At 34.3% G+C, this 51,183-nt stretch carries 40 protein-coding genes and 2 pseudogenes (1 of these 42 cut by a window edge); 30 read left to right on the plus strand and 12 right to left on the minus strand.

From position 1 onward, the window contains the following. Nucleotides 1–1,210 carry the 3' portion of an SPFH domain-containing protein gene (locus F6K15_RS15780; protein WP_293062259.1) on the plus strand. The gene continues 74 nt to the left of window position 1, outside the view, so the window shows 1,210 of its 1,284 coding nt (coding positions 75–1,284); its start codon lies beyond the left edge, outside the window; its stop codon occupies nucleotides 1,208–1,210. 878 nt (nucleotides 1,211–2,088) lie between these two features. After that, entirely contained in the window at nucleotides 2,089–3,192 is a 1,104-nt protein-coding gene (locus tag F6K15_RS15785; protein ID WP_293062261.1) for a hypothetical protein, read from the plus strand. Between the two features lie 496 nt (nucleotides 3,193–3,688). Here F6K15_RS15785 and F6K15_RS15790 read toward each other — a convergent pair whose 3' ends face one another. From F6K15_RS15790 to ltrA, 7 genes and pseudogenes are all read right to left on the minus strand, one after another. Beyond that, the gene (locus F6K15_RS15790) at nucleotides 3,689–4,237 is read right to left on the minus strand and encodes a dCMP deaminase family protein (protein WP_293062263.1); all 549 of its coding nucleotides are present in this window, start codon (nucleotides 4,235–4,237) and stop codon (nucleotides 3,689–3,691) included. After that, complete coding sequence (gene dut, locus F6K15_RS15795) at nucleotides 4,234–4,662, minus strand: dUTP diphosphatase (RefSeq protein ID WP_293062265.1); 429 nt, start codon at nucleotides 4,660–4,662, stop codon at nucleotides 4,234–4,236. Before dut ends, F6K15_RS15790 begins: the two co-directional genes overlap by 4 nt. A gap of 130 nt (nucleotides 4,663–4,792) precedes the next feature. Further along, a pseudogene (locus F6K15_RS15800) lies at nucleotides 4,793–5,035 on the minus strand (dUTP diphosphatase); the annotation flags it as partial. Nucleotides 5,036–5,509: 474 nt separating this feature from the next. Continuing rightward, nucleotides 5,510–5,641 (minus strand): hypothetical protein, encoded by a 132-nt coding sequence (locus tag F6K15_RS15805; RefSeq protein ID WP_293062267.1) that lies wholly within the window; start codon nucleotides 5,639–5,641, stop codon nucleotides 5,510–5,512. A gap of 61 nt (nucleotides 5,642–5,702) precedes the next feature. Next, a complete protein-coding gene (thyX, locus tag F6K15_RS15810; protein WP_293062268.1) occupies nucleotides 5,703–7,190 on the minus strand; it encodes an FAD-dependent thymidylate synthase in 1,488 nt (495 codons plus the stop codon). Nucleotides 7,191–7,347: 157 nt separating this feature from the next. Beyond that, a complete protein-coding gene (locus F6K15_RS38385; RefSeq protein WP_293125731.1) occupies nucleotides 7,348–7,488 on the minus strand; it encodes an HNH endonuclease in 141 nt (46 codons plus the stop codon). Nucleotides 7,489–7,537: 49 nt separating this feature from the next. Further along, nucleotides 7,538–9,118 carry a group II intron reverse transcriptase/maturase gene (ltrA, locus tag F6K15_RS15815; protein ID WP_293062270.1) on the minus strand — a complete coding sequence of 527 codons (1,581 nt, stop codon included), beginning with the start codon at nucleotides 9,116–9,118 and terminating at the stop codon, nucleotides 7,538–7,540. Between the two features lie 1,583 nt (nucleotides 9,119–10,701). Between ltrA and F6K15_RS15820 the strand changes: the two are divergent. From F6K15_RS15820 to F6K15_RS15880, 13 genes and pseudogenes are all read left to right on the plus strand, one after another. Then, a pseudogene (locus F6K15_RS15820) lies at nucleotides 10,702–10,897 on the plus strand (HD domain-containing protein); the annotation flags it as partial. A gap of 351 nt (nucleotides 10,898–11,248) precedes the next feature. After that, complete coding sequence (locus F6K15_RS15825) at nucleotides 11,249–12,592, plus strand: glycosyltransferase family 4 protein (protein ID WP_293062272.1); 1,344 nt, start codon at nucleotides 11,249–11,251, stop codon at nucleotides 12,590–12,592. Nucleotides 12,593–12,637: 45 nt separating this feature from the next. Then, nucleotides 12,638–14,314, plus strand: coding sequence for a glycerol-3-phosphate dehydrogenase/oxidase (locus F6K15_RS15830; protein WP_293062274.1), 1,677 nt, complete (start codon nucleotides 12,638–12,640; stop codon nucleotides 14,312–14,314). A gap of 26 nt (nucleotides 14,315–14,340) precedes the next feature. Next, the gene (locus F6K15_RS15835) at nucleotides 14,341–14,880 is read left to right on the plus strand and encodes a metal-dependent hydrolase (protein ID WP_293062276.1); all 540 of its coding nucleotides are present in this window, start codon (nucleotides 14,341–14,343) and stop codon (nucleotides 14,878–14,880) included. A 4-nt stretch (nucleotides 14,881–14,884) separates the two neighbouring features. Beyond that, on the plus strand, nucleotides 14,885–15,712 hold the full coding sequence (locus tag F6K15_RS15840) for a hypothetical protein (protein ID WP_293062278.1): 828 nt from the start codon (nucleotides 14,885–14,887) through the stop codon (nucleotides 15,710–15,712). Between the two features lie 45 nt (nucleotides 15,713–15,757). After that, a complete protein-coding gene (locus tag F6K15_RS15845; RefSeq protein WP_293062280.1) occupies nucleotides 15,758–16,480 on the plus strand; it encodes a class I SAM-dependent methyltransferase in 723 nt (240 codons plus the stop codon). 55 nt (nucleotides 16,481–16,535) lie between these two features. Beyond that, nucleotides 16,536–17,258 (plus strand): TylF/MycF/NovP-related O-methyltransferase, encoded by a 723-nt coding sequence (locus F6K15_RS15850; protein WP_293062282.1) that lies wholly within the window; start codon nucleotides 16,536–16,538, stop codon nucleotides 17,256–17,258. A 584-nt stretch (nucleotides 17,259–17,842) separates the two neighbouring features. Further along, nucleotides 17,843–18,886: an NAD(P)-dependent oxidoreductase gene (locus F6K15_RS15855; RefSeq protein ID WP_293062283.1), complete on the plus strand. Its 1,044-nt coding sequence runs from the start codon at nucleotides 17,843–17,845 to the stop codon at nucleotides 18,884–18,886. Nucleotides 18,887–19,100: 214 nt separating this feature from the next. After that, the gene (locus F6K15_RS15860; protein WP_293062285.1) at nucleotides 19,101–20,954 is read left to right on the plus strand and encodes an HAD family hydrolase; all 1,854 of its coding nucleotides are present in this window, start codon (nucleotides 19,101–19,103) and stop codon (nucleotides 20,952–20,954) included. 50 nt (nucleotides 20,955–21,004) lie between these two features. Then, nucleotides 21,005–21,241 (plus strand): acyl carrier protein, encoded by a 237-nt coding sequence (locus F6K15_RS15865; RefSeq protein WP_293062287.1) that lies wholly within the window; start codon nucleotides 21,005–21,007, stop codon nucleotides 21,239–21,241. 307 nt (nucleotides 21,242–21,548) lie between these two features. Beyond that, the gene (locus F6K15_RS15870; RefSeq protein ID WP_293062288.1) at nucleotides 21,549–23,171 is read left to right on the plus strand and encodes an SDR family oxidoreductase; all 1,623 of its coding nucleotides are present in this window, start codon (nucleotides 21,549–21,551) and stop codon (nucleotides 23,169–23,171) included. An 80-nt stretch (nucleotides 23,172–23,251) separates the two neighbouring features. Further along, complete coding sequence (locus tag F6K15_RS15875) at nucleotides 23,252–23,779, plus strand: acyltransferase (protein ID WP_293062290.1); 528 nt, start codon at nucleotides 23,252–23,254, stop codon at nucleotides 23,777–23,779. A gap of 75 nt (nucleotides 23,780–23,854) precedes the next feature. After that, entirely contained in the window at nucleotides 23,855–24,937 is a 1,083-nt protein-coding gene (locus F6K15_RS15880; protein WP_293062291.1) for a glycosyltransferase family 2 protein, read from the plus strand. 376 nt (nucleotides 24,938–25,313) lie between these two features. Here F6K15_RS15880 and F6K15_RS15885 read toward each other — a convergent pair whose 3' ends face one another. Together F6K15_RS15885 and F6K15_RS15890 are read right to left on the minus strand one after the other, a co-directional pair. Further along, complete coding sequence (locus F6K15_RS15885) at nucleotides 25,314–27,281, minus strand: hypothetical protein (RefSeq protein WP_293062293.1); 1,968 nt, start codon at nucleotides 27,279–27,281, stop codon at nucleotides 25,314–25,316. Between the two features lie 60 nt (nucleotides 27,282–27,341). Then, entirely contained in the window at nucleotides 27,342–28,739 is a 1,398-nt protein-coding gene (locus F6K15_RS15890) for a flippase (protein ID WP_293062295.1), read from the minus strand. A gap of 160 nt (nucleotides 28,740–28,899) precedes the next feature. Between F6K15_RS15890 and F6K15_RS15895 the strand changes: the two genes are divergently transcribed. From F6K15_RS15895 to F6K15_RS15915, 5 genes are all read left to right on the plus strand, one after another. Beyond that, complete coding sequence (locus F6K15_RS15895) at nucleotides 28,900–30,312, plus strand: FG-GAP-like repeat-containing protein (RefSeq protein ID WP_293062297.1); 1,413 nt, start codon at nucleotides 28,900–28,902, stop codon at nucleotides 30,310–30,312. Nucleotides 30,313–30,458: 146 nt separating this feature from the next. Continuing rightward, nucleotides 30,459–31,985: a glycosyltransferase family 39 protein gene (locus tag F6K15_RS15900; RefSeq protein ID WP_293062299.1), complete on the plus strand. Its 1,527-nt coding sequence runs from the start codon at nucleotides 30,459–30,461 to the stop codon at nucleotides 31,983–31,985. Next, nucleotides 31,942–33,471, plus strand: a complete 1,530-nt coding sequence (locus tag F6K15_RS15905; protein ID WP_293062301.1) for a glycosyltransferase family 39 protein — start codon at nucleotides 31,942–31,944, stop codon at nucleotides 33,469–33,471. The genes F6K15_RS15900 and F6K15_RS15905 overlap by 44 nt, the downstream gene beginning before the upstream one ends. A 575-nt stretch (nucleotides 33,472–34,046) precedes the next feature. Beyond that, complete coding sequence (locus F6K15_RS15910; RefSeq protein WP_293062302.1) at nucleotides 34,047–34,802, plus strand: hypothetical protein; 756 nt, start codon at nucleotides 34,047–34,049, stop codon at nucleotides 34,800–34,802. A gap of 789 nt (nucleotides 34,803–35,591) precedes the next feature. Beyond that, complete coding sequence (locus F6K15_RS15915) at nucleotides 35,592–37,466, plus strand: hypothetical protein (protein ID WP_293062304.1); 1,875 nt, start codon at nucleotides 35,592–35,594, stop codon at nucleotides 37,464–37,466. Nucleotides 37,467–37,638: 172 nt separating this feature from the next. Here F6K15_RS15915 and F6K15_RS15920 read toward each other — a convergent pair whose 3' ends face one another. Beyond that, nucleotides 37,639–37,761, minus strand: a complete 123-nt coding sequence (locus F6K15_RS15920) for a hypothetical protein (protein ID WP_293062306.1) — start codon at nucleotides 37,759–37,761, stop codon at nucleotides 37,639–37,641. Between the two features lie 3 nt (nucleotides 37,762–37,764). Here F6K15_RS15920 and F6K15_RS15925 point away from each other — a divergent pair, with 3 nt between their 5' ends. The 4 genes from F6K15_RS15925 to moaA all read left to right on the plus strand — a co-directional run bounded on the left by F6K15_RS15925 (nucleotide 37,765) and on the right by moaA (nucleotide 41,511). After that, entirely contained in the window at nucleotides 37,765–38,499 is a 735-nt protein-coding gene (locus F6K15_RS15925; RefSeq protein WP_293062308.1) for a hypothetical protein, read from the plus strand. A gap of 309 nt (nucleotides 38,500–38,808) precedes the next feature. Then, a complete protein-coding gene (locus F6K15_RS15930; protein ID WP_293062310.1) occupies nucleotides 38,809–39,156 on the plus strand; it encodes a nucleotidyltransferase domain-containing protein in 348 nt (115 codons plus the stop codon). Nucleotides 39,157–39,306: 150 nt separating this feature from the next. Continuing rightward, entirely contained in the window at nucleotides 39,307–39,984 is a 678-nt protein-coding gene (locus F6K15_RS15935; RefSeq protein ID WP_293062312.1) for a hypothetical protein, read from the plus strand. Between the two features lie 540 nt (nucleotides 39,985–40,524). Then, on the plus strand, nucleotides 40,525–41,511 hold the full coding sequence (moaA, locus tag F6K15_RS15940) for a GTP 3',8-cyclase MoaA (RefSeq protein ID WP_293062314.1): 987 nt from the start codon (nucleotides 40,525–40,527) through the stop codon (nucleotides 41,509–41,511). A 230-nt stretch (nucleotides 41,512–41,741) separates the two neighbouring features. On the opposite strand, the gene rpsD is transcribed toward moaA, so the two are convergent. Next, a complete protein-coding gene (gene rpsD, locus F6K15_RS15945) occupies nucleotides 41,742–42,350 on the minus strand; it encodes a 30S ribosomal protein S4 (RefSeq protein WP_293062316.1) in 609 nt (202 codons plus the stop codon). Nucleotides 42,351–42,461: 111 nt separating this feature from the next. Between rpsD and F6K15_RS15950 the strand changes: the two genes are divergently transcribed. Together F6K15_RS15950 and F6K15_RS15955 are read left to right on the plus strand one after the other, a co-directional pair. Beyond that, nucleotides 42,462–43,025 (plus strand): hypothetical protein, encoded by a 564-nt coding sequence (locus F6K15_RS15950; RefSeq protein ID WP_293062318.1) that lies wholly within the window; start codon nucleotides 42,462–42,464, stop codon nucleotides 43,023–43,025. A gap of 384 nt (nucleotides 43,026–43,409) precedes the next feature. Next, nucleotides 43,410–43,835, plus strand: coding sequence for a hypothetical protein (locus tag F6K15_RS15955; protein WP_293062320.1), 426 nt, complete (start codon nucleotides 43,410–43,412; stop codon nucleotides 43,833–43,835). 705 nt (nucleotides 43,836–44,540) lie between these two features. Here the strand turns inward: F6K15_RS15955 and F6K15_RS15960 are convergent. Continuing rightward, nucleotides 44,541–45,674 carry a cob(I)yrinic acid a,c-diamide adenosyltransferase gene (locus F6K15_RS15960; protein WP_293062322.1) on the minus strand — a complete coding sequence of 378 codons (1,134 nt, stop codon included), beginning with the start codon at nucleotides 45,672–45,674 and terminating at the stop codon, nucleotides 44,541–44,543. 983 nt (nucleotides 45,675–46,657) lie between these two features. Between F6K15_RS15960 and fraC the strand changes: the two genes are divergently transcribed. The 4 genes from fraC (at nucleotide 46,658) to larE (ending at nucleotide 50,525) form a co-directional block, all read left to right on the plus strand. Then, nucleotides 46,658–47,161, plus strand: coding sequence for a filament integrity protein FraC (fraC, locus tag F6K15_RS15965; protein ID WP_293062324.1), 504 nt, complete (start codon nucleotides 46,658–46,660; stop codon nucleotides 47,159–47,161). After that, nucleotides 47,158–48,198 carry a DUF5357 family protein gene (locus F6K15_RS15970; protein ID WP_293062326.1) on the plus strand — a complete coding sequence of 347 codons (1,041 nt, stop codon included), beginning with the start codon at nucleotides 47,158–47,160 and terminating at the stop codon, nucleotides 48,196–48,198. The genes fraC and F6K15_RS15970 overlap by 4 nt, the downstream gene beginning before the upstream one ends. A 41-nt stretch (nucleotides 48,199–48,239) precedes the next feature. Then, nucleotides 48,240–49,013, plus strand: coding sequence for an ABC transporter permease (locus tag F6K15_RS15975; protein ID WP_293062328.1), 774 nt, complete (start codon nucleotides 48,240–48,242; stop codon nucleotides 49,011–49,013). Nucleotides 49,014–49,697: 684 nt separating this feature from the next. Further along, on the plus strand, nucleotides 49,698–50,525 hold the full coding sequence (gene larE, locus F6K15_RS15980) for an ATP-dependent sacrificial sulfur transferase LarE (protein ID WP_293062332.1): 828 nt from the start codon (nucleotides 49,698–49,700) through the stop codon (nucleotides 50,523–50,525). The last annotated feature ends 658 nt before the right edge of the window (nucleotides 50,526–51,183 follow it).

A 51,183-nucleotide genomic window follows, 5' to 3' on the forward strand; every position in this document is an offset into this window, starting at 1 on the left:
TTATTATCGTTTTGAAAGACATAAAAATGAAATAAAAATGGGTGCAAAATTAACAGTGCGTCCGGGACAAGTAGCAGTATTTGTTAATGAAGGTAAAATAGCTGATGTTTTTTCGCCAGGAATGTATGAACTCTCTACTCAAAACTTACCAATTATTAGTACATTAAAAGGGTGGAAATATGGTTTTAACTCTCCTTTTAAAGCAGAAGTATATTTTTTTAGTACGAAAATTTTTACTAATTTTAAATGGGGAACAGCTAATCCCATTACAATTAGAGATTCTGAATTAGGACCAGTCCGCCTTAGAGCTTTTGGAAATTATAGTTTTAGGGTAAACGATCCTTCTAAATTACTACAAGAATTAGTAAGTACTGATGGACTGTTTCAAACTGATGAAATTAGCGATCATCTTCGTAATATAATTATGACTTCCTTTGCAAGTTGGGTAGGAGAAAATCGAACTCCTTTGTTTGATTTAGCTTCTCATTATCGTTCTTTAGGAGAGCAAGTGCGTCAAGCTATTCAAACAGATTTTGCTCAAGTGGGAATTGAGTTAACTCAACTTCTGATTGAAAATATTTCTTTACCTCCTGAAGTTGAAAAAGCTCTTGATAAGAGAGCTTCTATAGGTTTACTAGGAAATATGCAAGAATATACTCAATATCAAACTGCTCAAGCAATTGAACAATCTGCCCAAAAACCAGGTACTAGCAATGCTGGAATGGAATTAGGTATGGGTATGGCGATGGCTAATCAAATGATGAATGGAATGCAATTTCAATCATCACCTCAACAACAGTTACCTGTGACACCACCACCACCATCTCAAGGTCAATGGTATCTTTATCAGAATAATCAACAATTAGGTCCTTTTTCTATTAATCAATTATCACAGCAAGGTTTAACCCCTCAAACTCAAGTTTGGAAAGCAGGAATGGATGCTTGGAAAGCTGCTTCAGAAATACCTGAATTAACTTTTCTATTTCCTGCTGCACCACCACCACCGCCTAGTATGGAAAAACAATGGTATATGTATCTTAATGGAGAGAAAATTGGTCCTTTGAGTCAAGAGCAGTTATCAGAACAGGGTGTAACAGCAGAGACCCATGTTTGGACTAATGGTATGGAAGGTTGGAAAAAAGCTTCAGAAGTGACAGAATTCGCGACTTTATTAAATTCTACACCACCACCTCCTCCTCCATTAGTGTAAGTTTTTTTAATTATCTGTTGACATAGAAAAAGTAGGTTAAACAATTAATAATTAATAATTCATAATTAACAATTACCTCTCCTTGAAAAGAAGAGGATTGAGGCTTAAGGAAAATTTTTTCTTGTTTTTCCTTTAAAGGAGAGGCTTTCAACCTTAATTATTAGGTAAAAAAGCTAAGAAAAAACTTAAAAATTGGCGTTGCTCAATGATTTTATGATTTTTTAGTAGTCAATAGCTAGTAGTTAAAAGAGTTTTTTCTTTCCCAATAGTGACAATATTTAGGATTTGCTGAAAAAGTCTTTTTTAAGGAGTAGGGGAGTAGGGGAGTAGGGGAGTAATTTTTGGGCTACTCTCCTGCCCAAAATGCTGACTTTTTGAGCATAAAGCAGCTCAAAACTAGGTACTTTTTCCAGAGTAAAAAAGGCTAAAACCTTTATATATAAATGCTTTGATCTTTAATCATCAAGCCCTATTTAGACCTTAGTATTATCAACCTTGAATCTTCACTTTCAAAAGTTTCATACCTCCATTCAGCAACGCCTAAAAATCTGTTCATTTCAATACATTAAACTTTGTGTTTGTGTAAGCATTCAGCTATTAGCGGTCAGCTATTCCTACGGAATGCTGCGCAAACAGCAATAAAAATGAATGAAGCAAGCACTTGCTTAACTTCTACTACATTTTTAAACAAAGAATTGAAGCACAAGAATAAAGAGCTTAAATTGTCCACTAAAGATAATAAAGCTGATAGCTGATAGCTGACCGCTGAATGCTTACGTGTTTGTTAAAGTTTATAATGCCGGAAGAACAAAGTTTTTACGAATAAATATTCCCGATAAAATTAATCAAGAACTAAATACTAACTAAAAAAATTACAGATGAATCAAAGTAATAATTCCTCATTAATTAAACGCTTTCCTTGTCCTAGTTGTGGAGCAAAAGTTAGTTTTAATCCCGAAGCTGCTCAATTAAAATGTGAATATTGTGGATGGGAAGATGTTATCCCTGAAAGTGACGAACAAATTGAAGAACAGTCTTATAAACAATATCTTAATCAAAGTAATGCTAAATTAGCTACTCTATCAGAAATAGCCTTAGAAGTTAGTTGTAATAATTGTGGTGCAACTATTGAATTTGAACCACCACAAATAGCTGGAGAATGTGCTTTTTGTGGCTCAAATATAGTTGCATCTCCTACCAGTTCAGACCCCACTATTTTACCAGAAGGATTAATTCCTTTTACCATTGGACGTAAAAAAGCTAGAGAAGAAGTGCAATCATGGATTAATAAACTATGGTTTGCTCCTAATGCTTTAAAAAAATTAGCTCAAATGGAGAAAATAAAAGGAATTTATCTGCCTTTTTGGACTTATGATGCTTATACTGCTACTAACTATAGTGGAGCAAGAGGGGTTTATTATTACACTACTGAAACCTATACAGAAAATCAAGAAACAAAAACTCGTAGAGTTCGTCATACAATGTGGTATAGTACATCAGGACAAGTAAGCCGTTTTTTTGATGATGTTTTAATTAGTGCTACTTCTTCAGTCGATAAACAACGTTTGGATGCCCTTCAACCTTGGCATTTACACGAATCTCTTCGTCCCTACGAATCATCATTTTTGGCAGGTTTTGAAGCTCAAAAACCTCAAATTTCTCTTCAAGATGGTTTTGAAGAAGCTAAAAGAGTTATGGATGTAAAAATTAGGTCTGATATTCACCGGGATATTGGAGGAGATGAACAAAATATTAATCATTCATCTACTTCCTATAGTGCAATTACTTTTAAACACATATTGCTTCCTGTTTGGTTAACAGCATATCAATATCAAAATAAAACTTATCAAGTTATGGTTAATGCTCGTACTGGAGAAGTTCAAGGCGATCGCCCTTACAGTATCTTGAAAATAACTTTGATTATTTTATTTGCTTTAGCTATAGTAGCCATAGTTATTACTCTAGTAATAAGATTTAATTAGTACTTTTAGTACTTTTTGAACGGGAGTAAAGTATAGTGTTAGACCATCACTAGATTTAAAGATGAAATCTTCATAATTATCGCAACTTTTAAGGACAGTAGTATTGAGAGAAACTAAGTATTAACAAGTTCAATCTATCCATAGTGGCGATCGCTTGATTCTTCAACAAAGATTCTCATATCAAGTAACATTAATTAATCACCATATAATAATGTAGTGACATTCCATGGGACATCACTACAGAGTTATACTCAATCAAGAAATATTTGCTACAAATATAATGGTAATTTTTAGTAGTAAATAGTAGATAGTTAGTAGTCAGTAGTTAGTAAAATATATTTTGTCTGATTTTCTATTATGAAAAACTCTATTAGAGTCCATAGAACTTGTGAGATTAACAATTTGATTTTTCCCAATAATTTGGAACATTTTTTCCTCTTTATATTTTCCTGTTAAGTACCAATAATTAACCTGATTTTATTTTTAAACTTAATTTTTACATTTTTCTATTTTCTTCTTTTATTGAGGTGGGATGAAGTAGAGATGTTGCTGCTTTTTGAGCAATTGCTTCTGAGACTTTAATTTGCTTAATAGTAACTAAACCCTCTTTGATAAACATATCTCTTAAAGCTGCCTTTTCCCCACTATTAAAAGGAGTCTCATAAAAAACTTCTTTAATACCAGCAGAAATAATTAATTTCAAACAATAAAGACAAGGTTCTAAGGTCACATAAATAACAGCTCCATTCGTAGATATTCCATGTTTTGCAGCTTGAGCAATAGCATTAGCTTCTGCATGAACAGAACGAGATGGTAAAACTTTACTAGCATCACAACTACTTAATTCAGGATAACAAAAACCCTGACTCGTACAATGTACAGAACCCGAAGGAGAACCATTATAACCAGTTGCTAAAACTTGTTTATTTTTAACTATTACTGCACCCACAGGAAAAGCAAGACAAGTTGAACGAGTAGCAGCTAGTTTAGCTATCATTAAAAAGTATTCATCCCAAGTTGGTCTTTGATATAATTCTTCTGTCATACTCCTGTAGAACCAAATCCTTTAATATCTCTTTCTGTTGTACTTAATTTATCAACTTCTTCTACCTTAACAGATAAAACTGATGCTATTACCATTTGAGCTATTTTCATTCCTTTAGTTACTTGAAAGGAATTTTTACCATGATTTATCAGAATTATTCCTATTTCTCCTCGATAAGTTTCATCTATAGTTCCAGGAGTATTTAAAACTGTAATTTGATGTTTTAAAGCCAACCCACTTCTAGGACGAATTTGTGCTTCTGTTCCTAATGGTAATTCTATGGCAATACCTGTATGAATTAATTGACTTTCCCCAGGATTAATAGTTAATTCATCAATCGAAAATAAATCCAATCCTGCATCTTTGTTATGAGCATAAGAGGGCATAATTGCCAATTCATCTAACTTTTTAACTTTCAGTTTCATAATTTTAATTACAGGAATAGAGTGCTATGGGCAAGTCAAATTTAATTATTACTTTTGAATTTTGACTTTTAACTTGATTTAATTATTACTTTTGAATTTTGAATTTTGAATTTTGAATTTATTATGTTTCATCTATAGTTCCAGGAGTATTTAAAACTGTAATCTGATGTTTTAAAGCTAACCCACTTCTAGGACGAATTTGTGCTTCTGTTCCTAATGGTAATTCTATGGCAATACCTGTATGAATTAATTGACTTTCTCCAGGATTAATAGTTAATTCATCAATAGAAAATAAATCCAATCCTGCATCTTGTGGATGTGCATAATAGGGAACAATTGCTGATTCATCTAATTTTTTAACTTTAAGTTTCATCATTTTCAATTACAACAGTTATCGAGTTAATGAGATACAAAATTTTATTGTTCTAGGGAACAGGCAAAAAGGAAAATAAATTAATCTAATGTATCTCACCATCCTCAAAAGTGTAATACATCTTTTGCTAGTAAGACAGATGAGATTTAGGGAGCAAAAACACAAGTGAGAGCAGAATCTTGAGTTCATTTATCATCTAATAATTCCATTTTCCGAAAGAATTAGATTGATAGAAACTTCCCAATTTTGGCACTCCTGCAACCGTAATGGTATTGATTGAACTTGAGACAAATTACCTCAGCTCCAATTACGAAGAATAGAAGATGTATTTCGGTGTCTTTCCTACTCACAGTTTTTTCCATTCCAGGTCTCCCCTACTCCCCTACTCCCCCACTCCCCATATTCCCCTCCTGGGAGGGGCCCGCGGGTGGGTCCCCCTACTCCCCATATTCCCCTTCTGGGAGCAAGGCTAATTCATTGCCTGGGGAGAATATTAATATGAAGTACATTTAATTGTGCAAATATACAAATATCTCCATCTCCCATCTCCCCATCCCCCCATCTCCCATCTCCACATCTCCCCATCAATTTTTCTAAGCGTGACAATAAATAGAACCTGCCCTCCACCGGAGGGGTTAGGGGTGGGTCCCCACTCCCCATCACTAAACTAAGGTGATAATTTACCTTTTCCTAGCCTATTTTTTTCATACCATTCTGCTATATTGGGCACCCAATCTTGAACATGAGGCCACATTAACTCACAAAGTTTTTGAATTTCTAATTGAGCATTCTTTTTAAAACGTAAATCCAAAAAATGTAGCAGACTCCGACAATTAAAACTCACAACAAAATGCTGACGATAATCAAAAGGAATTTTCCCTCTAGCGTGTTCTTCAGACATTCCCAATTCCATATCAATTTTGTATTTTTTAGCTGCCTCCAAACACCACTGTAAATCTTGCTCTCTTTGTTCAGCAGAATAATAATATTTCTTCCCCTGACGGTCAGAATATTCTCCCACCGGACGTAAGTAAAAAGCAGTCTCTATATCCGTTTTTCCCTCTGCAACTGCAATAACTTTTCCCGAACAAAATCGATAACTTTGTACATCGAAAGAATTGTGAACAACTAAACCATTAGCTATAAAATTATGCTCGGGATGTTCTACTTCAATATCATAAGTAATTTCTTTGCCAAACTTTTCAATAGATTCTATTCCTACAAAAACACCACAATTACAAGACAAACTATTGTTTCTTATATTGTCAATTTTGTTGTCTTTACTAGAACCCCAGGCAAGGTTTTCTAACCTATTATCAAAACTATTTCCGTTTAAATGTCTGACTTCAAGTTGCTCATTTTCTCCCAATGGTTCAAAGTTTTCTATGACTAACCTATGTATATTTACTCGTGATACTGTACCAGACCCTATTCCATGACTTAAACTAGCAAATAAATAATCTTTAGATTTGCTCAGTTTTTTAATCTTAGAATTTGACAATAACTGAGAACGATCTCCCCTTCCTCCTCTAGGAAGATAAGAACGCAAACGACCCAAACTAGAAATTTCATATCCTTCATAATTTCTTACTGGCATCCACTTTTCATCTAACATTTCTTGTTCCATAAAACTAATTTCCTGTGGAGCAACTTTATTACCAGTTAATTGCACTTCACATAATTGAGTGCTACTGTTAAATTCCTTTAACCTTTTCCACCCTTGATTAGTCCAAAACTGGTGTTCCAATGTAGCTCTTATTTCTTTACCAGAAACAGTTTTTATTGTGTAAGTTTCTTTTTCACCATTAATATAAATATTCGTTATTTTACTAGAAACAAGTTGGTTAGTTTTAGTATCTAAAGTCAAAATAGTACGCCTAGATATACTTTCTTGCATATATTTTGCATCATTAGAAGTTTGTTGATGTTTTCTCCCGTAATGCCATAAATTAGCTAATTTTTCAATTGTTTCTTCATAATATTTCTCTCCTTTAGACAAAGACGAATGCCCAAATCTAACCCTTGTGTTACCCGACAAACAACAACCTATTCTATGAGTTCTTGCTTGCTGCATAACACTATGGGGAAAAAAGCCACAATTAAAAGTAATTTGAGGATGCTCAATACACCCATAATGACCACGATCTCCTGCCAAAAGTCGCTTGACAATAATTTCCCCACATTTTGTTTCCGTAGGCCAATTATCTTGTTCGTCAAATACAAATCCTTCACTGTAGTTACCCTAAGCATATAAATTACCTTATATACTCGGCTTCAGAACCGAACGTGAGACTTTCACCTCATTCGGCTCCTCAATTTAGGACTGCTGCCTTTGCTTGCAACGACTTCCGAGCGTCATGACAAAAGACATGACAGTGTAAATGTAGTACTTCTAGATTTTTATCGGTATTGTTTCCACCTCTAGCTTTGTGCTCAATGTGGTGTTTTTCCAATATATCTCCTAGTTTTGAAAGTTAGTCCGCATTCCGTACATTTTCCTTCTTATCTTTTAATGATTCTGGCTTTTTGAGAGTCTGAGGTTTTATATTTATCCCCTAATCTCTTTGACCAATAATTATCATCTCCGTTGTAAGGGGAAGCATCTCCCTTGACTTTCACATACGTTTTACTCGCTTGTGTCTCGCGGTAATGAGGAAGTTTGATTATTCCCTCTTTTGACTTATAGGCAAAATTCCATTTGGTTTTACCTATAGTGAGCCAATATCTGTCCGCTATCCATCCCGCTGTTTTCTTCATTCTGCTTCTTCTACACGCCCATCTCCATAACCTTTTATAGATTAAGTAATCTAACTTGTTGAAGGCTTCCTTTGAATTGTGGTACGTATAGTAGTTACACCATCCTCTGATAATTGGTGTTAATTCTTTGATTAACACTTCCTGAGAATTTGCTCGATGTTTATGAATTACAGCAGCGATTTTGTCGTAGTGATTCTTGATGCTCTCTTTAGAAGGTTTGACTATTGTGGAGTATGGTTTTAGTTTTTCTGTGAACCTTGATTTAATTTTCTTGGATGTATGTTTTCCTTCTTTATATTGTCGGATATTACACCCTAAAAAGTTGAATCCTGGTTCTTGACCCTTATACCGTTCCAGTGTGTGAACTGTTCTGATATTAATGGGTTTGAGTTCTAGTCCCAATTCTCCTAACCACCTTTTGATTATTTCGGTACATTCTTCGACTACGGCTAATTTCTCATTAATGACTACGAAATCATCTGCGTACCTAATTAGTTTAGGTACTGATACTCTTTCTCCGTAAATTCTTTCGCAATTACGGATACTACCGTCTTTTCTCCCAGGGAAATGTTCCTCTAGTATTTTTTCCATTCCATGTAGTGCAATATTAACCAATAGTGGTGATATTACACCCCCTTGAGGAGTTCCAACTTCAGTTTCTTCTAGGAAGCCATCGTTAATGACTCCGGATTTTAACCAAGCTTTTATTTGTCTCCTAAAATTGGGGAATGTGTCGATTTTCTCTAATAATTTATTGTGGTCTATCTTGTCAAAACATTGAGATATATCAGCGTCCAATACAAATTTTGGTTTGAACTGTATACATTTCCCGATCGCTGATATCGCATCATGTGTGCTTCTTCCGGGCCTAAATCCATAAGAGTTTGGTTCAAACTTTGCTTCCCATTCAGGTTCTAAAGCCTGTTTGAGCAAGACTTGTTTGGCTCGTTCCTCTATGGTTGGGATTCCTAAAGGTCTCTGTTCCTTCCTTCCAGGTTTGGGTATCCAAACTCTTTTGGTTGGCGTGCTTTTATGACTCAACTTTAGCTTTTGAGCTAACTTTAGTCTTTCTGAGGGACGAAGGAATTTCTTCCCATCTACCCCTGCTGTGTTTTTCCCTTTATTATCCTGTGTGACTCTTCTGACTGCGATGAGTCTTGCTGACCAAGATTTGACAAGAAGTTTTTGTAGTTTGCGGGCTAACCTCACATTTCCACTTTTAGAAGCATTATAGATTCGCTTTTGGAGCTTGAAGACGTTTTGTTCGGCTGTTTTCCAGTCGATGTCTTTCCATTCCAACGTTGATTTTATCTCGGTTCTGGACATATTTTACTCCTACTTAAGAACGTATAATTCCTAAATTGTGAATCTGTGGGCATATCCAACTCATTACAAATTGGCATTAGCTTCGGATTCAATCCCATCTAAGGTGGCTTACGCTAGCTACTACTCAAAGATTCGACCACTTTAAGAGCCTATCCTTAGATTTAATTCGTTCCCATTTCCCGTTGGTATCAGTTTTAGGGCCTTCCTTTTTGCCGAGGTTATTTTGGAGTACCGATAAATACCAAGACTCATATTTATCCCTTAACCTTTGGTCGTTATTGACCGCTGCGTGTCAACCTAATTTCGCAACTTAATGCTCACGACAAATATAGAAGTTCACTTTCGTTACCCATGACTAAATGCTTGCGAAAAATTCCATTTAGGTTATGTTATTTTATCGCTTTTATACCCGCTTCAATGTCAGTAGTCGCTACCTGCTTAACATTGGGGTATATGCTGTCATCGAGGTACTTTCGAGAAGGGACTTGTCAAATCTTTATACCTATTTAACGTAGTTATATTAATTTTTTGTTAAATCTTGCCATAACCTGATGTTTATTGACTATGTGACTCTGGTCATGATTTGACTCACCCTTACGGGAAATGAGTTGTCTCGGTATCGGGTTTTATCCCTTCCCTATTGACCCGCCTTTCTGTTGAAAAGAAGGTGCTGAGGTTATTACACCTCAAACGAACCGCACATCTTGATGCAAAGCTGCATAAATTACCTGTTGAGGATTTAGAGTTTTAGCAATTACTTCTACCCGAAATTTATCCATAAAATTTTTCCTGATAGTCTTATTAGTTGATTGATATCCAAGAACAATTAGTTATTAAAGCATCCTAAGATTGACTATCTAAAAAGTGATAGATTTTTCTTATTTTTGACTTTTAACTCAAACAAATGATACTTTCCCACCGTTTTACATAAGCTTTACGCCACTGAGTTACACGCTACCCAAATTCGCAAAGGAAGTAAAGTTACTTACATTTCTCACCTTTTATATAGAATACGGTTATATAGTATATGTTTATAAATATACTTCAAGCCTTCAATCTCCCCTACTCCCCACATTCCCCAGGGTCTATTTATTGTCACCAGAGAAAAAAGGGAGAGGGGGAAGAGGGGGGAGAGGGGGAAGAGGGGGAACTCAAAAAAATATAGGGTTGTAAATATTCTCGCTACGACAAAGAATTAGCCCAGGGGAGATGGGGAGATTTGTATATTTGCACAATTAAATGTATTTTTTATGAATATTCTCGCTACGACAATGGGCGTTGCTGATTTTGGGTATGATGCAAGCCCCCCTAGCCGCCCAAAATTGGGGGGAATAAAACTCTAAAAGTCCCCCACGCATTGGGGGATGCGCGGGGGCTTGACCAGAATCAAACAATCGCACATTCATACTTCAATTCAGCAATGCCCGACAATGAATTAGCCATGCCCACATTCCTCTCCTGGGAGGGGTCCGCGGGTGGGTTTACTCCTACCCCATACCAAAAGACTTTCCATAAGCAAACCCTAATTATTTCAGATATGGGCGTTGAAACTATTTGTGACATCTTTAAAGTGAATTGGTATTAGTATTGCCCTTGAATATGAAGCAGATGAGGATGAGGCCATAACAGCAGTACTTCATAATGCGATAGAAGATCTAGGTGGAGCACCTATTCGGACAGAAATTAGACTACGGTTTGGAGAGAGTAACAAAAATAGTAGATGGTTGTACCGATACGGATACAACTAAACCTCCTAGAGGAGAACGTAATGTTCTGTATAAATAAGTTTTCAATATACATATTTAATATAAGTAGTGAATTTAATTATGTAACCTTGAGTTTACAGGAGAATTATGAAGTACTGATGAAGATAATCTGGCTTTTAGGCAAAAAGTTTTAAAGTTTTCGTAAAGTTTCTGGAAATTACTTGAAATTGCCGATGTCGATTGTTAGGATAACAAGTAATAAAAACACGTTAAATCAATGCTTACTACAAGCAATTAACGGTTGGATTCACAACCTATACTTTTGTGAATTCAAGTATATTTCGTAATTTTATTTATCTGCAAGTAAAATTGCGTGACCAAATGTAATAGCAGAAATTTATGAGGTTCTAAAGAGGTTTGAATTATGGTTGAATCATTTACTTTAACTAACAATTACGAAAGACAGCTGTTTGATGTAAAGAGCAATAAGAAGCTAGAAATCATCAATTATAAATCTAAAAGCGCTGCTTCTCCTTTAAATATTTTATTTCTAATTCCTCATCCTTTTTATCAAGACCGAGGTTCACCTATTGCTGATAACTTAGTTTTAAAATTTTTATCAGAAAAGAACGATAAAGTTGATGTAGTAACCTATCCAGAAGGGAAAGATGTTGACTATAAAAATACTAATATATACCGTACAATCAACATCCCATTTGTCAAAAATGTACGTCCTGGATTTTCTTGGAAGAAAATTATTTATGACCTATTAATGTTCCTAGAAGTAGCTAAACTACTTTCCCAGAAACGTTATAGTTTAATTCATGCTGTAGAAGAATCAGTATTTATCGCATTACTACTAAAATTTTTGTTTAAGACTCCCTACATCTATGATATGGATTCTTCTTTATCTCAGCAAATGGTCGAAAAATATCCGTTTCTTTCACCTTTTATTTCTGTTTTAAAATGGCTGGAAAAACACGCAGTAAAAAATGCAGAAGTTGTAGTTCCAGTATGTCAAGCTTTGGCTAATAATATCAATCAATATCAACCCAAAAAGGTTGTACTATTACCAGATGTTTCTTTGTTAAATGAAAAACAAGTTGCAACTAAACAGAATCTCAGAAAAGAGCTAAAAATTAGCAATACAATGCTAATGTATGTGGGCAATTTAGAACAATATCAAGGTATAGATTTACTGCTAGATAGTTTTGCTTTAGCACTAAAACAAACAAAAAAAGTAGATTTAGTGATAGTAGGAGGAGAGCAAGAAGATATTAAAAAATATCAAAATAAAGCCAAAAAGTTAGGAATTAAAGAAAAAGTACATTTTTTAGGAAAAAAACCTGCTAGCGAACTAGGAAATTATCTCGCTCAAGCTGACGTTTTAGTATCTCCTCGGACCAAAGGTAAGAATACACCAATGAAAATATATTCTTATCTTGATAGTGGTAAAGCTGTATTGGCAACTAATTTACCAACTCATACTCAGGTATTAGACAACAAAACAGCAATGTTATCTCACCCTAATCCTCAAGATTTTTCTAAAGGAATAATTTCTCTAACTAAAGACCGTGAATTCAGATTAAAATTAGGGGAAGCAGGTAAAATGATGGTTCAGAAAAAACATAGTTATGCTGCTTTTTGTGAAAAATTAGGTAGTCTCTACAATGAAGTGAAAGAAACAATTAACTCTGATCAACATCAGAAAGGAGACTCAGAAAAAATGCTTATGCTTGTGGAATCAGGAGATTATCAAGTATCTTAAGGTTAGTAAAGTTATCTTCATCTACATCCTTAGATTTCAGATGTTATGGAAAGAAATTTAACAGAACTAACTAATCAAGTTTACGATGTACTGGTAATAGGTGGAGGAATATACGGAGCTACTCTAGCCAGGGAAGCAAGTCTGCGTGGCCTCTCTGTAGCCCTTGTAGAAAAAAATGATTTTGGTGCGGCGACTTCTGCTAATAGCTTAAAAACTATTCACGGAGGACTGCGATATCTACAAAATGCCGATTTTAAGCGGATGCGAGAGTCAATTCACGAACGCACCACTTTAATGAAAATAGCACCCCATCTTATTCATCCACTGCCAGTGTTGATCCCTACTTATGGACATGGGTTGAAGGGAAAAGAAGCTTTGTCTGTAGCATTAGCAGTCAATGACTTGGTAAGTTGCGATCGCAATAGACTCCTAGACCAACAAAAACATATTCCTAACGGTGGTGTCATTTCTTTTGAGAAATGTTTGGAGTTACTTCCTGGTATTTCAACTCAAGGTTTAACTGGTGGGGCAATATTCCACGATGCTCAAGTCTACAACTCAGAAAGATTAACTATTTCATTTCTACATTCTGCTCACCAAGCAGGGGCAAGTTTAGCAAATTATGTCGAAGTTACTGGGTTTATCCAAAATAATAATCGTATCAATGGAGTAACAGTAACAGACAAACTCACTGAAAATCAGTTTGACATCCGCGCCAAAACAGTTATCAATACCTGTGGAGCATGGGTAAATAAAATTCTAGGTATGGTCAACCAACAACAGCGATCGCCTTTTGGTTTGGCTAAAGCGATGAATTTAGTTACCACTCGCCCTCTATTTGAAAAATATGCAGTAGGTATTACCAGTAAAAATAGTTCTGCTGACTCAGATGCTATAGTTAACAAAGGTAGTCGCTTTCTATTTATTTCTCCTTGGCGTGGGCGCTCAATTATTGGTACAGAGTATGCCGTTTATAGTCAAGACCCAGATAATTTCCAAATAACAGAAGCAGATATCAGTCAATTTCTGGCTGCCATCAACCAAGCATACCCACCAGCAAAACTAAAGCGGGAAGAGATTTCATTTGTACATGGGGGAATGTTACCAACAACTAATATTAACTCCAAAACAGGCGAACCCATCTTAGCAAAACATTATCAAATTTTTGACCATTCCCAAACTGGATTATTAGGTTTAATTTCAGTAGTCGGAGTGAAATATACCACTGCCAGAGATGTAGCTGAAAAAGTAGTTAATTATTTGTTCAAATCATTAGGAAAAAAATCTCCCAAGTCAGTTTCATCAGTTACATCTATATATGGTGGAGAAATAGAAAACTTTACTGATTTTTTACAGAATACTATTGTAGAAAAGCGGTCGAAAGGTTTAACAGAATTAAGAATTCGTCGCCTAGTTTATACCTACGGCTCTGCTTATCCAAAAGTTCTTAATTATTTGGAAAATTATGAGAGCGAATGGGCAATTGTTAAAGCCGAAATTCTCCACGCTATTCATCAAGAAATGGCTTATAAATTAAGTGATGTAATATTTCGACGTACAGAATTAGGTAGTGCTGGATATCCAGGAGATGAAACTATTAAATTTTGTGCTGAAGTAATGAGTAAAGAATTAAGCTGGAGTTCGACTAAATTAGAGGAAGAAGTACAGGAAATTAAGAATAAGTTTGGAATTACTTCGGCTATAGTAGCATCAAATTTTTAAGACTAAAATGCAATTTAATTTTAATTATGCCATCTCCTATTGCTCACTCAGTTTCTGGATATGTACTAGCTAAGTTTCTACCCAAAAAACTATCAAAAGATTATGCATCTCATTGGTGGAACTTGGGGAATTTTTATCCTGTCTTTGTGGCCATTTTTCCTGACTTTGATTTTCTTCCCCAGTTAATCACAGGAGAAAGATTTCATCGAGGTATTACCCATACTTTAATTTTTGCCATTGGTTTTAGTTTGATAGTTGGTTGGCTAATTAGTTATTTCCGCAAATCTTCATTTAAAAAAATACTCTTATTTACTTTTATTATCTATAGTTCTCATTTATTATTAGATTTATTGACGGCTGGTGGTTCAGGTGTACAATTGTTGTGGCCTTTGACAGATACATTTTTTAAATCAACAATATCTGTGTTTCCAGCAGTTCATCACTCCAGAGGAGTATTTGATCTTAGTCATTTTATATTTATTGCTTGGGAATTATCTTACTCAGTATTAATTGTCAGTATATTATGGCTATGGAAGAATTGTTGTTCCAGCAAATTTTCTGAATAAATCAATGAATAGTCAAGTCAAAATAAATCAAAAAATTATAGCAGATGCTCACGTTCATATTCATAAATGTTTTGAAATTGACCAACTATTAAACGCATCTCTAATCAATTTTCATAAAATATCTAGAACAAAAACCGATCTTGAAAACTCGGTTTTTTTGATATTTTTAACAGAAATGCTTGGCGATATTGAATTTAGTAGATTATTAGAATATGCTCAAAATCATCACCAAATTAATAACTGGAAATTAGCTCCAACTAAAGAATCAATATCAATTTCTGCTACTAATAACGAAAATCAAAAAATTTTCATCATTGCTGGTCGGCAAATTGTAACCGCAGAAAAATTAGAAGTTTTAGCCCTAATTTCAGATAATGAATTTGCAGATGGTTTACCAGTAGAAACTACCATCCAAAACATAGTATCAAAAAATGGCATACCCGTATTACCTTGGGGAGTAGGAAAATGGCTAGGTAAAAGAGGTAATATTTTACAAAAATTATTAAATTCAGATACCTTTTCTATGGTATATCTCGGTGACAATAGTGGTCGTCCTAGTTTTTGGCCGAGACCATCTTTTTTTAAATTAGCTGAACAGAGGGGATGGAAAGTTTTGCCAGGAACAGACCCTCTACCCTTAAAATCTGAATATACTAGACCAGGAAGCTTTGGGTTTATAGTAGAGGGTGAATTGAATTTGGCCGAACCAGGAAAAAGTATGAAGGAGATTTTATTAAATCCTACTACTTCAGTTCAACCCTATGGTTCCCTGGAAACACCATTTCAATTTATTCGTAACCAATTTGCGATTAGATATGGTGCTCATAATTAGCAAAATAGAAAGTTGTTAATCAGGGTAAAGAATGGAATATAAAATATGGTGACAACTAATTTTCCAGAAACTGCAGATATAGAAACATCTTCCGATGATTATGCTTCCCGTTTTGCGGGAAATATTGGTGCTTGGTTGCTGAAAATACAGGAAGAAGCAACTTTAAAAATGTTAGCTCCCTATTCCAATGCCAAAATACTTGATGTAGGGGGTGGTCATGGTCAATTAACAGAACCTTTAATCAACAATAACTACCAAGTTACAATCTTAGGTAGTGCAGAAATTTGTCAGGCAAGAATTCAAAAATTTGTAGATGCTAATCTTTGCTCATTTCAAGTAGGGAATGTTTTAGAGTTACCCTATCCAAATGATGCTTTTGATGTAGTAATTAGTTATAGATTTCTAGCTCATGTAACTCAATGGCATAATTTTTTAACCGAACTAACTAGGGTTGCTAAAAAAGCAGTAATAATAGATTATCCTACAGTAAGAAGCGTTAATTCTATTGCTCCCTATTTGTTTAAACTGAAGAAAGGTTTAGAAGGTAATACAAGACCATTTATCTGTTATCAAGAATCAGAAATTTTAGATTATTTCAAATCTTTAGGCTTAAAACAAACAGAACGCTATGCACAATTTTTTATGCCAATGGTAGTTCATCGCGCCTTAAAATCTCCGGGTATTTCTTCAGCATTAGAACAGTCAATTAGATTAACAGGATTAACCAGTTTATTTGGTTCTCCTGTAATTGCAAAATTTACACCATAAAATATCTGAATCCATAAAAATATTGCATCTACTATAGGCAGGAGAAAAAGTAAATATGGGAATACTAAATAATCTAAGGATTAGTTTAAGAGGTATTCAGAATTTATTATCCAAAATCAAGAGTTTACTAATTGCTAAAATAACGGGAAAGGGTGCTCAAAATATCTGGGTTAATTTGTATCGAAAGGCAGCATTAGAAACCGCTGATTATGTTGAAAAAAATATGCTGACCGTACCTTACTTTCAAACTCGCAATCAATTGTTAAAATTGAGTTTGTCAAAAGTAAAAGTAAATGGTTTATTTTTAGAATTTGGCTGTGGTTGGCAAGCTAAATCAATCAATTTTATTGCCAATCATATTGACAAAACTGTACATGGATTTGATTCGTTTGAGGGATTACCAGAGCCTTGGTTTGGCAATTTAGGTAAGCAAAGTTTTTCGGCAGGTGGTAAACTTCCTAATGTTAGGAATAATGTTCAGGTTCATGCTGGTTGGTTTGATCAAACCTTACCAGAATTTACCGCAACTCATGGGGATGTAGTAGCATTTTTACACATAGATTGCGATATTTATTCTTCAACCAAAACTATATTTGATTGCCTAAAAGATCGAATAGTTCCTGGAACAGTTATTCAGTTTGATGAATATTTTAATTATCCTGGTTGGAAAAATCACGAATATAAAGCTTTTCAGGAATTGGTAATTGAGAAAGGATTGAAGTATGAGTATTTAGGTTATTGTGAATCTAGCTTTACTGTAGCTGTTATCATAAGATAAATTCAGAAAACCCTTTTCGGTTTATTTGTGATCAAGAATCAGAAATTCTAGATTATTTAAAATCTCTAGGTTTAAAACAAACAGAACGCTATCCACTAATTTTTATGCCAATAGTAGTTCATCGGGGGTTAAAATATCCGGGTATTTATTAAATACTAGAACAGTCAATTAGATTAACAAGATAACCAGTTTATTTGGTTTACCTGTAATTGCTAAATTCTCTAATATTTGATTAAGAAATAAAGCATAATATTGTCATTGGGAGATGGTAATCAAATCAGTTAAAATGGTAAACCAAGATAATTGCTTTTCTGACCCCCTTAAAGACAGTTTGATGTTGTCATTGTGAGGCGACGATCAAACGAGTTAACCTTTTGGAGTAGAAATTGAGTCAGCCAAAGCAATCTTGCGTCTTGACTACTGGGCCAAGGATTGCCACGGAGTGAGGCAGATTTAGTACATCAAAATAATTGCTTTCCCAACCCCCCTCGCAATGACATTGAATAGGCAAGTGAGCTGATTTAATATTTACTTGATAAATAAGCTCTAAAAATCAACTAAAACATTTATAAAAAGAAAAAAATATGGAGGAAAACTTTAAATATAAACTGCCACCAAATTCTCGTGCCTTAATAACTGGGGCAACAGGATTTACAGGTTCAGTGCTGGTAAATAAATTAGTTAAACAAGGCGTAGAAGTAGTAGCGATCGCTCGTAAAACTTCCAACTTAAAACCATTTGCTGGAATGCCAATAAAATGGCTTCAAGGAGATGTTTTTGACCAAAATTTAATAGATGAAGCTGTGAAAGGAGTTAACTATATATTTCACATGGTGACTCCATTTCGGGAAGCAAAATCTGCCGATATTGGTTATTATAACGTTCATGTTTTAAGCACCCAACTATTAGCAAAAGCAGCATTAAAAGAAGCAAATTTTCAACGTTTTGTTCACGTTTCTACTATAGGAATTCATGGTCATGTAGAAAACCCACCTGGTGATGAAAACTGTCCGATGAAACCAGGAGATATTTATCAAGAAACTAAACTAGAGGGAGAAATTTGGATTAAACAGTTTGGTGAAAAAGAAGGATTACCAGTTAGTATAGTTAGACCAGCTGGAATATACGGTCCGGGAGAAAAAAGACTATTAAAAATTTTTAAATGGGTAGCTAAAGGTAGAGTACCAGTTATTGGAAATGGTAGTAACTTACTACATTTTATTCATGTTGACGATTTGACTAACTTTTTTATATTAACTGCAACTCATCCACAAGCAGTAGGAGAAGTTTTTATCTGTGGTAGTCCTGAAGCTATGACATTTAAAAATCTGGTAAAAATAATCAGTGAATATTATGGAGTTTCGGCAAAATTTTTGCAGTTCCCCGCAGCTCCTATATTTGCACTCGGAGACATTTTAGAATTTATTTGTCGGCCTTTAGGAATTGAACCACCTATATACAGAAGGAGGCTAGCATTTTATACAAAAGACCGCTCATTTAATACAACCAAAATGAGAAACTTATTAGGGTTTATAACTGCTCATTCAGATGAAGAGGGATTAAAAGAACAAGCTCAATGGTATCTAGATAATGGCTGGGTTTTACTTTCTAAAGCAGGCAACAAGTAACAGTAGAAAAAATATTTCCTAGTCTTTTATCTATCATCAGTCTATGTCCTAAATAATCGGGAATTTGAAAAATCTAAACAAGTTTTAGGAGTTGAACCTCAATACTAAATTAAAGAAAGGATTCAAAAGACTACAAATTGGTATCAATAACAGAGATGGTTATAAGTAAATAATTAGGTTAAGTATTAACTATTTAATTAGAGATATAGGAAAGATGGATAAAAAGCTTAAGCAACTTTTGAAACACACAAATTCTCTCGAGGAATTAGTTAATCTAGTTAAACAAGTAGATTTTTCAGAAATTAAAAGTACAGAAATTAGCTTAATCGATAAAAGTATCAAAAAACTCTCTCAGAAACCAGAATTTAAAATTGCCTATCTAGGAAACTATACAATTGAACCTTTGCCTTCTTATGTTAATGCTTTCTCTGTTTCTGAAGGAATAATTGCAGAAGAATATATTGGCAGCTATCAGCAATATTTTCAGGAATTACTCAATCCTAATTCCCCTCTAATTAACTATAATCCCGATTTAATTTATTTAGATATATCTCTGAGAGAGTTACAGCCGAAAATATATTATGAGTATTCAAGCTTATCTTTAGATGAAAGAAAAAATAGTTTAAATTTTATAATTTCACATATATCAGATTGGCTGAAAGTGGCACTTAATCAAACCAGTGCAAATATTCTGATAAGTAACTTTCTACAACCAAATTTTTATCAAACTGGTATTGCTGACCTAAATCAGGAGTATGGAGAATCAGAATTTTATTTAGAATTAAATCTGGCACTGCTTTGTTTGCTAAAAAAAGAGTCAAGAGTACATCTTTTTGATATTGAACGGTTAGCTTCAAGGTTTGGTAAAGAACAAGTCCACAATCCAAAAATGTATTATATCGCCAAAATGGAATGGCGAGAAAATTTTCTCCCAACTATTGCCAGGGAATTAATTAGATATATAAAAGCAATTAAAGGTTATACCAAAAAATGTCTTGTACTCGACTTAGATAATACTCTGTGGGGAGGAGTCGTTGGAGAAGAAGGAGTAATGGGTATTAAAATCGGTCAAGGCGACCCAGTTTCGGAAGCATTTTTAGAATTTCAACGCAAAATTAAAACAGTTAAAGACCGAGGAATATTACTGGCAATTTGTAGTAAAAATAATATCAATGATGCTTTAGAAGCTTTTGAAAAAAGACCAGAAATGCCTCTGAAAAAATCTGACTTTTCAGCAATGGAAATTAACTGGGAACCTAAGCACAAAAATTTGCAAAAAATTGCTTCTACTTTAAATATTGGCACAGATAGTTTAGTTTTTATAGATGATAATCCGGCAGAGTGCAGTTTAGTAACTCAAATGATGCCAGAAGTTAAAACTATACTATTGCCATCCGATCCTGCTACTTATTCAGAATTGCTAGAGCAACTAAATGAGTTTGAAAAAGTCCAAATTTTGCAAGATGATTTAAGCAAAGCTACTCAGTATATCCAAAATAAACAACGGGAAGAGCATAAGCAGCAGATTGGAGATATGGCAAGCTATTTGGAAAGTTTAGGAACAGAAATTAAGATTTGGGAAGCAACTGAAGAAGACTTACCTCGCGTGCATCAACTATTTAGCAAAACCAATCAATTTAATCTGACAACCATTCGTTATTCAATGGCAGAAGTAGAGAAGTTTTTTCAAGATAGTAATTATGACTTGACTGTAATATCTGCCCATGATAACTTTGGAGAAATTGGTACGATCGCTCTATATCTGCTTGACCTCCGAGAAAAACCTTATTTGCTCATTGATAGTTTGATAATGAGTTGTAGAGCAATGGGTAGAGGAATAGAAACGGCGATCGTTAACCATCTGAAAACTAAATATTTAACCAACCATCCTGAAATTCAACTTAGCGCCACCTACATTCCAACCAAAAAAAATAAACCAGTTGTAGATTTTTTTGAACAGCAAGGATTTGAGGTAGTAAAAAAAGAGGAGACGGGTACAAAAAAATATATTCTCAAGTCAGAATCTGCTAAATTGATTGATAGTTCATGGATTAAAATTATTGCTTAATTTAAACCCCGTCCTTAAAAGCGAGGTCCTATAAAAAAAAGGAGAAATTAATGGAAAGTCTAGAAGATAAAATCAAAGAAATTATGACAGATATTTTGGAAATTGATGATGAAGAAATCACCGATGAATTTGGACCAGAAAATGCTGATACTTGGGATTCATTAAATAATCTCAAAATGATTACTGCCTTAGAAGAAGAATTTAAAATTAGCTTAACAATGGATCAAATTGATTCTATGGTAAATTTCTCAGAAATTAAAAAAGTTATTAGTAACCATGCTAATTAATTAGGGTTTGCGTATGGAAAGTCTTTTTGCTCTTTGTAGGAGACAGGAGACAACCCACCCCTCGCCCCTCCCCCTCCCAGGAGGGAAATACAGGATAAATGGGAATGAGCTAGGAGGTAGGAGTTAAGAATTATCTCTCAATTTTTCTGCCATAATCATCCCAAAATACTAGCTTTATGCAGCTCTTGCCACCGAAAAGCTGGTACTTTTTTTTACTCTAAAACGCTAAAACCAATATCAGTCAATACTTTTAGAATTAATCAGCAAGCCCTAATTAGAAATACTTTTGCTCAGGAAAGAAAAGACCATGGAAAAGGTATTCAAAATCCATGAAAAAATGGTTGCAAATTTTGCCTCCATCAGTGGTGATTATAACTCTTTGCATATGGATGAAGAGTTTGCCAGAAAAACTAAATATCGGCAACGACTTGTTCATGGAATGTTACCCTTTAGTTTTATTTCTCTAATTCAACAAAACTTTCCAGACCAACAAGTAGAATTTTTAGAACTAGATACCAGCTTTCGTAAGCCAATATTAATTGGTGATGAAATTAGACTAGACTACACATATTCAGAAACAGAAACTGGAAAATTTTCCTATAATGCTATCTGGTATAATCATCTGAATGAAGAAATAGTAATAAAGTCTAAAGGAAATTTTACTTTATACCCTTTTAATCAGGAAATCAGAGATATAGCTCCAAATCAAACTTCTTGCTTATTAGATGAAGTTTCAGAGAATAACTGGACTATTAATGAAATCGCTAATAAAAAAGAAGAGTTAAATATATTGCTTAACTCCATACTGCTGAAAAAATATTTAGATTCTATTATTAATGAAGGTTTTTCAAGTAATACTAATTCCATAGATATACCAATTAGCCATAACTTAATTTCAACTCTATTGTTATCTACATTGGTGGGAATGAAATTGCCAGGAAAATATGCCACATTTGCCAAATTTAAATTTTCATTTTCAGACCAAGTTCCTTTATCTGAATCAATAAAACTTGTTGGAGAAGTTGGTAAAGTTTCTGTGGCAAGTGAATCTATGGAAGTAGCTACTACCCTTTTAAAAGAAAATACTGTTTTAGCAACAGGTAAATTAAATGTAGTAGTAAATTCTCCACCACAAAACATTATAAGTTGCCAAGAAATAAAATCTAATTATATAGATATGGGCTTAAAAGATAAAGTGGTGGTTATTACTGGTGCTAGTCGTGGAATAGGAGCAGCAACTGCCAAATTATTTGCAATGCACGGTGCTAAAGTTGTCGTTAATTATTACAAAGGAAAAAAAGATGCAGAATTAATTGTTGAGGATATTGAAAAAAATGGTGGAGTTGCTATTCCATTGCAATGTGATATTAGACAAAAATTAGAAGTAGAAAAATTTATTGCTCAGGTGGTAGAAAAATTTGGCACTGTCAATGTATTAGTTAATAATGCAGTGAAAGAAGCTATACCTAAAAATGTTGTTAAACTAGAGTGGCAAGATTATTTAAGTGAATTAGAAGTATCCTTAAAAGGAATGCACAATTGTTGTCAAGCTATATTGCCGATTTTAAAACAACAAAAGTCTGGTAAAATAATAAATTTATCAACAATTTTTGTAGAAAATCCAGTCACTGGGCAAAGTCAATATATAACAGCAAAAAGTGCTGTAGTAGGCTACACAAAAAGTTTAGCAAAAGAACTCGCAAAATTAAATATACAAGTCAATTTTGTCGTACCCAATATGACAGAGACAGACTTAGTATCATGTATACCTTCAGATTTCACAAAAAGAATAGCAGCTTCCAGAGATTTTGGCAGAAATTTACAACCAATTGAAGTTGCTCAAAGCATTTTATTTTTAGCCTCTAACTGGGCAAATTCTATCACCGGACAGAAAGTGGTTTTAAACTTAGGCGATTTACCTTTCGGATAATCAAATAATATCAAATAAAAAAATATAATTTCACTGTTAAGTAAAGATTAGTTTATTAAAATTAGGATGGATAATTTAATATGACAATAGGCCAGGTAATCCGGCGTTTTTTAATTCCTGCTCCCATAGTAACTATTTATTATCTGTTGAAATATGGAGCAAAAGTTAGCCCCAAAGCAGAAGTAGAATTGAATGATTTGTTAACAATTGGAAAAAATACGGAAATAGGTTCTTTTACAAAGATCAAAACTAATGGTGTTTTGAAAATTGGTAAAAATGTTGTAATTGCGACTGGATGTTGTATTGTATCTCATCACAAAGGATTAGAAATTGGTGACTATTCAATGATTGGTAATAATACTTCAATTATTGGTAATAATTATCGATATGACAAACTTGATGTAACCATCCAAGAACAAGGAACTATTTCTAAACATGGGATTAAAATTGCTAATAATGTTTGGATAGGCTCTGGATGCTCTATATTAGATGGGGCAGATATTGGTAGTGGGGTAATTGTGGCATCTAACTCAGTTGTATCTTCAAAAATCCCTGAAAATAGTATTGTGATGGGAAACCCGGCAAAAGTAATATTTAAGAGAAGGTAAGAATATTTAATACCTCGACTTAGACTTAAACTTATTATAAGTTTTTGTTAAAAAATATCAGAATAATTCAATACAATGAACATTAACGAAAAAGACAAACAATTAATTGAAAAACCATCACAGGATAACCCAGAAGTTACTGTGGCTGTGGTTTCTTATAACGGTATGAAAGTAGTTAAATTATGTCTTGATTCTATACTTTCTCAAACATACCAGCCTAGTCAGATACTCTTTATTAATAATGCCTCTACTGATGGCTGCCCTGAATGGGTCAAGGAAAATTACCCTCAAGTTAAGATTATAGATTCACCGGAAAATAAGGGACCAAATATAGCAAGAAATTTGGGAATTAAAAATACTCCAGATGATAATTTGACCTTGTTAGTAGATGATGATGCTGTTTTAGAAGAAAATTGCTTAAGTGAATTGGTAAAAGCTTATCAAACTGACCCAGATGGTGCTGTTTGGGTTCCGAAACTGGTTTATTATGATAAGCAGGATACTATTCAATATGAAGGTACTTTTCTCCATTATATGGCAGAAGCAATTCTTCTAAATCCTGACAAGCCACTAAATGCAGGGGTAAAAGAGATTACACAGATCCATGCAACTTCAGGAACTTGTATGTTAATTTCAAAGCTACCAGCTCAAGCTATTGGTTTATTTGATGAGGATTATTTTTTTGGTAAGACTGATGGTGAGTTTACTTTTAGACTAACTTTATCTGGTTACAAACTTTATACAGTTCCTGGAGCAACTTGTTATCATAGGGTCAAAAAACGTGGAACATCAAAAGTATTTTATCAGGTAAGAAATCGTTGGTATTTTATTATAACACTTTATTCTCTACGAACTTTAATACTATCAATCCCAGCCTTTGTAGTTTATGAGTTTTTCTTAATTTCCTTCTTGTTACTCAAAGGAGCTATCAAAGATTATGTATCAGCAATACTAGCTGTATTTTCTGTTTGGTCTGACCTAATGCAAAAACGCCAATCAATTCAGTCCCTTAGAAAAGTTTCTGATAAAGAAGTTCTTTTTGCTGACCCTATGTTTTTAGGACGCGATCTGCTAGATAATCCAGTCTTAAAATTTTTAAAATCATTGTTAGATACATTTTTCAGTTTATATTGGAAGTTAATTTATCCAGTTATTTAATCCTACATTACCCACTTCAAAATGTAGTATTAAGTGCAAGTAGTCAGTAGTCAGTAGGGAATGATTCTAGCTAATTATCTAGCTCCATCGAGTATTTATGCTTAATATTTGACTGAGAATTTGACTCAACAGAAAGGTTAATGAATAGGATCTATATAGTATAAATACTTATTAATTCCCTTTTTTTTTATACTACTTTCAATGCTACAAATTGACGTGCGGAATGTGGGTTTAATACTAAACTAATGTGGTGAATATCGGTCACTAGCGATCGTCAAAAATTATTTTATTTTTATGAAGTTGCCTGAAGAATCAATTAAAACTGAAGATTAATCTGCAACGCTGTTTCTCGAACTATTTAATTCAATTAATTCTTTCAATTAATAGTTGGTGTCAGAGTATAAATAATACTTTTTCCTTCTGCTTGCCCTTCAACTATATCCAAATAACCATTGCGAGTATATACTTGTGCTTTGGTAATATTTAAAATAACTCTATCTGGAGACTCAATTCTAAATATCTGTTGACTGTCTCCCAAACTTATCTTGGCAGTCGCTCCTTCAATATCAATATTAGTTTCTTTTTCCCCATCAAAAACAAGTATAGGAAAGCATACCTTAACTCGATCTACTTTTCCATCAACTTTAGCAACTACACGAATTTGTTTTGGTGTTACGTCATAGGTTTCAATAACTTGGTTGACTTGAGTTGAGGATAAATGGTAATGCACAGTAAAATTCAAATGTTGAGTCGTTTCTTCATGCACATCAACCACCATATCTTTTACCTGACCTCTACCAAACTGCATCATAGGTTTCCAAGAACGAGGTAGAATAGAATAAAATGTGTAACCTCCAAACTGAGCCAAGGATTCCCAAGACTTACCTTTTGGCCATGAAATACCAATGGCAAGGGCAGTATTCTGAATATTGTTTTTCCAACCAGGTACGTCACTGGTTGCACTAGGTCCAACTAGGGGATCTACACCAGCCTTATGAATGCGAATTAATCCTGTACTGTTGTACAACTTGTCAGCTTTTGTATCAATTTCTATATACAAACCACCAGCATTGGCAAAAATTTTGTGAAACTCTGGTGATATTTGGGCAATAAAACCACCTATATCAGAAGGTGCAGCACCTTCAGAAACACTATCATCCGCAAATAACCATGCGAATGCTAATGCGCTGGCAGTCCATAAATTATATTGTGAATGCCAAGAATAGGTTTCATATCCATGTCTCTGCTGAGGATCGAAGCGATTTTTGACTATCCAGACTTCTCCAGAAGGACGAATCCAACGACGGACAGACTTCAAAGCTAATCTAGCGCCTCGTTTAAAAGCTTGAGCAGCAACTATATTATCTTGAGATTTTTCTCGCCTTGCCCAAATTTCAAAAATGGCACATAACTGTGCTTCATTCCATTGATGTTGGGAACTCCGACTTCCCAAGGGTAACTCTCCCCAAGGAGATTGCATTAATAGAGATGCCCACGAACCTCGATCTAAAATAATTTCCAGAGCTTTTTGGTATTTTCCTTGATAACCAAAATACAACATAGCCGATAATAAATGACGAGCATAGTTGTCATAAGGGATAGTTGTTAAAGCTTGATCTCTATATAGTCCTTCTGGTGTGAAAAGTGGTATTTGACGAGCTAAATTGCTCTCTACATATTTTAGATCGGTAAAACCAGCTTTATATCGGAGAAATTCACCTACTATTGCACTTAATTCTACATTAGTGCCACCACCATGCAATTTACTCCAATAAGCACGATCTGGATCGATATTACGAATTAAATCTTCCCATTTTTGACGACGGTTGGCAGATACAATTTCCCGAAGATGTTCATAGGCTAACATGATAGGAAAAATAAAAAAATCACCATGATCGTCTGCTGCATTACCATCTACAAGTTGTTGTATGGAATTTTCTAAGGCTTTGCTAGCACTTTCGAGTAAATCATTGTCACTATAACCATTGATTATCAATACTGTAGCTGCCCAGGAATAACAAGGAGTGCTGTATTGTTTTTCTGTCTGTGCATAGGGATCTAAAATTCGTCCATCAGTGCTTTGATACTGCCGAAAGAAATTAACGATTCCCTGAATTGTTGCAATATAAGTATCCTTTGATAAACCAGTAGGTTCAGGAATAGAGCTATTGTGCAAATATTCTTGTACCTTTAAAATTAGATTAGCCAGTGGATTAGGCTCTTGATATGGAGGTTCCTGTTTAGATGCTTTTTTGATAAAATAGTTTTTTAGAGCAATAGAACTTCTATCTCTAATTAAACCTTTAATTTTTTTAATAAGTGTAGTGAACCATTTTTTTGCCACAGTAATTTCCCCTACTAATATTTAGTATATTGAGATTGTTTAACAGTAATTATCTTATTACTAGGATGATAGAATAAATCTACCTTTCTGCATCATCAAAACAATTAACCCAAAACATATTACTAACAATATAGTCCCGATAATAGGTTTTACTCCTACAAGAATCAGAGAGGGAATACTTGCAGCAACTAAGCTAAGTCCTGCCAGTATTACCATACTTTTACCAATTTGATTATACCCGATATTAATCATTAATCTGACAAATAGTGCCAAAAGGATACATTCACTAAGCAAAGTCGCTAATGCAGCTCCAACCGATCCAATATACGGAATCAAAATCAAATTAATAAGTATGTTAGCAGTGGCAGCTATAAACAAAAGACGAGGTAGCTTTTTTTCCCTGCCAGTGGATTGAAAAAAAACATTCAACATACTGGCAAAAGTTTTGATACTGAGACTGGGTAGCAAAATAGCAAGAGGATAGACAGAATATCTATAGGCATCACCATAAAGAACTTTCACTAAACTGGTCTGAAAGAATCCAGCAATAATGAGGACAGGTAGTACGACTGCTAATAAAACCCTGGTAGATTTATAGACTTGCTCTGGGAGTCTTTCGGGATCGTTGGCATGATACTTAGCAAATCTAGTAAAAGCTACTTGAAAAACTACCCTTGGTAAAGCAGAAAAAATTTCTAGTATCCGGTAAGCAGCACTGTAAAAACCTGTTTCTCCAGTGGAAGCGATCGCCTTAAGCATCAGCACATCAACCTGGTAATAGATTACCCAGAGAACCCCAGATATAGCAAAAGGGTAAGCTATACGATACAATTCTCGTAAGCTACCGATATTAAAAGAACTCCAGATATTTACCTTTCGATGCAGGTAATACAATAAACCTAAAATTTCTAGAAACCTAACTAATACTAAGGTTGCTACTACTAATACCAAATTATTAGTCCATAGAAGTACCCCCAAAACACAACAAACAACCGCTAAACGCTCGATTGCCACAGAAATTGTTTCGCTTCTAAACCAACCCATTCCTTTAAGTACAGCACGCAAAGTCATTTTAGTACTGCGACATACTTCTGCAAATATCACCAGATAGCAAACGATTAATCCCTCCCCTTCAAAATGCAGAAGCATAGCCAAAGGTAGTAACACAACCAGAATAGGTAAAGTATTTAATCCCTGGAGAGATAGAAACTTGATCGTAGATTTAGGAGCTACTTCTGGATTTGCAGCTACCTCTCGCTGCATGAGAAAAGGTAGTCCAAATTGAATCAATAAGGAAAATACTCCTCCCAGAGCAACAGCAGCAGCAAATATTTCGTAGCGCTCTGGTCCAAGAACACGAGCTAAGATAATATAGTAGAAAAATGTTAAGGCTAGAGTTCCCTCTCCGAGAAGAGTATAAAAATAAGACCAATCCAAACGCTTTAGTAAGTTTTTCATGTTATAATACAAGATAATCTTTTTATTGAATTAATTATAGTCTTTGATAGATGTTATAGATTCAATAGATTCTTATTTTTAATCCTTTTCTAAAAGTTGATTACTCCCAGCATATTTGATTTGTTCGTAGATAAAAAGTATGCAAAATCTAGGATTTAAAGTGAATACAAAAAAATTTTTCAACAAGTATAAAATTGGATTGCTATTTATTTTTTTAATTGGTTTGGCTGGAGCAGGGATTGCTAAATTTAATCAAAAAGGTGTCCCTTCTACCATTGAATATCGAACTATCCAACTAGACATACCAAAAGAATATCAGAGACGAGGAGGTTTAATTACAGCAGATATTAATGATGATGGAAAAGCAGATTTTTTGGTAACGAAAGTAGGTAAAATTGTAACTTATGATCTAAGTGGGAAACAACTCTGGAGCAAGGAAATTAACATCCAAATTACCAACAAGTCTGAAAGTCGAGGATTACCAGGAGCACATGCACCTGGAATACAAGCTGGTGATGTAGATGGAGATGGTAAAACAGAAGTGTTATTTTTAACTATAGATAATACTCTTCATATTGTTGAGGGTGAAAGTGGAAAAACTAAGAAAACCATTACTATTAAATCACCAGAAGGAACACAAAGGTGGGAACATCTAGTAATTACTAATTTTCGTGGCCAAGGCGATCGGGATTTATTACTACAGACTACAAATTCAGAAGGATATCGCATGGGACGCTTTTTAGCCGCCTACGCAATAGATGAGTTGCTGAAAAAAGAAGACCCCCAACCTCTATGGACGAGAGATGACTTTGTTGCCAATGCTCATAATGGGGCACGAGTGGCAGACTTGAATGGAGATGGCAAAGATGAAGTTTTGGGTGGGACTCTGATTTCACCAGATGGAGAGATACTGGTTAAAATTCCTCTCAAACCTAAAGCTCATATTGATTCCATATTTGTTGCTGATGTGCGTCCAGATATTCCTGGATTAGAAGTAGTGGCTTTGGAAGAACGCATTGATAATCGAGTTTTTCTATTTAATAGCGATCGCTTAATCTGGGAAACTCACTACAAAAATCAAGAACCTCAAAATGGTGCTATTGGGAACTTTGACCCCAATCGACCGGGGTTAGAAATATGGTCTCGCAGTCGTTATCCCGAACATCAGAAACCTTTTGTATTTGATGCCCAAGGTCAACTCATGGCCTACTATGAAATGGACAATGTTGCACCTAGAGGTTGGACAGACAAAGGAGTAGAAGTTATATTTACCATAGATTGGACAGGAGAAGAAAAACAGTTAGCTGCTGCCAAAGAGCGCCATGAATCAGGAGATGTGGCAATTTTCGATCCTTTGACTGGGGAATTTCTCTACAGGTTTAAAGAAAAAGCTGATCGCCTATATGTAGCTGATGTCTCTGGAGACTGGCGAGAGGAGTTGATTGTTCTCAATGGAAATAAGTTGCACATTTATAGTAACCCCGAACCAAATCCTAATCCTAATCATCCTAGATTATGGTCTCAAAATCACTACCGCCGTAGTAAAATGACATGGAATTATTATAGTCCATAAGTTCCTTAATTCTGGTGTTGCTGATGGGTGGGTATGATTTGTATTTGTTGATAATTGCTAAATCTATTGAGTAACAAATACTTGAAATTATTCAGTTTTTATTTTTATGCCTTGATTCAGCAACGCCTTAATTCTTATAAACGTATATGAATACAACTACTCACAAAGAAAAATTTCACTGGCAACAATGGATGCCAATTGTTTTAATTCTATTATTGGCTACTGGATTATATCTGTACGACCTTGGTGAAGAAAGCCTTTGGCGAGATGAACTAATTAGTGTACATCGCGCTAAAAATCTCAAAGATAGTTTTTTCGGTCCACGTCCTCTCTACCATACACTCCTAAGTGTTTGGATGATGTTTGGTGAGAGTGATAGTTGGTTACGGGGCTTATGCGTTATTTTTACTCTGGGTAGTGTATTTTTAATTTATCAACTTGGGTGTCGTCTGGTAAGTAAACCTGTTGGTTTAATTTCAGCCCTGCTCCTAACTTTGTCGCCTCTGTTTATTAATCATGCTCAAGAAGTGCGAATGTATGGACCTAGTACTTTTTTTGGATTACTTGGTACTTTAGCTTTAGCTTCTGCTTTAGAATCTCCGAATAAATTTTCTATTGGTGGTTGGGCGATCGCTCGATGGTTAGCTATTATCTCTACCCCACTAAATTTACTTTTATTACTACCAGATACAGTGTTATTTGCTTGGAGATTTCGTAAAGAAAAACGGGAATTATTAAGTTTTGGTATAGGATTGATAGCAATTTTTCTCTTGTGGTCTCCTTGGTTTGTACGTGTAGCTATAAATTCATTGAGTTTTGTAGGAGGAGTTAGACAAGTTGATACAGTAGACCCAAGTTTAGTTAGCAAGTTTAAACACCCAGCTCCGGGTCTATTTACAGTGCTATTCCAAGTTACTAAATTTACTACTTGGTATCACTCGAGACGACCAGCTTCAAACTTAATTTATGGTTTTTATATTTTTTACTCAGTTATAACAGTCTCTCTTATAGGTTTAGCAATTTTTGAAAAACGAAATGAACAGAAAATTGGTTGGGCTGCTGCCTGGGGATTTTTACCTTTAATTCCAATCTTCGTGTTTTCCCATATTTCGCGCTCCCTTTGGGTAAATCGTTATCTAATGTTTACTGCTCCCTATACTTTTATTGTTTTGGCAGTAGGTTTTCTAGCAGTTTGGCGTCGCTGGAAAATAGGAGCAGTGGCGATCGCTCTCATCTATTTTGTTGCTGTAGGCGGGGTATTAAAGCGCTACTACGCAATACAAGATCGAGGAAATTGGCGGGATGTTTTCCAACTAATTCAAACTAATGAACAACCTGGAGATCTATTTGTTTGGGCTGGTACTCGGAGGATTGAGATAGCAATAAATCATTATTATCGGGGCTCTGCAAATATTATGCACAAAAACCGAAGCGATCTAGAAGATCCTCAAGCTTTAGAAAGTTGGATTCAAAGTTTACCAAAAACTCAATCTCGCATTTGGTTAGTGTTAGACCTTTCACCAAGCATTTTATCTGCTATTGAAAAACAATTTGAGATTCAAATGAAGCAACAACAACATAAAACAAGCGATCAAGCAGATGTTCTTTTAGTTATACCTCGGAAAAGATATGATGAAAGAAAAAATCTCGAATCTAACAAAAAGTCAATCTAAATCAGATTTATTGTGGCAGATAATTCCTATTGTCTTAATCCTATTATTAGCTGCTGGATTATATATTTATCAAATTGGTACAGAAAGCCTTTGGAAAGATGAACTCCTCAGCGTATATCGTGCCAAATATCTAAAAGACTATATTTTTGTTCCACGTCCTGTCTCTTATATCCTTCTCAGGGGTTGGATGCTCTTTGGATACAGCGATAGTTGGTTGCGGGGGTTATCCGCTGTTTTTACTGTGGTTAGTGTTTTCTTAGTTTATCGACTTGGATGTCGTTTAGTAAACAAACCTGTAGGTTTAATTTCTGCTCTACTTATGGCTGTGTCTCCTTTGTTTATCCATCATGCTCAAGAGGTGCGAATGTATGGAATTAGCATCTTCTTTGGATTACTTGGTACTCTAGCTTTAACTTCTGCTTTAGAATCTCCCAATAAGTTTTCTATTGGTGGTTGGGCGATAGCTCGATGGTTAGCTATTCTCTGTACTCCACTAAATTTACTTTTATTACTGCCAGACACGGTGTTATTCGTTTGGAGATTTCGTAAAGAAAAGCACGTGTTATTGAGTTTTGGTGCCGGACTGATTGCTGTTGGTATATTATGGTTTCCTTGGGTCATAACTGTAGCTCTTAATTCAGCTAAATTTATGGGAGGATTCACAGGGACAGTAGACCCAGGTATAGAAACAGATGTAGAAAATGTACAAGTTAAATTAAAATCTGCCCCCACTATAATTAATGTACTACTACAACCAGGTAGTTTTACTGCTTGGCCGTTTGGTAAACCTAATTCAAAGGTAATTTTCTGGTTTTATAATCTCTACTCCGTAATAGTGGCTAGTTTAATAGGTTTAGCCCTGTTTAAGAAACGAAATTCATATAAACTAGGTTGGGCTGCCGCCTGGGGATTTTTACCCTTAATTCCAATATTCTTGGTTTCTCAAATTTCTCGTTCTTTGTGGGTAGATCGTTACCTTATGTTTACTGCTCCCTATATTTTTATTATCTTGGCAGCAGGGTTTATGATGGTTTGGCATCGGTGGCGAATCCCGGCAGTGGCGATCGCCCTCATATATTTTGTTGCTATTGCTGGAGGGGTGAAGCGTTACTACAGTGTATTAGATCGAGAAGATTGGCGGGGTATTGTCCAATTGATTCAAACTAATGAAAAGTCTGGGGATATAATTGTTTGGAGTGCTAGGGAAGTAATTCCCAGAGCGCTCAATCATTATTATAGTGGTTCTGCAACTATTGAAGTAAGGTCAGAACAACCTCAAGATGATCCCCAAGCTATAGAAAGTTGGGTTGAAAGTTTACCAAAAACTCAGTCGCGCCTGTTGTTAGTATTTGCTAATCCATCATCAACTCTACTATCTGGGATTGAAAAAGAGTTTAAGGTGGAACAACTTTACAAAATTTATGCCAGAGGGACAGTTGAACTTTTCTTACTTACACCCCATACTTCTGAGACACAGAGAAAGTGATATCAAGTTGATTTTTTTCTGGGCTATTTCTCTAATTAATGCTTGTTTGTGACGTTTTCCTACATCAAATCAAAGATTATGATGTAGGCTTCCCAACCTCACGGACGTGGGCTTTCTGTTTTGCTGGCGCAACGCTGCGCGAACACAGGGAGTGCAACCACTTAACCCTCCACAGACAGAGACGATAAGACCCACCGCCTTTTTGTACTAGACAATTCTGTACTCCAGAAAGTTCCCTCAAGAGTTTTACCTTTTCACGGGTTGACGCTTAACTTCTGAATTGAACCCCATACTCTATGTCGTTTTCTATGTGCTGTTATCAGGTGCGTATTACCGCTACTCCTGATAGAATCAGAATAACACAAAGAAGTACACAATGCAAGAAACTAAGTGGACGCTACGCGGTTTATTTGTTGGTCGGCAATTCCCCTCCCGTTAACATTCGTATAACGGGAGACCCCTTGCCGACATCAAAGTTGGGAAATAGCCACATAATTTTTTAATTTCATCAATATCAATATTAATTTAATTAGCGAAATTAAAAAGTTAATCTGTGTTAATGTTTGAGACAAATTATGCTAAGATTTATCAGATATAAGCTATTATTTACTATATTTATTTCATTGCTAATTTTTCTCTATATTCCTAATTTAAAACTGCAGAAAGTTTCTGCTCAATTTATTTCATCACCAGAAGTTAATGCCTTAGATGATAGTTTAAATAATGCTAGTATTTATTCTTTTATTAAATCAGGTTTGAATTATAGTAAACAACTCTACGGCGAGCCAAGAATAGCAGTAAAAAAAGTAAATTTACGCTTACACACAACACCTTTAGCTTCACTCGATAATGCGAATCAAGGCGAATTTACTATCTATTTAAGTCATAAACCCTCTGAATATGCTTTTCGTGGACAATTAGGTCATGAAATATTTCACTTATTAAATGCAAAATTACTTGATTGTTATGCAGAAGGTATGGCTACTGTTTTTGCTGAGAAAGTGTTAACTCGTGATAACTTAGATTGGAGTGGTTGGGAAGCATATTTTCAACAAGGTTATGAACCTTTTTACGGTTTAACTTACTTTATGATGAAAGAAGTTAGTGAAACAGCAGGTTCAGCAAATATGAGTCGTTTACTTGATTTTGCTGTTAATAATAAGGCTAATAAAAAGTGGATGTACATTGATATTGATGGATGGTTATCTTCTATGTCTGATTATGTAAAAATTGAAGTAGAAAAAGTGATTAATAAATATATTTTTCAAGTTAAATCAGTAATTGGATCAAAGAATAATATGTATACTTGTTTAGCACCTACAAAAAATTGATGAATATGTTAAATAATTAATTATTAATTATTAATAATTAATAATTAATAATTAACTCATATCTTAGGATGTATGAAAAAATAATGTAATCAGTCAGCACTTCCCTGTGGGATGCTACGCAAACAGCAAATAATGAATAATTCCTTCTCAGATTGAAGGAGTGTACCATTGAATAAGTGTACCTTGGCAATAACTTTTAATTCTCTCTCAATTTTTCAATTACTTTGACTTTTCCTACTCTCATAAATAGCTGATAGCTGATAGCTGATGGCTGAATGCTTACAAAATAATAGCTAAGAAAGTGATGTATTTAAAGGTAATATATCAGTTCAAAATATATAATTAATTGTGTGTATAACAGTCGAAGGAAAGGTGTTTGACAGTTCAAAAGTTTAAAACTTAGACAATGTAAAGCTTTTACCGAATAATTAAGGTAAAAATACTCTCCTTTAAAGGAGAAACAAGAAAAAATTTTCCTTTTATTCAATTCTCTCCCTAAAAGGAAGAGGTAATTATTAATTATCCATTATCAATTATCCATTATTGAATTCTTCCTTCTTCCTTCTGCTATAAATTAGACATCTCCAGAAAATAAGTATTTTAATTAGAGCAGGCTAAGGATACGAAAAATTTACCCTAAAAAATCCTTTTTCACGCCTTTGCGCGTAAAAATATCTTACCTGTTGCCTGTTGCCTGTTGCCTGTTGCCTGTTGCCTACTCCTGCAAAAAATCTATATCTTTTTCGGAGATGTTTATTGTAGAAAAAGTATGAACCGATACTGAAAAATTTGACTCAGGAGTATCACAAAGATTTACTCAAAAGAATGAGAAACGATCAAGTTAACCAAAATCATCAGAAATGGCTACATCTAATATTGCTATGTAGTTGGATATTTCTAGGTATTGCCCTGCGTTGGACAAACTTAGCTGACAAGTCTGCCTCATCTATCGAAATTGCTACATTGGGTTATAGTCTGGGTCATAGCTTTTTTGACCTACCTTTAGATCGAGTTATTAGTCTAGATCAATTACTGTCACCTTTACAATTTGAGTCAACTTCTACTCCTATCGATGTCATTCATCATCTACTGGGTGAGGATAATCATCCTCCACTCTATTTTGTACTAAATCATTTGTGGTTTAACTTATTCAGCACTGACGGAGAATTGGTTTCTCTGTGGATGGGGCGATCGCTCAGTGCTATTTTTGGTGTAATTACTATTCCGGCAATTTTTGGCTTGGGTTGGTTGGCCTTTTCTCCATTAATAGGTCATATAGCAGCAGCATTGATGGCTATTTCTCCTTATGGGATATACCTGGCCCAAGAATCTCGTCATTATACTTTAACAATTTTATGGATTATTGCTTCTGTAACTTGTTTGACAGCAATAATACCCTATCTTCAAAAACGCAAGATATTTCCGATATGGCTGGGCTTTCTTTGGGTTATAATTAATAGTTTGGGAATTTCCACTCACTATTTTTTTGCCTTGGCGTTGACTGTGGAGGGATTAGTTATTGCTTGGTTTTGGTTAAGAGATATTCAAAACCTATTTCAACGCTATTGGTGGCGAATTTATTTTGTTGCTCTGGGAACGTTTATTGCTGGTTTGGTTTGGTTGCCTATTATGGGTAGTATTGGCAATAGTCAACTGACTGACTGGATATCAACTAGCTTTGAGCTTGATGAAATTTGGCATCCTATCCCTCGTTTGTTGGGTTGGGTATTGACAATGGTATGGCTTTTACCCATTGAAGGGACAAGTTTATTTGTAACTATTTTGTCTGGAGTGGCACTTTTGGTTGTGTTGGTTTGGGTTGCTCCTGGTTTATGGCAAGGTGGAAAAGCACAGATGAATGATATTGATAACCGCTTTTCTTTTCAGGTTTTTGTCGGTTTTTTTGTAGGAGCGATCGCTTTATTTTTACTTATTATTTACGGTATGGGTAAAGATTTATCTCTTGCTGCTCGTTATCATTTTGTTTATTTTCCTATTGTCATTATTTTATTAGCTGCAATATTGGGAAAGTGTTGGGATAATTTGGAAGATCGGTCGGAGGTGGAAAATGTTTTTTCTGGGAAAGATAAAGGTTTTCAAGTTTTCCAGTTAAGAGATTTTTTACAGAAGTTGGGAAGTGGGAAAATAAAAGGGGAGGGGGCAACGAAAAAAGATTTAATTTTGGCAAATTTAAAACTGATTAATAAAAGAGTTGTGCTTGTTGTTTTGTTAATTGGTTTATGCGGTGGGTTAACGGTGGTTAGTAATTATGGTTATCAAAAGTCACGCCGTGCAGACCTTTTAGTTGAGGCAATTAAAACACAGTCTAAAATTCCGTCTTTAATTGCTACAACTTATCAAACTCATGCTGAAATTCGGGCTTTAATTGCACTTGGTCTGGAATTTAAACGTCAAGAAGAGAAAATCAATATCTCTGACTTTTTTCAACCTCAATTTTTATTAATGAAAAGACAACAAGAGCAAAGATTAACTTCTGATTCAGCTTTGACTAAATTACTCTCTCAAACACCACGACCTCTAGATTTATGGGCAGTTAATTTGAAAGTAGAGGGAAGCGATCTAGAAACTTTCAATTGTCGGAAATATTCTAATTCTCTACCTAAAATTAATGGTTATCGTTATAAGTTGTATCATTGCCGTTAAAATTTGATTTTTTTGTCGGATAGAAAAGTGGGTTAAAAGATTAATATATGCTTTTTCAAATACTATATTTTTCTGCCAAATTATCCATTAAAACTAACGCTAAAAGGTAAACTGATTGTTAGGTTTATTGGTTATAAACTTTTGAACGAAGGGATTTAGCTAAATTCCTATCTCAAACACCACGACCTCTAGATTTATGGGCAGTTAATTTGAAAGTAGAGGGAAGCGATCTAGAAACTTTCAATTGTCGCAAATCTTCTAGTTCTCTACCTAAAATTAATGTCTTGATTGTCATAAGATGATAGATGAACTTGAGGATAAATATTCAGTCGAAAAAATCTGCGAATGGAAAGAGCAACACTCTAGTAAAATCCAAGCACTTTTTAAGACTCTGGTAACCACTGATGAAAATGAGATTTTGAGAGAAGTAAATGATATTTTAGAAGAAAATAGGTCTATTTTTGAGGAATATGGTCCATTTTCAGAACAGGCAACAAAAGGAAATTCAGGTGATGTAAAAAAAGTATGGAAGAGAAGATGTCTTGACACAATTTTACCTAATAATCAAAAAATTATTGATTTAATTGAAGGGAATAAACGCAATTTTAAATATCCTTGGGAGCTTTATAGACAAATGCTTGAATATAAAATTCATGCGGATTCTTTCCAAGAAAATTGTCTTTTTGAAGAGAAGGTAAACGATTACAAACTTTTTCCACGAGAGTTCGATCATTTTGTGAAAAATAAATTAGGAATACAAACGCAAGATTTAGAATTTAGAGGGGCAGAGGAAATAGAGTACAGAAAAAATACCATCTCCAAATATATAAATGAGTATTTAACAAATCATTCATTTATAAAAGAAATGAATGCTTTAAATAGGGCAATATTCAAAGTTATTTTAAGTGATGAAAGGGAACTAAAAGTATTTGTTACTAATACCTATTACTTTACTGAATATACACTTGAAAAGATTCAATCAGTCGATCCAAATATAGACGCTATTATTTGCTCTAATCCTTATTCTAATTAGGGCTTGCTGATTAAATCTAAAAGCATTGACTTATATTGGTTGTAGCATTTTTTTGTCTAAAAAAGTGTCAGTTTTTCGGTGGAAAAAGTTGATGCATGCTAGTATTTTGGAACGATTATGGCAGAACAATCTTGGGACTATTTTTCCGACTACCTTCTCTATAATTCCCATTTCTCCTGTCTCCTGTCTCCTGTCTCCTGTCTCCTACCCCAGCAAAAAGACTTTCCATAAGCAAACCCTAATTATTATATAAGTGCTAAAAAAGAATGTATCAATAGTAATATTGGTCTTTTTATGCTCAGAGAATTCATGGGAGAAATTCGTTATCAAGGGGAAAAATATTTTAACTATTTGCTTAAGGATGAGAAAGCAAGCAGGATAAGTAGATTATCATCTGCATTGAAAAAAAGTGAAATTCTTAAATGTAATTGTAAAGTTTATCTTTTCGGTTCTTATCTTAGGCAGAAAATATTTAATGACATAGATATAATATTAGTTTATCCTGACAAGAATACAATGAGTGGAATTGAACTTATAAAAAATGAAATAAATAAATCTTTTCAAGGAAGTGAAATAAAAATTGATTTTACTATTTGCTCGGAAAATGAATTCTCAAAAATGGAACTTATTTATGATAATCGAGAGCAGATTCTTTAAGTTAGCAGTAATAAAAGATTGAGAATTTCATGCTATATTTTGGCACGAGTAACTCCTAAAAATCCCCTTGTCTAGCTACTGGTGAACGGGGCGTTACAAAATTTAGATTATGTCGCCAAAATTTTACGCTCCTAAATTAGTAACTTTAATATGATTTATTTATCTCCAAAAAAAACCATTATATTTCTGATATTTATTGTTATAGGCTTAACTATTGCCAGTATTACCGGGCAGTTTTTTCAATATTATGGTTTCTCTAATTCTACCGAATTGATTGATAAATTTAATGTAGATGGAGAATATACTATTCCTTCATTATTTTCATCTTTTAGTTTATTTTTTTCCTGTGTCATTCTGGGAATAATTTCTCATAAAAAATGGCAACAGAAGGATAAATATCTTTGGAAGTGGATAGGTCTATCTGTCATATTTTTCTATCTAGGACTTGATGAAACAATTAGCTTGCACGAACAATTAATTCATCCTTTGCGAGATATGCTGAATGCGACTGGAATATTTTATTACACTTGGGTAATTCCAGGATTAATATTAGTTATAACTGTTCTATTTATTTATCTAAAGTTTCTTCAATCTCTGCCTCGCAAAATAAAATATCTATTTTTTCTGGCTGGAATATTTTATGTTGGAGGTGGAATTGGCATGGAAATGGTTGGTGGATATTACGCTTATTTATATGATACTAATAACTTTTTTTATGAAATATTGGTAACTATTGAAGAATTTCTTGAGATGTTAGGAGTTGTTGTCTTTATTTATGCGCTTCTATGTTATGGCAGGCAACAGGCAACAGGCAACAGGCAACAGTAGTAAAAACATTTCCCTGCTGTTACTTCGTTATCTGCATAAGTCTTAACTAACTCGTTATTTGCTATATTTAAAATTAGATTAATTTGATAATTCAAGCTTTTTATTGGTGAATCATAAAATTTAAGTATCGGACATTTAATATTAAGTAAAGATATTCATAAATTTAACAATAATACAGAATTTATGGCTAATTAGAGTTTGCTGAAAAATTAAGATACTATATAAACTTACCTAACTCTGTGTGATTGCAATAACTAATACAAGATTTTTCCTGAAAATAAACCATCCATCTTCTCCATAATGATATAAAAATTTTCATGTCGATCAAATACAGTAACTAACTTCTTCAAGTAAACAGCTAGAAAAAAAATCAAAAAGTAGACCACTGTTAAATCAGCATTATGTCGTAAATATTGACTAATAAAAAAAATTAAACTACTAACCTTTATCAAAATAAAAATCGTCAAAAAAATTCCATAACTGGTAAATACTTAGCTATTCAGTATAATATCAAATTGTATTACATAGAATATTTTTAACATGAATAAAGTTGATTATTTAAGAATTAGTCTGATAGATCGTTGCAATTTTAGGTGTCAATATTGTATGCCAGAAGGTGCAGAAATTAACTATGTATTACAACAAAACTTATTGACTCATAATGAATTACTAACTCTACTAAAAGATATTTTTATTCCTGTAGGTTTTACTCGGTTTCGGTTAACAGGAGGCGAGCCTTTATTACGTCCTGGTGTGATAGATTTGGTAAAAGCGATCGCCTCTTTCCCAGAGACCCAAGACCTATCAATGACCACCAATGGATTTTTGTTGGCGGGTATGGCAAAAGATTTATATAAAGCTGGCTTGAGAAGAGTTAATATTAGTTTAGATTCTCTAGATTCAGATACTTTTAATATAATTATTGGTAATCGGGGTCGTAGTCGTTGGCAACTGGTTTGGAATGGCATTCAAGCTGCTTATGATGTAGGTTTTGACCCTTTAAAAATAAATGTAGTGGTAATTCCTGGGGTTAACGACCATGAAGTTTTAGATTTGGCCTCTTTAACTATTGACCGTAATTGGCACGTTAGATTTATTGAATTTATGCCTATCGGTAATGATAAATTATTTGACGACCGAGGTTGGATATCTTCAGAAGAATTACGGCAAAAAATTAGGAAACGATGGGGGTTGACAGAATCTTCAGTCAAAGGAAATGGGCCTGCCGATGTATTTCAGATTCCTGGAGCAAAAGGGACATTGGGATTTATTAGTCAAATGTCAGAATGTTTTTGCGATCGCTGTAATAGAATGCGTCTCTCAGCGGATGGATGGTTAAGACCTTGCCTTTTGAATGAAATGGGTCAAATAGATTTAAAAAATGGCCTGCGTAGTGGGGTTTCTGTTGAGGAGTTACGGCAGCAGGTAGAATATTTATTGGGTATTAAACCAGAAATTAATTTTAAGCAAAGAGAGTCTGGCACTACTGGAAGTTATGGTCGAACTATGTCACAAATTGGTGGCTGAAATCAGTTATCAGTTATCAGTTATCAACGGGGGAGCTTAAAATTGTTTGGGGTTATAAGACACGAAATGGCTGATCGTTGATTGTAATAAGCAATTTTTCCTTCTGCCTTCTGCCTTATGACTTTTGCCTTCTGACTTCTTAGTTCTGAATTTGTTAACCCCGCCTAAAAATCGAATAGACTAGACGGGGTTTAGTGGAGCGAATCAAATCAGATAAAAAACAAAAATCTTTATGCTTGTCTGGAATAATATTCCACAACTAATAGTTCGTTAATTTGAAGTGCTACCCACTCGCGTTCCACAATACTATTAACCTTACCAACAAGTTTATCTTTATCAAATTCTAGATGGCTAGGAATATTAGCTAAACCAGGATATTGAAGATTAGTTTTTACCAATTCCTTAGAAGCGTCTTTTTGCTTAACGCCAATTACCTCTCCTGGTTTACACTGATAACTAGCAATACTAACAACTTTACCATTTACTGTTACATGACCATGATTAACTAGCTGTCGTGCTGAGGGAATAGTTGGTGCCATTCCTAAACGAAATACAGTATTATCCAAACGCATTTCTAATAGTTGCAATAATACTTGTCCTGTGGAACCTGCTGCACGACGAGCTTTTTTTACATAACGTAGGAGTTGTCGTTCGCGAAGACCATAATTATAAAGTAATTTTTGCTTCTCTTCTAGTCGAATTGCATACTCTGAGCGCTTTCTCCGATTTTGACCATGTTGACCAGGGGGATAAGCACGTCTGGGACTTTTACGAGTTAGTCCTGGTAAGTCACCGAGACGACGCGCTATTCTTAAGCGTGGGCCTCTATATCTAGACATATAATTTCCTCATTAACATCAAATTTAACCACAATCCTATATTATATACTACTTAAAGGTTACTTTGTCAATTTGCCTTTCTTTAGCAATAAACCTATTGATTTATTTATTATGCCTAATATTTTTAACATTAACTTTTCTAATTTATTCCTTAAGAAGTTTCCTCTATCTATTAAATTTTTTCATTGGCGCTGGATTTACTTATTAGGAGTTTTTAGTTATGGCCTGTTGATAGTTAATCCGGAATTAGCAACAGCTCAAGCAAATAAAAAATCTTTTAAAATTTGCTCTGAAGAATTGCTAAGTGTGGGTTTATCTGAGACAGAAGTAGCTAATGCTTGTGGTGCAGCTCTCAAACCCAGGGGTTTATCAGGATGCGTCACAAAAATCTATGATAGTACAACAGAAGAACTTTCAGCAGAAGATATTCTATTTAATTGTCAACGAGTCAGAAGATTTGATGAATTGGGAACTTGTGTAGAAACAATTAATGAATCAATTACAGATAATTCTAATGAAGCTGCTATTTTAGAAAGTTGTCGTCTGAGTTTATTGCCCGAACGTTTTTCTTTTTGTGTGGTTGGTTTAAATGCTAATGTTGGATTAACTACAGCAGAATTATTATCTAATTGTCTCAATCCCGATGCAGAAATAAGCGATATTTCTCCAGATTGAAGAAGGAAGAGGTAATAATTAATAATTAATAATTAATAATTAGGGCTTGTTGATTAAATATCAAAGCATTGAATGATATTGGTTTCAGCCTTTTTTTGCCTTTAAAAAGTGCGCCTGTTTTCGGTCTAAAAAGCTCAAAAATTTAGTATTTTGGGATGATTATGGCATAAAAATAACTCTTACAATTTTTACGACTACCTCCTCTATAATTTCCATTTCTCCTGTCTCCTGTCTCCTACCTCTACCAACAGACTTTCCATAAGCAAACTCTAATTAATAATTAATAATTAATTGTTGAACACTCCCTCACTCTCCTACTTAGTTGCAACTTTTGAAAAGTGCTGCTAAGATTCCTGTAATCAAAAGCTACTTTACTGAAAAACAATGAAAAAACATCATATTATGGCCAGTGTTTTGTCCACTGTAGCGATCGCTGGTGGTGTACTTTTTTCTAGTACCGCAGAAGCTTGTATTTTCAGCAACAAGGGTCAAGATTCGATGTCGAAAACATCATTAGTTTCACTAAATTCTTGGTTAAGCAAAAATTTTCCTGGTAAGTCTGACTTTGCTATTGCTGGTATTGCTGCTGGTACAGTAGGTTTAATGGGATTAGGTGCTTTTTCTGCTAGTCGTTATATTACTCGAAAAGCAGAAGCTGATGTTGATGCTGGGAATGAGTTTATGGAAGTACCAGCAGAAGAAACAGTTGTTCAGCAGCATCCTGAAGCACCTGGTGGCGAGCTAGATTTAGTAGAAGATAATGAAGTTGTATCTGAGCAAGCTGAAAAAGAAATTTATCTCGTCAAATAATTTTATTGTCATAGGACAAAAATAATTTTCTGTAGGACTTCCAGTTACTTAAAGCTGGAAGTTTTTTAATTTTTTACTTTATAGTATTACGTCTTTTAGGCATCTCCAGAAAAGAGGGAGTAGGAAGTAGGGAACAGGGAGAAAGAATTGATAAATAAGAGTGCGATAATTGATTTGATTTTTTATTATTGGAGATGTCTTTTGCTTAGGACAATAAATTTTAGTTGTAAGAGAATAGGGAACAGGAAACAGGGAATAGAGGGATGTCCTAACATATTTGCGTAGCGCTATAACTAGCTCTAAGCTAACAGTTTTCAGCTATCAGCTTAGGTTTAAATCCTCTTTTAAATTGTATTTTTCTGTTGTTTAAGTATAAATCTAATACTAAATTTACGCATTTTTGCTACATCTTTTTGAAGGCAAGGAGTAGGAAGTAAGCAAATAACTAATAAGATATTTTTACTGCATACAAATAATTGCTGAAAAAATTTTATTACTTCCCTATTCCCTATTCCCTTGTTTAAGTATAAATCTAATACTAAATTTACGCATTTTTGCTACATCTTTTTGAAGGCAAGGAGTAGGAAGTAAGCAAATAACTAATAAGATATTTTTACTTCATACAAACAAATAATGGCTAAAAACATTTTATTACTTCCCTATTCCCTATTGCCTATTCCCTATATTCTGACTTTTTTATATTCCTTAAAAATCAACTCCACGTTTTAATTCCACCCCATGATTAGCATAATGTTTATGACAGAAAACCTCTGAATGAACGCTAGCTAAATCAAAATATGCTGGTGGATTAAGACAACGACCAGTAATAATTACTTCCGTATCTTTTGGCTTGCGTAATAAAGCTTCAACTATTGGCTCTACTTCTAATAATTCTAAATCTACAGTAGGATTAAGTTCATCTAAAATAATAGTCTTATATAAACCAGAAGCGATCGCCGCCCTAGCTATTTCCCAACCCCTTTCTGCTTCGACAAAATCTATTTCTTTTTGTTGTCCTCGCCACACAATAGCATCTCCACCACAACGTTGATGATCTACTAAATTTGGATAGCTTTGACGTAAGGCGGCGATCGCTGCATCTTCTGTATAACCAATACCTCCTTTGAGCCATTGTATAATTAGGACTCGATGAGATTGGTCTTGACTAATACCCCTACCTATGGCCTGTAATGCTTTACCCAAAGCACTGGTAGACTTTCCCTTACCAGCACCTGTATAAATTTCAATCCCTGTAATACCATGAGCTTGAGCAGTTGGGTGTTGATGGGGTTTCATTTCTGAATGTAAGTCGGCAATGTCCAACAATGCTGGAGGAGCTGCACGACCTGTGGCAATAATTTCTAACTGTTCTGGTTTATCCTTTATAGTGTGAATGACCTCATCCACTGGTAATAGACCTAAGTCCAAAACTGGATTTAGTTCGTCCAAGACTACAACTGAGTATAAGTCAGAAGCGATCGCTCCTTTGGCCACATCCCAACCTCGTTGGGCTTCTTGACGGTCAAATGTAATAATTTCATTCTGGCCAAAATATTCACTTCTGCCAGTGCGTACTTGGTCTATCAGATGAGGAAAGCCTTTCTGTAAGGCTTCTATGGCAGCATCTTCATCATAAGAGCGGTCAGGTCCTTTGAGGAATCTCAGTAGTAATACTCTAGTTGGAGAGTCAGAATGTATCCCTAGACCGATGGAACGTAAAACCACTCCTAATGCTGCTTGAGATTTACCTTTGCTGGAGCCATCGTAAACATGGATTTGTCCCACAATTCTTTCTGACATGGCTTGTGCGGTGCGTATACCAATGCCGTTTCTTCTCATAGGTAGTTGTTTGGAGTTGGTGATTTTTGATTTTGGTTATGTGATTAAGTAATATACAGTTTTTCAGACTTTAGAAAAGCGGAAGGTCGCCCTATCCCTGAAAAACAATACTATTTTTAGTTGAATAAAAAATCATGTTTATAGGCGAGTGACCCATTATAGTTTTTATCTTATCACACTTTTTGTGAGGATGCAACCGAAAATCCTTTGGCGTGACAATTTTTTTTCATTAGCTCTCAGAAAATGAAAATAATGGATGATGGAATTTTTTCCTTTTATTGCGGATATAGCAATAGTGATTTCATTTGCTGAAGCTCCTGGAGGTGGAGGATGGAATTTTTTCCTTCTATTGCTCTATCCGCAATAGTGGTTTCATTTACTTAAGCTCCTGGAGATGGAGGATGAAATTTTTCCTTTTATTGCGGATATAGCAATAGTGATTTCATTTGCTGAAGCTCCTGGAGGTGGAGGATGGAATTTTTTCCTTCTATTGCTCTATCCGCAATAGTGGTTTCATTTACTTAAGCTCCTGGAGATGGAGGATGAAATTTTTCCTTCTATTGCTCTATCCGCAATAGTGGTTTCATTTACTTAAGCTCCTGGAGATGGAGGATGAAATTTTTCCTTTATAATTTTCTTCTGACTTTTGACTTCTGACTTTTGACTTCTGACTTTTGACTTTTGACTTTTGACTTGTATATTTATGCTACGTTTTGTCGTGCGGAATGTAGGTTTAAAGAGTACGAGTTAGTTATGCGTAATACCAAATTGAAATGAAGCTGCATAGAATAATATTTAAAGCATAATTGACCATAGGTAAGCGTAGATAAATATAGATCGATTTAATGAATTTCATCATTCTATGCAACCTCATATAAAACTGGTATAAGTCCTGAATTATTATATATAATATCCCCTATCTGACTCCTGACTCTTGAATCCTAACCACCACCAAAATATTACGACTTAAATAGGATTGCTATATGAACTTAACTATTTTGCCTTTGAGGGCTATTGTCTCTGGCTCTTTAATATTATTATTAGTAATTGCCATTGAATCATTTTTTCTTCAATACCGACTTAATTTTATTCCAAAAGTTAGTGTTCAGTATGCAACTGTAATGAATTTAATTTCTACTTGTATAGGATGGATATCCTTTTTTTATGTAGTAAGTATTGTCCCAAATATGTGGGAAAAACAAGTAGTAGCTTATATTTTATTTGGTAATATTGACACAATTTATCCGATATTCATATTTGTCATATTTATTGGCTTTTTGATTTCTCTAATTGTGAAGCTTGTCGGTTTTAATTTGTGTGAAAATTTATGGAATGAAAAGCCTAAAAATAGTGGTAAGATGATTAATCTATCACGAGCATTAGGAGAATTAAGAACGCCAAAGTTTTTAGTGATTACATTGGCTCATACTTGCAGTCATTTAGCAATAGTATTTATTTTATTTCTGCAGAGGTTTGAACTAAGATGAAAGAAATTTGGAAAAGTTTTACTGATTTGTTTAAAGGTATTACTGACTTTTTAAAGAATCTAATAGATTTATTACTTCCTCCTAAGTTTTGGCATTGGCAAACATTTTTATTGTTGAGCGTAATGTTATTACTGGTGTCATTGGTTGTAGCTGAAGTTGATAGTAATAGGGAAGTAGAAGTTGATTTTATTTCTGTTTTAAGCTGGTTATTTTTAACATTTGCTGTCGGATGGTTAACAACTCAGAAACCATTTTTATTTGGAGGTATCAGTTTAAGTCCCTGGATTACAGCCGGGCTAATTTGCTTTCTTTTATATGAAAAATTAGAGAGCAATTTGAAGTATGTAGCTATAGTGTCTTGGCCAATAATTTCGGTGTGTATAGCAGCGATAATTTTAGTATTGAATACTCCAGAAGAATCGACAGAACAAAAAGTTGATGTATTATCAAAGCCTAGTTTTGTCATTTTAATTTTGGTCAATTTTTTGATTAGTTGTTGGTTGGGATTATACTTTATGATTCAGGGAATAGTACAACAATATCCCACTATGGGAGAAGATGATTTGAGTAAAAGTACATTTGTTTATCGACTAATAACGCCCTCAATAAATGATTATAGAGGTACAAAAATTCTGAATTTAATGGAAGAGAGACTGAACAATGATTTAGCAACTCAAAGAGTCGATTTATCAGTACCTAATATGAAGTTTAAACTGCAAAATATTAAAGATGAAGTGACTAAAGAAATATCTGAAGTTAAAGAAGATGATTTCTGGAAGTTACAAACGCCAATAGTTGCTAATCAGTCTGGATATCAGTTAGATTTACAATTATTTTGGGAAGGACTTACAGCAAAAGATGAAAGTTATTATCTTAGTAAAAATTGTAAAATTGAAGAAAGAGTAGGGCAAAGAAGTTCTGGTACTACTTCACAAAATGAAGCAGTACCAATTAGAGTTGGAAATGTTGAATGTGGTGCTGTAGAAAAGAAATCTGTTAACCCAGAAGACCAACAAGAAGATGTGAAAAAGATTTAAAGATAGAAAAAAATTTGAAATAGGAGGTAAGGAAATACTTTATGAATTTGGGGAGAATTATTGAAATTTCTAAAAATGTATTCTGGGAAGTAATTCGCGATCGCGTCCTTTATTTAATTGTTTTTTTTGCTTTATTAATGATTGCTGCTATTAGATTAATTCCAGAATTATCTGTAGGTACGGAGGATAAAATAATCTTAGATTTTGGGTTGGCAGTTATTAGTGTTTTAGGTTTGATAGTGACGGTTTTTATTGGCACTGCTTTGGTGAATAAAGAAATTGAAAAACGTACTGTTTATGTTTTGATTGCTAAACCATTAAGTCGTTCGGAATTAATTATTGGTAAATATATTGGTTTATCAACAGTTGTGGCTGTTTTATTGTTGGCTATGACAATAATATATGGATTAATTCTGAATTTAAGTGGAGTTTCATATCCTATAAGTAGTATTTTAGTAGCAGTAATATTTATATTTATTCAGTTGTCGTTACTGACTGCTGTAGCAATTTTGTTTGGTGTATTTACCAGTTCTCTATTAGCTACATTATTTACATTTGGCATTTATTTAATGGGGAATTTAAGTAGAGATTTGGTTAAGTTGGGTGAGTTAAGTGATAATCCTGGAGTTAAAAAGTTAATGATGGGATTATATGTAGTATTACCAGATTTAAGCAGGTTAGATTTGAAAAATGATGCTGTATATGGTCTACTGCCAAGTATAGCTACTTTAGTTACTAATTTTGGTTATGCTTTGCTTTATACAATGTTGATTTTATCAATTACTATCGCTATTTTTGCTAGACGAGAGTTTTAAATTTAAGAAGGTTTTAGGTTGTAGGTCATTTCAGTTATCAGTTATCAGTTATCAGTTATCAGTACCTCTGCAATAACGAGGCAAGAAAATATGGAATTCTCTTTTTTTTTATCCCCTTAAAAGGGGAGGCTTTAGACCAGGATTTTTCGATAAAAAAGTTTGAGCTAATAGTTGATTCCATAAATGGTAGGGAATGGAGAATTTACTCACAAAATTTGACTAGGGTAACCAGGATTTGAAAATGGTATTAGAAAAAATAATTTATCTGGTTTTTCTCAAGTCAATTAACTAGAGGAAACTTTGAGGTTGTAGGTGAGAAAGTTTGAGCTAATAGTTAATTTCAGCAATGGTAGGGAATGGAGAATTTACTCACAAAATTTGACTAGGGTAACCAGGATTTGAAAATGGTATTAGAAAAAATAATTTATCTGGTTTTTCTCAAGTCAATTAACTAGAGGAAACTTTGAGGTTATACAAAAAACTGAGTAATGAGTGTTGAATAAAAATAGTAGCTGTATTTCCACCGCTTTTTACTAGCACCTATAGCAACTGTCATTACTACTCTTGACTTATAGAATATCTAAAAAACATAATATCAATCTTCCTCCTTCCTTCTTCCTTCTATAATTGCTATAATCTAAGAATTAAATTAACAACAGTAAAAATCAATAAATAGAGAAAATGATGTTAACAAAAAAACTAAAAGAGCTGAAAAAAATATTTTCAGAAATGGAGAAAGCTTTGATTGCTTACTCTGGTGGAATAGATAGTACTTTAGTAGCAAAAGTCGCTTATGATGTCTTGGGAGATAAAGCTTTAGCTATAACTGCTATTTCTCCTTCTTTATTACCTGAAGATTTAGAAGATGCTCGCATTCAAGCAGCAGTAATTGGTATTTCTCATGAAGAGGTAGAAACGAATGAAATGGAGAATCCTAATTATACTTCTAATCCCATAAATCGTTGTTACTTTTGTAAAAGTGAATTGCATGATACTCTCAAACCTTTAGCTTTAAAGCGGGGTTATTCTTATGTAGTAGATGGTGTAAATTCAGATGATTTACGAGATTATCGTCCTGGTATTCAAGCAGCAAAAGAAAGAGGAGCTAGATCGCCTTTAGCAGAATTAGGAATTAGTAAGTTTGAAGTTAGACAACTTGCTAAAGAATTGGGTTTGCCTTGGTGGGATAAACCAGCTCAACCTTGTTTAAGTTCCCGTTTTCCTTATGGGGAAGAAATTACTTTTGAGAAGTTACAAAGAGTTGGTCGTGGGGAAAGATATTTGCGAGATTTGGGATTAAAAAATTTACGAGTTCGTTCGGAAAAAGATACTGCCAGAATTGAACTTCCACCCGAACAAATCAAAGAATTTGTGTTGACAATAAATTTGCCTCAGTTGGTAGAAAGGTTTAAAGAGTTTGGGTTTATTTATGTCACTTTAGATTTAGAAGGATACCGGAGTGGGAAGTTAAATCAGGTTTTGTCGCCGGAGGTATTGGGGGGAAAAGTTTAAAGTAGATTTCCTAGAAATTAAGTTATTTCCATAATTAGGCATATAGTTGCCACCCTCGATCTGCCAAAACTATGTTTGCCCTTTATTTCCTAAGCGTCTTAGAGACTGCTATATCTACTTCCTCTCTATTACGTATGCCGCAACAGTCAAATCATTTTGTGAAGCGCATAACTTTAGAGTCTGCCATGGAAAAATATCTACTTCCTCTCTCTATTACGTATGTCGCAACAGTCAAATCATTTTGTGAAGCACATAACTTTAGAGTCTGCCATGGAAAAATATCTACTTCCTCTCTATTACGTATGCCGCAACAGTCAAATCATTTTGTGAAGCGCATAACTTTAGAGTCTGTAGTAGAAAAATATCTACTTCCTCCCTCTATTACGAATGCCGCAACAGTCAAATCATTTTGTGAAGCGCATAACTTTAGAGTCTGTAGTAGAAAAATATCTACTTCCTCCCTCTATTACGAATGCCGCAACAGTCAAATCATTTTGTGAAGCGCATAACTTTAGAGTCTGTAGTAGAAAAATATCTACTTCCTCTCTATTACGTATGCCGCAACAGTCAAATCATTTTGTGAAGCGCATAACTTTAGAGTCTGCCATGGAAAAATATCTACTTCCTCTCTCTATTACGTATGTCGCAACAGTCAAAT

Origin of the sequence: Okeania sp. SIO2B3 (assembly GCF_010672525.1) — a bacterium.
Classification (GTDB): Bacteria; Cyanobacteriota; Cyanobacteriia; order Cyanobacteriales; family Microcoleaceae; genus Okeania.

Coding starts and splice junctions, on each gene's coding strand:
- F6K15_RS15785 (WP_293062261.1), top strand. CDS start 2,089: ATGAATCAAAGTAATAATTCCTCATTAATTAAACGCTTTCCTTGTCCT.
- F6K15_RS15790 (WP_293062263.1), bottom strand. CDS start 4,237: ATGACAGAAGAATTATATCAAAGACCAACTTGGGATGAATACTTTTTA.
- dut (WP_293062265.1), bottom strand. CDS start 4,662: ATGAAACTGAAAGTTAAAAAGTTAGATGAATTGGCAATTATGCCCTCT.
- ltrA (WP_293062270.1), bottom strand. CDS start 9,118: ATGTCCAGAACCGAGATAAAATCAACGTTGGAATGGAAAGACATCGAC.
- F6K15_RS15825 (WP_293062272.1), top strand. CDS start 11,249: ATGGTTGAATCATTTACTTTAACTAACAATTACGAAAGACAGCTGTTT.
- F6K15_RS15830 (WP_293062274.1), top strand. CDS start 12,638: ATGGAAAGAAATTTAACAGAACTAACTAATCAAGTTTACGATGTACTG.
- F6K15_RS15835 (WP_293062276.1), top strand. CDS start 14,341: ATGCCATCTCCTATTGCTCACTCAGTTTCTGGATATGTACTAGCTAAG.
- F6K15_RS15840 (WP_293062278.1), top strand. CDS start 14,885: ATGAATAGTCAAGTCAAAATAAATCAAAAAATTATAGCAGATGCTCAC.
- F6K15_RS15845 (WP_293062280.1), top strand. CDS start 15,758: ATGGTGACAACTAATTTTCCAGAAACTGCAGATATAGAAACATCTTCC.
- F6K15_RS15850 (WP_293062282.1), top strand. CDS start 16,536: ATGGGAATACTAAATAATCTAAGGATTAGTTTAAGAGGTATTCAGAAT.
- F6K15_RS15855 (WP_293062283.1), top strand. CDS start 17,843: ATGGAGGAAAACTTTAAATATAAACTGCCACCAAATTCTCGTGCCTTA.
- F6K15_RS15860 (WP_293062285.1), top strand. CDS start 19,101: ATGGATAAAAAGCTTAAGCAACTTTTGAAACACACAAATTCTCTCGAG.
- F6K15_RS15865 (WP_293062287.1), top strand. CDS start 21,005: ATGGAAAGTCTAGAAGATAAAATCAAAGAAATTATGACAGATATTTTG.
- F6K15_RS15870 (WP_293062288.1), top strand. CDS start 21,549: ATGGAAAAGGTATTCAAAATCCATGAAAAAATGGTTGCAAATTTTGCC.
- F6K15_RS15875 (WP_293062290.1), top strand. CDS start 23,252: ATGACAATAGGCCAGGTAATCCGGCGTTTTTTAATTCCTGCTCCCATA.
- F6K15_RS15880 (WP_293062291.1), top strand. CDS start 23,855: ATGAACATTAACGAAAAAGACAAACAATTAATTGAAAAACCATCACAG.
- F6K15_RS15890 (WP_293062295.1), bottom strand. CDS start 28,739: ATGAAAAACTTACTAAAGCGTTTGGATTGGTCTTATTTTTATACTCTT.
- F6K15_RS15900 (WP_293062299.1), top strand. CDS start 30,459: ATGAATACAACTACTCACAAAGAAAAATTTCACTGGCAACAATGGATG.
- F6K15_RS15905 (WP_293062301.1), top strand. CDS start 31,942: ATGATGAAAGAAAAAATCTCGAATCTAACAAAAAGTCAATCTAAATCA.
- F6K15_RS15910 (WP_293062302.1), top strand. CDS start 34,047: ATGCTAAGATTTATCAGATATAAGCTATTATTTACTATATTTATTTCA.
- F6K15_RS15920 (WP_293062306.1), bottom strand. CDS start 37,761: ATGACAATCAAGACATTAATTTTAGGTAGAGAACTAGAAGATTTGCGA.
- F6K15_RS15925 (WP_293062308.1), top strand. CDS start 37,765: ATGATAGATGAACTTGAGGATAAATATTCAGTCGAAAAAATCTGCGAA.
- F6K15_RS15930 (WP_293062310.1), top strand. CDS start 38,809: ATGGGAGAAATTCGTTATCAAGGGGAAAAATATTTTAACTATTTGCTT.
- F6K15_RS15935 (WP_293062312.1), top strand. CDS start 39,307: ATGATTTATTTATCTCCAAAAAAAACCATTATATTTCTGATATTTATT.
- moaA (WP_293062314.1), top strand. CDS start 40,525: ATGAATAAAGTTGATTATTTAAGAATTAGTCTGATAGATCGTTGCAAT.
- rpsD (WP_293062316.1), bottom strand. CDS start 42,350: ATGTCTAGATATAGAGGCCCACGCTTAAGAATAGCGCGTCGTCTCGGT.
- F6K15_RS15950 (WP_293062318.1), top strand. CDS start 42,462: ATGCCTAATATTTTTAACATTAACTTTTCTAATTTATTCCTTAAGAAG.
- F6K15_RS15955 (WP_293062320.1), top strand. CDS start 43,410: ATGAAAAAACATCATATTATGGCCAGTGTTTTGTCCACTGTAGCGATC.
- F6K15_RS15960 (WP_293062322.1), bottom strand. CDS start 45,674: ATGAGAAGAAACGGCATTGGTATACGCACCGCACAAGCCATGTCAGAA.
- fraC (WP_293062324.1), top strand. CDS start 46,658: ATGAACTTAACTATTTTGCCTTTGAGGGCTATTGTCTCTGGCTCTTTA.
- F6K15_RS15970 (WP_293062326.1), top strand. CDS start 47,158: ATGAAAGAAATTTGGAAAAGTTTTACTGATTTGTTTAAAGGTATTACT.
- F6K15_RS15975 (WP_293062328.1), top strand. CDS start 48,240: ATGAATTTGGGGAGAATTATTGAAATTTCTAAAAATGTATTCTGGGAA.
- larE (WP_293062332.1), top strand. CDS start 49,698: ATGTTAACAAAAAAACTAAAAGAGCTGAAAAAAATATTTTCAGAAATG.